Consider the following 57671-nt stretch of genomic DNA (forward strand, 5'->3'; position numbering starts at 1 on the left):
CCTGGGACAAGAAGGACGGCACGGGCCGCCTCCTGTACGAGGACGCTCCCTACGGAGTGGGCTACTTCGTGGCGTCCTGGACGTAACGCGCCACCAGCACGGACGGCGAGGGCCGCGAAGCCTCGAGCTTCGCGGCCCTCGCCGTCCGTGGAGCGCGCGGCGTCACGACGCCGCGGAAGGCGGCGACGGAGGAGTGTTCCCGCCGTCCGTGTCCGAAGGGGCGTCGGCGTTCCTGCCCTCCGGCGCGGCCATCCGGCCGCCGGCGTCCTTCGCCTTGTCCGTGCCCATCTGGATCTTGTCGCTGTACTTGCCCTTGGTCTTCTCGTCGACCATCCGGCCGGCCTTCTCCAGGCCCTGGTCGATCTTGTCCCCGTGCTGCTGGGCGAGGTCCGTGACCTTGTCCCTGGCGGGGCCGAACTTGGCTTTCAGCGAGTCCATGAAGCCCATGGCCGTACCTTCCGTCGCACCGAGCTCCGAGGAGCTACTTGCGGGCGCCTTCACCGGCCTCGTTGTCCGCGGCCTGCTCCGCGGACTGCTGCTTCGGGATCTCCACGCCCTCCGCGGCGGCGGCCTCGGCCGACCCGCCCTCGGTGGCCTCCGTGGCCTCCTGCTCCGCGCTGGGAGCCTCGGCGGCCCCAGCGAGCTCCTCGGCGTCCGCCGCCTCCGGAGCGGCCGTCAGAGTGGCGGTCGCGGCCTCGGCGGTCGGCGCCTCGTCCGTGGCCTTGGCCTTCCGGCGAAACATGGCAAAAACGCCCATCTCAACTCCATACGTTACTCGTGTGGGCGAAATCCCGCCCTACCCGGTGCGTCCCATTGCGGCGACCGGGGCGCCGGCTCTCGAAACCGGCGGCTGGAACCTCGCAACAGGCAACGACCCCGATCCTGTGGCGTCACGTAGCTCATTCGTGAAGAGGCCGCGAGGTTTGCGAGACTGGGGCGGTGAGTAGCGCAGCTCCCGCCCCGCGGGTCATCGCCGTCGTCGGTCCCACCGCGGCGGGCAAGTCGGATCTCGGCGTCTTCCTCGCCAAGGAACTCGGCGGCGAGGTGGTCAACGCCGACTCCATGCAGTTGTACCGGGGGATGGACATCGGTACCGCCAAGCTGACGCCCGAGGAGCGCGACGGGGTTCCGCACCACCTCCTGGACATCTGGGACGTCACGGAGGCCGCGAGCGTCGCCGAGTACCAGCGGCTGGCCCGCGCGGAGATCGACCGGCTGCTCGCGGCGGGCCGTTGGCCCGTCCTCGTCGGCGGTTCGGGGCTCTACGTGCGCGGGGCCGTCGACAAGATGGAGTTCCCCGGCACCAACCCCGAGGTCCGCGCCCGCCTGGAGGAGGAGCTCCGGCTGCGCGGCTCGGGCGCCCTGCACGCGCGTCTCGCCGCCGCCGACCCGGAGGCCGCCACGGCGATCCTGCCGAGCAACGGCCGACGCATCGTGCGGGCCCTCGAGGTCATCGAGATCACGGGCAAGCCCTTCACCGCCAACCTGCCGGGGCACGACTCCGTCTACGACACGGTCCAGATCGGCGTGGACGTGGCGCGCCCCGAGCTCGACGAACGCATCGCCACGCGCGTGGACCGCATGTGGGAGGCCGGCCTCGTCGACGAGGTCCGTTCCCTTGAGGCGCAGGGCCTGCGCGAGGGGCGTACGGCATCGCGCGCCCTCGGCTACCAGCAGGTGCTCGCGGCGCTCGCCGGGGAGTGCACGCTCGACGAGGCGCGCGCGGAGACCGTCCGCGCCACCAAGCGCTTCGCGCGCCGCCAGGACTCGTGGTTCCGGCGCGACCCGCGGGTGCACTGGCTCAGCGGCGCCGTGACCGAACGCGGGGAACTCCCGGCTCGCGCAATGTCGTTGGTCGAACGACCGGTTACAGCCTGATCACGTGATGGCATCGGGACGCTCCGCCCGTCATCTCGGCCTCTGCGGGCGTGCCATCATCGACCATCGATCGACCAGTGGAGTCCGGAGTGGGAGGGCGCGTGGCGATGGAGGCCGGCCCTCGTGACACCGCACCAGGCGGAGAACAGCTCAGTACCGATGGCCCCGAGGCGAGTGCCGACGGCGTGATCGCCGACGGCCCGACCGCGGCGGAGCTCGCCGCGCAGGACGAGGGCCAGGAGGTCGAGGTCGAGCTGCGCCCGCAGCGCAGGCTCCGTATCTGGCAGCTCGCGCCCATCGTGATGCTGGCCGCGATCGGCTCCCTGATGTTCGCTTTCCCGCTGTTCTTCGAGTTCGGCGACGGCGGCGCGGTCGTGGCCATGCTCGGCCTCCTGATCAGCTCCTGCGCCGCCGGCTGGGGCATGATGGCGGCCCGCAGGGTGGGCTACTCGCTGCCCGGACTGCCGCCGCGCGGCTCGGGCCGCAGGCCGGACTGGCGGGTCGTGGCGGCGTACGTCGTCGTGGTCGGCGCCGTCGCGGTGCTCGCGGTGTGGCGCGTGGCACGGTTGCGCTGACCACACCGGCGCCCAGGTTGTCGGACTCATCTCGTACGATCGAGAAATGACCACCTTCCTCAAGGGTCACGGGACCGAGAACGACTTCGTGATCATCCCCGACCCGGAGAACGCCATCGCGCTCTCGCCGACCGCCGTCGCCGCCCTGTGCGACCGCCGGGCCGGCATCGGGGCCGACGGCGTGCTCCACGTCGTGCGCACCGCCGCCCACCCCGAGGCGCGGCACATGGCCGACGAGGCCGAGTGGTTCATGGACTACCGCAATGGCGACGGCTCGGTGGCCGAGATGTGCGGGAACGGCGTGCGGGTCTTCGCCCGCTACCTCCAGCACGCGGGGCACGTCGGCGAGGGCGACCTCGCCGTGGCCACCCGGGGCGGCGTCAAGACGGTGCACATCGACAAGGAAGGCCTGATCACGGTCGGCATGGGCAGGGCGGTGCTCCCCGAGGGCGACGTCACGGTCAGCGTCGACGAGCGGTCCTGGCCCGCGACGAACGTGAACATGGGGAACCCGCACGCGGTCGCCTTCGTGGCCGACCTCGGGCACGCGGGCACCCTGTACGAGCCGCCCCCCTTCGCTCCGGCGAACGCGTATCCGGAGGGTGTGAACGTCGAGTTCGTCGTCGACCGGGGGCCCCGGCACGTCGCCATGCGCGTGCACGAGCGGGGCTCCGGAGAGACCCGCTCCTGCGGCACCGGCGCCTGCGCCGTGGCCGTCGCGACCGCCCGCAGGGACGGTCTTGACCCGGCCGTGACCGGGGCTCCTGTCACATACGAGATCGACCTGCCCGGCGGCAGGCTGACAATCACCGAGCGTCCGGACGGCGAGATCGAGATGACCGGTCCCGCCGTGATCGTCGCGGAGGGTCGGCTCGACACCGACTGGTTCGCGGCCATCGAAACCGTAAACCAGTGAACCTTCGCTCGAATGGGTGATCCGTTTCACGCTCGGCGAGAGCGGGACTGCGCCACGTGATGGGCTCGGTAGCATCAAGCACCGGTCCGGACGGGTGCCGCCGCCAGCCCGCCGCCGGTCGACAAAGCCGGAGGTGCTCATGAGTGCGGAGGCGACCAACCCCGCGAACCCGGGACCGATCACGCCCGGAGCGCACCGTCGGCGTGGCCGCCCCCGGATCGACCTGCGACGTCTGGGCCGGGCCGCCCTCCTCGGCCCCACCGGCCGCGGCGACCGCCTCCCCGACGCGATCGGTCACGTGGCGGAGGCCCACCGCGCCCACCACCCCGACGCCGCCCTGGAGCCGCTGCACCGCGCGTACGTCCTTGCGGAGTCCTCGCACCGCGGCCAGATGCGCAAGAGCGGCGAGCCGTACATCACGCACCCGCTCGCGGTGACGCTGATCCTCGCCGAGCTGGGCGCCGAGACCACCACGCTGACCGCCTCCCTGCTGCACGACACCGTCGAGGACACCGAGGTCACGCTCGACCAGGTGCGCCGCGAGTTCGGCGAGGAGGTCGCCTATCTCGTCGACGGCGTCACCAAGCTGGAGAAGGTCGACTACGGGGCGGCGGCCGAGCCCGAGACGTTCCGCAAGATGCTGGTCGCGACCGGGAACGACGTGCGCGTCATGTCGATCAAACTCGCCGACCGCCTGCACAACATGCGCACCCTCGGTGTCATGCGCCAGGAGAAGCAGGAACGGATCGCCAAGGTCACCCGCGACGTCCTGATCCCGCTCGCCGAGCGCCTGGGCGTCCAGGCACTGAAGACCGAACTCGAAGACCTGGTGTTCGCGATCCTGCGCCCCGAGGAGTACGGGCAGACGCGCGAACTCATGGCCGCCTACGCGCAGCGCACCGAGGACTCCCTCGCCGGATTCGCCACCGAGGTGCGCGGAGTGCTGCGCGACGCCGGACTCAGCGCCGAAGTCCTCATCCGGCCGCGGCACTTCGTCTCCGTCCACCGGGTGCGGCGCAAGCGGGGCGAGCTGCGCGGCGCCGACTTCGGGCGCCTCCTGGTACTCGTGAACGAGGACGCGGACTGTTACGGCGTCCTCGGAGAGCTGCACACCTGTTTCACGCCGGTGGTCTCGGAGTTCAAGGACTTCATCGCCGTACCGAAGTTCAACCTCTATCAGTCGCTGCACACGGCGGTCGCCCGCGGCGACGGCGAGGTCGCCGAAGTCCTCATCCGCACGCACCAGATGCACAAGGTCGCGGAGGCGGGCGTCGTGGCGCTCGGCAACCCGTACGCGCCCTCCGGCGAGGAACACCTCGACACCGTGGGCGAGCGCTCCGACCCCACGCGCCCCGGCTGGCTCAACCGGCTGCTCGACTGGCAGCAGTCCGCGCCCGACACCGACACGTTCTGGTCGACGCTGCGCGAGGACCTCGCCCAGGACCGCGAGATCACCGTCTTCGGGCCCGACGGCGGCTCCATCGGCCTGCCCGCGGGCGCCAGTTGTGTCGACGCCGCGTACGCGCAGTACGGCGAGGACGCCCACGCCGCCATCGGCGCGCGGGTCAACGGCCGCCTGGCGACGCTCAGTACGGTGCTCAGCGACGGCGACACGGTGCAGCTGCTCATGGCGGGGGCCGAGGGCGCCGCCGCGTCCGAGCCCTCCGTCGCCTGGCTCGACCACGCCCGTACGCCCGCGGCGCGCATCGCCATCCGCCGCTGGATCGCCAGCCACCCCGAAGGGCCGAGCGCGCCCCAGTCGGCCCCCAGGGCGCCGTACAGCGGCCCGTCGGCCCGGCCCGCCGCCGCCAACGCGATCGTCGACCAGCCGGGCGCCACGGTGCGCCTCGCGGGCTGCTGCACGCCCGTGCCGCCCGACGAGGTCACCGCCTTCGCCGTGCGCGGCGGCGTCGTCACCGTGCACCGGGTCGCCTGCTCCGGAGTGGCGCGCATGAAGGACGCGGGGCGCGCGGAGGTCGGCGTGCGCTGGGCGGACGCCGAGGCCGCCGAGTACCGGGTGACGCTGATCGCCGAGTCGTTCAGCCGTCCGCACCTGCTGGCCGACCTGACCGAGGCCATAGCGCTGGAGGGCGTCGCCATCATCTCGGCGACCGTCGACCCGCCCGACCAGGGCCGCGTCCGCCACACGTACACGCTCCAACTCCCGGACGCCGGACACCTCCAGGGCCTCATGCGCGCGATGCGCAACGTGCCGGGCGTGTACGACGTGGGCCGCACCCGGCACGCGGCTGCGGGCGCCCTCTAGGGCCTGTCGATTGGATCAGGCCCTAGCCCCACCCGGAGTCCTCGTTCGGGTGGTGCGGCGCGTGCCGCGCCGTGGTCGGGCGTGCGCGCTGATAGCCGTAGTTCATGCTGCTCAGCTCCCGAACGCCCCGCGCCGCCGCGCTCCTCGCCGCCGGTGCCTCGCTCGCCCTCGTCGCCGCGGCCGCGCCCCGCCCCGCCGAGCCCGTCGGCATCGGCGACCGCCTCTTCCCGCACCTGGGCAACCCCGGCTACGACGTCACCGACTACGACATCTCCTTCACGTACCACGGGGCGAACGACAAGCCGCTTGACGCCGTCACCAGGATCAACGCGCGGGCCACCGCCCCGCTCGACCGCATCAACCTCGACTTCTCGCACGGCAAGGTGCGCTCGGTGCGGGTCAACGGGGCGCCGGCGCAGTACACCGGCAAGGGCGAGGACCTGATCGTCACGCCCGCCGCGCCCGTGGCCCCGGGACAGCCGCTGAACATCACCGTGCGGCACACCAGCGACCCCAGGCCCGGCAAGAAGGAGGTCGGCTGGGTGCGCACCAAGGACGGCCTCGCGATGGCCAACCAGGCCGACGCCGCCCACCGGGTGTTCCCGTCCAACGACCACCCCTCCGACAAGGCGTACTTCACCTTCCGCATCACCGCCCCGAAGGGCTACACGGCCGTCGCCAACGGCCTGCCCCTCGGAAAGACGCCACAAGGAGGAGCCACGAAGTGGGCCTATCGCACGGCCCACCCCATGGCCACGGAGCTGGCCCAGGTCTCCATCGGCCGCTCCGCCGTACTCCACCAGGAAGGCCCGGACGGGCTGCCCGTACGCGACGTCGTGCCCGCCAAGGACGTCAAAGCGCTGAAGCCGTGGCTCGAGAAGACGCCCGGCCAGCTCGCCTGGATGCAGGAGAAGGTCGGCAGCTACCCCTTCGAGAACTACGGGGTGCTGATCGCCGAGGCGTCCACCGGCTTCGAACTCGAGACACAGACGCTCTCTCTCTTCGAGAGAGAGCTGTTCAAACGCCCCGAGTACCCCAAGTGGTACGTCGAGTCGATCATGGTCCACGAACTGGCCCACCAGTGGTTCGGCGACAGCGTCAGCCCCCGCAGCTGGTCCGACCTGTGGCTCAACGAGGGCCACGCCACCTGGTACGAGTCCCTGTACGCCCAGGAGAAGGCCGACAAGCCGATGGAGAAGCGGATGCGCGCCGCCTACCGCGCCTCCGACGCCATGCGCGCCGACGGCGGTCCGCCCGCCGCCCCCAAGGCCCCCACGGGCGGCAAGATCAGCATCTTCCGGCCGGTCGTCTACGACGGCAGCGCACTCGTCCTCTACGCCCTCCGCCAGGAGATCGGCGCGGACGCCTTCCAGCGGCTCGAGCGCACCTGGGTGGCCACCCACCGTGACTCCACGGCCACGACGGACGACTTCGTCCGGCTCGCCTCGCAGATCTCCGGCCAGGACCTGAGCGGCTTCTTCAAGGACTGGCTGTACGCGAAGAAGACCCCGCCCATGCCGGGCCATCCGGACTGGAAGTCCGACCCGGTGTCGAAGCACTGACTCGGGGAAACAATCCAGATGACGAGACGGCCCGTACCGTGCGAACATCGACGACGTCGACGGCGCGGTCCGGCCGATCGGACGTCCCGGGAATCCCCGGGGCAGGCCGTGCGTTGTCACAGTCGACGGGTGGGACATCCGTCGCACTTCCCGAATCCCACAGACGTAAGGATCCAATGACCTCCTCTTCATCCCCTTCCCAGGACGCACAGAACATCGTGCAGAACCACCCCGAGAGTCTTCGGGCCGATGCCCTGATGGAAGAGGACGTCGCCTGGAGCCACGAGATCGACGGAGAGCGGGACGGCGAGCAGTTCGACCGCTCCGAGCGCGCGGCTCTGCGCCGTGTCGCGGGCCTCTCCACCGAGCTCGAGGACGTCACCGAGGTCGAGTACCGACAGCTCCGCCTGGAGCGCGTGGTCCTCGTCGGCGTGTGGACGTCGGGAACGGTTCATGACGCGGAGAACTCCCTCGCGGAGCTCGCCGCCCTCGCCGAGACGGCCGGCGCGCTCGTGCTCGACGGCGTGATCCAGCGCCGCGACAAGCCGGACGCGGCGACGTACATCGGGTCCGGCAAGGCCCAGGAGCTGCGCGACATCGTGCTCGAGAGCGGGGCCGACACCGTCGTGTGCGACGGTGAGCTCAGCCCCGGCCAGCTCATCCACCTGGAAGACGTCGTCAAGGTCAAGGTGGTCGACAGGACCGCCCTGATCCTCGACATCTTCGCCCAGCACGCCAAGTCCCGAGAGGGCAAGGCCCAGGTCGCGCTCGCGCAGATGCAGTACATGCTGCCGCGCCTGCGTGGTTGGGGTCAGTCGCTCTCCCGGCAGATGGGTGGCGGTGGCTCCGGCTCCTCGGGCGGCGGCATGGCGACCCGTGGTCCCGGTGAGACCAAGATCGAGACGGACCGGCGTCGGATCCGCGAGAAGATGGCGAAGATGCGCCGTGAGATCGCGGAGATGAAGACCGGCCGCGACATCAAGCGCCAGGAGCGCCGCAGGCACAAGGTGCCCTCGGTGGCCATCGCCGGGTACACGAACGCCGGGAAGTCCTCGCTCCTCAACCGCCTCACGGGCGCGGGCGTGCTGGTGGAGAACGCGCTGTTCGCCACCCTCGACCCGACCGTGCGCCGGGCCGAGACCCCGAGCGGCCGGCTCTACACGCTGGCCGACACGGTCGGCTTCGTACGGCACCTGCCGCACCACCTCGTCGAGGCGTTCCGCTCGACCATGGAGGAGGTCGGCGACTCCGACCTGATCCTGCACGTGGTCGACGGTTCGCACCCCGCCCCGGAGGAGCAGCTGGCCTCCGTGCGCGAGGTCATCCGCGACGTGGGCGCGACGGACGTGCCCGAGATCGTGGTGATCAACAAGGCGGACGCGGCGGACCCGCTGGTGCTCCAGCGACTGCTGCGCGTCGAGAAGCGCTCGATCGCCGTCTCGGCCCGCTCGGGCCAGGGCATCGAGGAGCTGCTCGAGCTCATCGACGCCGAGCTGCCGCGCCCCGCGGTCGAGATCGAGGCCCTCGTGCCGTACACGCACGGCCAGCTGGTCGCGCGGGCGCACGCGGACGGCGAGGTGATCTCCGAGGAGCACACCCCGGAGGGCACGCTCCTGAAGGCGCGCGTCCACGAGGAACTGGCGGCGGAGTTCGCGCCGTACGTCCCGGCGGCGGTCGCGGGCTGACGGCTCGTACGAGCCCGTAGTGCACTACGCCTGAGCCCCTCTCCGGTGCACCGGAGAGGGGCTCAGCCATGTCTGCCTGCCTACCGAGGGCTCACTGCCCGGCGAACTTCCGGCTCACCGAGTCGTAGAGCCCCTTGGCCTCCTTGCCGAGCCGCGGACCCGCGAGCCAGCCCGCCGTCACCGGGCCGATCGACGTGTTCGAGATCAGGGCCGGCTTGCCGTCGGAACCCTGGCCGATCCAGCCGCCACCGGAGGAACCGCCCGTCATGGTGCAGCCGATGCGGTACATCGTCGGGTCCGTGTCGTTCAGCGACAGCCGGCCCGGCTTGTCCGCGCACTGGTACAGCTTTTGGCCGTCGAACGGCGCCGCCGCCGGGTAGCCCTTCGCGGTCAGCTGCGCGACCTTCGGCACCGCCGGCGCGTTGAAGTCCACCGGAAGCGCCGCACCCACCGTCTCCTCCAGGGACCGGGTGGTGCCGCCCTTCTCCGGCGTCACATGGATCACCGCGTAGTCGTACGAGGCGCCCGCCCCGCCGCTCGGACCGCCCTGCGCGATCCACTGGCTCGACGTCTGCGCCCAGTCGCCCCACCACACGCCGTACGGCGCGACCTCGTCCTTGGGCGCGTTCTGCAGCTCCTGCGCGGACTTCCCGCCGTTGTTGTACGAGGGGACGAACGCGATGTTGCGGTACCAGCCGCCGTTCTTGCCGGCGTGCACGCAGTGACCCGCCGTCCAGAGCATGTTGGACTTCCCGGGGTGCGCCGGGTCGGTCACCACGGTCGCCGAACAGACCATCGACCCTTCCGGTCCGTCGAAGAACAGCTTGCCCGCGTACGGGGCGCTGGCGTGGTACGGAGTGGCCGCACCCTGCGCCGCCACCGGACGCGGCTCCGGGTCCGTCACACCCTGGTCGCCGGAGAGATCGCTCTCCTCGACCTCACCGCCGGGCAGCTTGTCGGCGTCCCGCATCCGGTTCGCGTCCCACAGGCCGTCGATGATCGGGTTGACGAAGTCCTGCGCCTCACGCAGCCACTTGTCCTTGTCCCAGTTCTTCCACTCGCCGTCCTTCCACTTGTCCAGATCGAAGCCGTGCTCCTTGAGCCGGTCCTTGATGTCGTCCGGAATCTTGAACTTGCCATCGCCCGCGGACGCCGAGGCGGTCGGCTTGTCGTTCGCGTCGCTCTCGCCCGGACCACAGGCCGTGGCGGTCAGGGCGACCACGGCACCGAGCGCCACCGCCGCCACGGAGGACGTTCTGCGGCGCGCGCCCTTGGTGCGGCGCGCGGCGAACTGCGGGCGTATGGGTCGCATGTCGTGAATCCCCCTGGGTTTCGTGATCGTTGAACTGCCGTACGGGCGCGGTGGACGCGAGAGCCCCCCGCCGCCGAACGGCACACCACCCTATGCCGGTGCCGTCGGGGAGGGCCGACGGAACAGCAACGGTTCCGTCACGGCAAGCCCCCGACCGGTACGAATCGCCCCGGGACGGCCTCCGCGCCGCTGCCGTCACGGGCGCCGGGCAAAGCTCCGCTCATCCGTGGCGGACGGGCCGTGTTCCTCCGCCGTCCGCGTCGTTGGTACGTACGGGGGATCCTCGGTCGGCGTTCAGCCCACGCCAACTGGCCCCGCCTGTCGGTGAGTCGAGGGGCCTTTTCGGCCGTATATCCAGCGGGAGGACCAACAGCCGTGGCGGTGACCGATCCTGTGCCTGTGACCGATCTTGAGACCGTGGCGGTGCCCGAACCGTACGACGGGGGGACCCCGCGGACCCCGGCCCGTGACACCGTCGCGCACGAGGGGATCCTGCGCCGCCAGTGCGCGCGGGAGTCCTCGGCGCGCACCTACGCGCGTGCCCTGCCGATCGTGCCCGTGCGGGCCCGCGGGCTGACCATCGAGGGGGCCGACGGGCGCCGCTACCTGGACTGCCTGTCCGGCGCGGGCACCCTCGCGCTCGGCCACAACCACCCGGTGGTGCTCGAGGCCATCCGCACGGTGCTCGACTCGGGGGCGCCGCTGCACGTCCTGGACCTGGCCACACCGGTCAAGGACGCCTTCACCACCGAGCTGTTCCGCACCCTCCCGCCGGGACTCGCCGACCGGGCCCGCATCCAGTTCTGCGGGCCCGCGGGCACCGACGCCGTCGAGGCCGCCCTCAAGCTGGTCCGCACCGCCACCGGGCGCTCGGGCCTGCTCGCCTTCACGGGCGCGTACCACGGCATGACCGCGGGGGCGCTCGAGGCATCGGGCGGCGCGCAGGACGTCCGCGTGACGCGCCTGCCGTATCCGCAGGACTACCGGTGCCCCTTCGGCATCGGAGGCCCGCGCGGGGCCGAACTCGCCGCCCGCTGGACCGAGTCCCTCCTCGACGACACCAAGTCCGGGGTGCCGCAGCCCGCGGGCATGATCCTCGAACCGGTGCAGGGGGAGGGCGGCGTCGTCCCCGCCCCCGACGGCTGGCTGCGCCGGATGCGGACCGTCACCGAGCGGCGCTCCATCCCGCTGGTCGTCGACGAGGTGCAGACCGGCGTCGGCCGCACCGGAGCCTTCTGGGCCGTGGAGCACAGCGGCGTCGCCCCCGACGTCATGGTCCTCTCCAAGGCCATCGGCGGCAGCCTCCCGCTCGCCGTGATCGTCTACCACGAAGACCTCGACGTCTGGCCCCCTGGCGCGCACGCCGGCACGTTCCGGGGCAACCAGCTCGCCATGGCCGCGGGCGCCGCCACCCTCGCGTACGTCCGCGAGAACGGCCTCGCCGAGCGGGCCGCCACCCTCGGCGCGCGCATGCTCGACCAACTGCGGCGCCTCTCCGACGAGTTCCCGTGCGTCGGCGAAGTACGGGGGAGGGGCCTGATGATCGGCGTCGAACTCGTCGACCCGGAAGGCGCCGCGCCCAGCTCCACGGAGTTCGCCGACGACCCCCTGTTCGCCGGGGCCTCCGCCCCGCTCCCGGCCGCGCCCCAGCTCGCCGCGGCCGTCCGCGATGCCTGCCTCCAGCGCGGCCTGATCGTCGAACTCGGCGGCCGCCACTCCAGCGTCGTCCGCCTCCTCCCGCCCCTGACCATCACCGACGAGCAGGCCGCGGCCATCGTGGACCGGCTCACGGACGCCCTCGCGGCCGTCGCCCGCGCACGCCACCACCAGTCGTAGGAGCAGCACCCGACGGTACGCACTCACCAGTGACGGCGGTGCCCCGCAGAACAGGCCGGACCACCGCCTCATGGAGACCACCGACCCACGCAAGGAAGCCAGTTGAACGCCACCCCCGCACCCGACGGCCGTTCCCGTCCCCCCGCCGGCGGATCCTGTGAGACGCAAGACCCCCGCGCCCAGGAGCGCGAAGCGATCCCACGGCAGCAGGGCGGCGACCAGGCGGCGAACTCTCTCGCCTCCGCGCCCGACCTCCTGGAACACCCCGACCCCGCGACAGCCGCCCAGGCCGCGGCGGCCGAGAACCTGCTGCGCTGCTGGGTACGTGAGAACAACATCGCTCCTCCCTCCTCCGGCGCCCTCCGTATCCCGCTCCCCGCGAGCGGCACCGCACTCCTCGTCCCCGTCGACCACTGGTCGCCCTCCGGCTGGCACCGCTTCGGCCCGCCCAGCCTGGAGAGCGCGCCGCAGCACGCCGCCCGCGTGGACGCCATCACCCTCGCCGCACTCCTGAGCAGGGAATCCGCCCACGACGACGACACCGCCGCCCCCGGCGGCGACAGCGGTGAACTCGTGGTCCGCGTCGCCGACTCCCTGCGCCGCACCATCGACTTCATCGCGGACCGTCGTGAGCGCCCCGCCGACCCGCCCGACCCCTTCCTCGCCGCGGAGCAGGCGCTCCTTCTCGGACATCCGCTGCACCCGACCCCGAAGAGCCGCGAAGGACTCTCCGAGGCCGAAGCCGAGCGCTACTCGCCGGAGCTGCGCGGCTCCTTCCCCCTGCACTGGATCGCCGTCGCCCCGGACGTCCTCGCCCACGACTCGGCCTGGACCGAGCACGGCAGCCCCCGCAGCGCCGCCGACCTCACCTCCCAGCTCGCGGGCCCCGGCCTGGCCGTGCCCGAAGGACACGCCGCACTGCCCGTGCACCCGTGGCAGCTGCGCGAACTGCGCCACCGCCCCGACACCGCCGCCCTCCTGGATGCCGACCTGCTGCGCGACCTGGGCCCGCACGGCGAGCCCTGGTTCCCCACCTCCTCCGTCCGCACGCTGTACCGGCCCGGCGCGCCGGCCATGCTCAAGCTCTCCCTCGGCCTGCGCATCACCAACTCCCGCCGGGAGAACCTCCGCAAGGAACTCCACCGGGGTGTCGAGGTCCACCGGCTCCTCGGCACCGGCCTCGCCGCGCAGTGGCAGGCCGCGCACCCCGGCTTCGACATCGTCCGCGACCCGGCCTGGCTCGCCGTCGACGGCCCGGACGGCGCACCCGTGCCGGGCCTGGACGTCATGATCCGCACCAACCCCTTCCAGCCCGACGACGACGCCTCCTGCGTCGCCGGCTTCGTCTCGCCCCGACCGGCCTTCGACCCGAGCGCCGCCCTGGCCACCGCCGCCCCGGGCGGCCGCGCCGAACACCCGGCCATGAGCTCCCGCCTCGCCGACACCGTGACCCGCCTCGCGGCCCGCACCGGACGGCCCCTCGACGCCGTGTCCGCCGAGTGGTTCCTCCGCTACCTCGAACACGTCGTACGGCCCGTGCTCTGGTTCGACGGCGAGGCGGGCATCGCTCTGGAGGCGCACCAGCAGAACACCCTGCTGCTCCTGGACGCCGAGGGCTGGCCCGTCGGCGGCCGCTACCGGGACAACCAGGGCTACTACTTCCGCGAGTCCCGCCGCGCCGAACTCGACCGGCGGCTGCCCGGCATCGGCACGCACAGCGACACCTTCGTCGACGACGACGTCACCGACGAACGCTTCGCCTACTACCTCGCCATCAACAACGTGCTCGGCCTGATCGGCGCCTTCGGCTCCCAACGCCTGGCCGACGAACGGCTGTTGCTGGCCGCCGCCCGCCGCTTTCTCGGCGAGGCCGCCACCGGCCCTGCCCGACTGCGCAGCAGCCTGCCGAGCCTGCTGCTCGACTCACCCACGCTGCGCTGCAAGGCCAACATGCTCACCCGGCTGCACGGCCTCGACGAACTCGTCGGACCCGTCGACACCCAGTCCGTCTACGTCACCATCGCCAACCCCTTTCATTCCCGCCGCACCTGAGAGGAGCGTCGCCGTGCCTCCCACCGATGCGAGCACCGACGCCGGCACCACTCCCACCACCGACCTCCCCGCCTCCGCGCCGCCCGCCCGGAACGGGGACGCCCCGGACAGCCCGGATGCCCCGGACACCCCCGACGGCACCAGCGGCGCCAACGGTGCCGACGCCCAGGACACTCTGGACCTCCGCCTCCCCGACGAGCTGATCGCGCTCATCGGCGAACAGGGCCGAGGCGAGCAGGGCCACCCCGAGCAGGCCGACGGCGAGCACATCCGCACCGGCGGACCCACCCTCGACGCAACCGGCGCGCTCGAGCACGACCTGCTGGACGACGTGGGGGAGTGGGGACCGGTCACCACCCCCTCAGGCGTCTTCCAACTCGTCCCCGTACGCATCGAGCGCGACCTGCCACTGATCAGCCGCTGGATGAACGACCCCGCCGTGGCCGCCTTCTGGGAACTCGCGGGCCCCGACACCGTCACGGCGGACCACCTGGTCCCCCAACTCGACGGCGACGGACGCAGCGTCCCCTGCCTCGGCGTCCTCGACGGCGTGCCCATGAGCTACTGGGAGATCTACCGGGCCGACCTCGACCCACTGGCCCGCCACTACCCCGCCCGACCGCACGACACCGGTATCCACCTCCTCATCGGTGGCGTCGCCAACCGCGGCCGAGGGCTCGGCACCACGCTCCTCACCGTCGTGGCCGACCTCGTACTCGATCACCGTCCGCGCTGCGCGCGCGTCGTCGCGGAACCCGACCTGCGCAACACCCCCTCCGTCTCCGCCTTCCTGGGCGCGGGATTCCGCTTCTCCGCCGAGGTGGACCTCCCCGACAAAAGGGCCGCGCTCATGGTCCGTGACCGCGCCCTGCGCACCGCGCTCCAGGCTCATCACTCTCTGTAACGAAGCTCGACCCGATCCGGTTCCCGTCCGAGGAGTCCCCGTGCCGAATCCGTCCGTCGTCCCGAGTTCCGAAGAGCCCCACGATCTGTACGACCCGCCCGAGCTCACGTCCGCGAACTGGGAACGGGCGGGCGCCCGGCTGCTCGCCAAGATCATCGGCGAGTTCGCGTACGAGGACATCCTGTGCCCGACCGCACTCGCCCCGGCCGCCGGCGACGGCCCCCGCCCCTACTCCCTGTCGCTGACGGGCGGCACCTTCCACTTCCGCTCCCGCCGCGGCGCCTACGGCAGTTGGCAGGTGGAGCCCGCGAGCATGGAGTGGGAGCCGGACGCGGACGTGGATGCGGATCCGCCCGCGACGAAGGGGGCCGCGCCCGCCGGAGCCGTCCCGAGGGCCGGAGCCGCCCCGGCCGACAGCGGGCGCGTGCCCCTCACCGACCCTCTCGCCTTCCTCATCCGCGCCAAGCACGTCCTCGGCCTCGACGGCAGCACCCTCGGCCACCTCATCCGCGAACTCACCGTCACCCTCGCCGCCGACGCCCACCTCGACCACACCGCGCTCACCGCCGCGCAACTCGCCGACCTGGGATACGCGGACCTCGAGGGACATCAGACCGGCCACCCCTGGCTCGTACTCAACAAGGGGCGCCTCGGATTCTCCGCGAGCGACACCGCGCGCTGGGCACCCGAATCGCGCCGCCCCGCCCGCCTCCCCTGGATCGCCGTCCACACCGGCCTCGCCACCTACCGGGGCGTCGCGGGCCTGGAGGACGCCGCCTCCCTCTACACCCGTGAACTCGACGAAGCCGTCCGCCAGTCGTTCGCCCAGGAACTCCGCTCCCGCGGCCTCGACCCGGCGGCGTACCTCTATCTCCCGGTGCACCCCTGGCAGTGGGACGACATCGTGCTGCCACTCTTCGCCCCGTCGATTGCCACGAACGACATCGTGCCGCTGCCCACCGACGGCGACCTCCGACTGCCCCAGCAGTCCATTCGCACGTTCCTGAACACCGCTCATCCGGAGCGGCACACCGTGAAGCTGCCGCTCTCCATTTTCAACACCCTTGTATGGCGCGGACTCCCGACCGAGCGCACCTGGGCCGCACCCGCCGTCACCACATGGGTGCACGCCCTGCGGGACGGCGATCCCTTCCTGCGCGACGAATGCGGCGTCATCCTGCTGGGCGAAGTCGCCTCGGTGACCGTGGAACACCCTCTGTACGACGGCCTCGAAGAAGTGCCCTACCAATACAAGGAGCTGCTCGGCGCGATCTGGCGCGAGCCCGTGTCCCGTTATCTCGCTCCAGGAGAGCGTGCCCGAACGCTCGCCTCCTTGTTGCACGTGGACCCCGAAGGCCGCGCATTCGTCACCGAGCTGGTCGCCCGTTCGGGACTGGAGCCGAGGACCTGGTTGCGCAGGCTCTTCGCCGCCCTGCTGCCTCCCTTGCTGCGATTCCTCTACCGCTACGGAACGGTGTTCTCCCCGCACGGAGAGAACGCGATCGTCGTCTTCGACGACCAGGACGTGCCCGTCCGCCTCGCCGTCAAGGACTTCGTCGACGACGTCAACATCAGCTCGGAGCCCCTGCCCGAACACGACTCCATGCCCGACGACGTACGAGAGGTCCTGCTCACGGAGGACCCCGCGTTCCTGACCCAGTTCATCCATTCGGGACTCTTCGTCGGCGTCTTCCGCTACCTGGCACCCCTGTACGAGGAACAACTCGGCGTCCGGGAGGAAGAGTTCTGGGACCTGGTGCGCGCCGAGATCCTGCGCCACCACGCGCGTTTCCCCGAGGACAAGGAGCGCTACGAGCTGTTCGACCTGCTCACCCCGGAGATCGAGCGCCTGTGCCTGAACCGGAACAGGCTGCACCTCGACGGCTACCGCGACCGCGCCGACCGCCCGCACGCCGCCGTGCACGGCACCGTCGCCAATCCGCTGCACCAGCCGTGATCGCCGGATTGTCAGTGGGTCCGTTTAGGGTGGTCGAGCTATGACGAAGCCCTCACTCCCCGAGCTCCTGCACGCCGCCGTCACCGCTGTCGGCGGCACGGAGCGCCCTGGCCAGGTGACCATGGCCGAGACCGTCGCCGAGGCGATCGACGACGGTTCCCATCTGCTCGTCCAGGCGGGCACCGGCACCGGTAAGTCGCTGGGCTACCTGGTGCCGGCCCTGGCGCACGGGGAGCGCGTCGTCGTGGCGACCGCCACGCTGGCACTCCAGCGCCAGCTCGTGGAGCGGGACCTGCCCCGCACGGTGGAGTCGCTGCACCCGCTGCTGCGCCGCAGACCCAATTTCGCCATGCTCAAGGGCCGGTCGAACTATCTGTGTCTGCACCGCCTCCACGAGGGCGTGCCGCAGGAGGAGGAAGAGGGCCTCTTCGACCAGTTCGAGGCGGCCGCCCCCACCAGCAAGCTGGGCCAGGACCTGCTGCGCATGCGGGACTGGGCGGACGAGACGGAGACGGGCGACCGGGACGACCTCACGCCGGGTGTCTCGGACAAGGCCTGGTCGCAGGTCTCGGTCTCCTCGCGCGAGTGCCTGGGCGCCTCGAAGTGCGCGTACGGGCAGGAGTGCTTCGCCGAGATGTCGCGCGAGCGTGCCAAGCTCGCCGACGTGATCGTGACCAACCACGCGCTGCTCGCGATCGACGCCATCGAAGGCGCCCCCGTCCTGCCGCAGCACGAGGTGCTGATCGTGGACGAGGCCCACGAGCTCGTCTCCCGGGTGACCGGTGTGGCGACGGGCGAGCTGACCCCCGGCCAGGTCAACCGTGCGGTGAAGCGCGCTGCCAAGCTCGTCAACGAGAAGGCGGCCGACCAGCTCCAGACCGCGTCCGAGGGCTTCGAGCGGGTCATGGAGCTGGCCCTGCCCGGCCGCCTGGAGGAGATCCCGGAGGACCTCGGGTACGCGCTGATGGCCCTGCGCGACGCGGCCCGCACGGTGATCACCGCCCTCGGCAACACCCGCGACAAGTCCGTCCAGGACGAGGACGCCGTCCGCAAGCAGGCGCAGGCCTCCGTGGAGAACATCCACGACGTGGCGGAGCGGATCTCGAACGGCTCGGAGTGGGACGTCGTCTGGTACGAGCGGCACGACCGTTTCGGTGCCTCCCTGCGCGTCGCCCCGATGTCGGTCTCCGGGCTGCTCCGGGAGAAGCTCTTCACCGACCGCTCCGTGGTGCTGACCTCGGCCACGCTGAAGCTGGGCGGGGATTTCAACGGGGTGGGGGCGTCGCTCGGCCTCGCCCCCGAGGGCACCGAGGGCGAGGACCTGCCGGTGTGGAAGGGCGTCGACGTCGGCTCGCCGTTCGAGTACCGCAAGCAGGGCATCCTCTACGTCGCCAAACACCTGGCGAAGCCGACCCGTGACGGCACGCGCACGGACATGACGGACGAGCTGACCGAGCTGATCCAGGCGTCGGGCGGCCGCACGCTCGGCCTCTTCTCCTCGATGCGGGCCGCCCAGGCGGCGGCCGAGGAGCTGCGCAAGCGCATCCCGGAGTTCCTGATCCTGCTCCAGGGCGAGGACACGCTCGGCGAGCTGATCAAGAACTTCGCGGCGGACCCGGAGACCTGTCTGTTCGGCACGCTGTCGCTCTGGCAGGGCGTCGATGTGCCGGGGCCGAACTGTCAGCTGGTCGTGATGGACAAGATCCCGTTCCCGCGGCCCGACGACCCGCTGATGAGCGCGCGGCAGAAGGCGGTCGAGGAGGCGGGTGGCAATGGCTTCATGGCGGTGGCCGCCACGCACGCGGCGCTCCTGATGGCGCAGGGCGCGGGCCGGCTCGTCCGTGCGACGGGCGATCGCGGAGTGGTCGCCGTCCTGGACCCCCGCCTCGCCACGGCGCGCTACGGGAGCTATCTGAAGGCCTCGATGCCGGACTTCTGGTTCACGACGGACCGGAACCAGGTGCGGCGCTCGCTGTCGACGATCGACGCGGCGGCGAAGAAGGCGGAAGCCGAGAAGGACGGGGCCGAGAAGGCGGAGGCCTGAGCGGCGCCCTGGTTCGTACACGAGCGGCGCCCGGGTTCGCGCACGAGAGCGCTACCCCGGCTCGGATGCAGGACCCGGCGTGGACAGCGCAGGGCCCCGGAACCGGCGCAGTAGGTTCCGGGGCCCGGTCAGGGAGGAGCGTCAGACGCGCCGCAGAACGGCCACCACCTTGCCGAGGATCGTCGCCTCGTCGCCGGGGATCGGCTGGTACGCGGCGTTGTGCGGCAGGAGCCAGACGTGGCCCTCCTCCCGCTTGAAGCGCTTGACCGTGGCCTCGCCGTCGAGCATCGCGGCCACGATGTCCCCGTTCTCCGCGACGGGCTGGCGGCGGACCGTGACCCAGTCCCCGTCGCAGATCGCGGCCTCGATCATCGAGTCGCCGACGACCTTGAGGACGAACAGCTCACCGTCACCGACCAGCTGCCGGGGGAGCGGGAAGACGTCCTCGACCGACTCCTCCGCGAGGATCGGGCCACCGGCGGCGATCCGGCCGACGAGCGGCACGTACGAGGCGGCGGGCTTGCCCGTGGTGTCCGTGGGCTGCGCGCTGGGCTGGTCCGAGCCACGGACCTCGTACGCGCGCGGACGGTGCGGGTCACGGCGCAAGAAGCCCTTGCGCTCGAGGGCCATCAGCTGGTGCGCCACCGACGACGTGCTGGACAGGCCGACCGCCTGGCCGATCTCGCGCATGGACGGCGGGTACCCCCGACGCTGCACGGAGTCCCGGATGACCTCGATCACGCGGCGCTGCCGGTCGGTGAGCCCGGAGCTGTCGGCCCGAATACCTGGGGGCCGACCGGGCAGGGAGCGCCCTGGCTTGGGCCCCTCCTGGCTCATGGCTGAGTCGTTCATGGCATGCACCGGCTCGAGTCGGCCCTGGGCGCGGCCCTGGGCAGTGATGGTGGCACTGTCTGCGGTCGTGGTCACGTCGGTCGGCCCCTCTCGAGAATGTCTCCCTAGCTAGCCAACGGTAGTTCCTTTCGAAAGGTTGCGCCAAACACACGTTCGAGTGAAAAACCGCAGATTGCTTGTCGTGATCATGCGCCTGGGTGTATGGCCACCTCGAAGCGGAACGGCAATTCAGCTCAATCCGGTACGCTTCATCGCTGGAGTCGAGGCTCGGCCCGGGGGTCCCCCAGTCTGCCACTCGTACCTCCGTCAACCAGGCACCGCCCTCGGTTTTTTCTCGCGCCGCGCCGGTCGGGGGTCAAGCTCCCCAAGGCCCCGCCGCGCCCGTACGATGCGTTCCGCACGCGCGACACGCCTAGGGCGCAATTCGCGGCCAAACCCCAGATGTAGTGGTTGGATTGGATCCGCAGCCCAGAAGTTGTGGTCCCCGGTCCATCTCGGCCGAGGTCATCGCCTATGCTTGGGGCTGCTTCGAGAGGCGTCACCAGCCGCTCGGGGCTATCGAGTCGTGCCGTGAAGGAGGGTTGGGAGTTCATGCACTGCCCCTTCTGTAGGCATCCCGACAGTCGTGTCGTCGACAGCCGCACCACCGACGACGGCACGTCGATCCGCCGGCGCCGTCAGTGTCCGGACTGCTCCCGTCGTTTCACGACGGTGGAGACCTGCTCACTGATGGTCGTGAAGCGGAGCGGGGTGACCGAACCCTTCAGTCGCACCAAGGTCATCAATGGCGTACGCAAGGCGTGCCAGGGCCGTCCTGTCACCGAGGACGCCCTCGCCCAGCTCGGCCAGCGGGTCGAGGAGGCGGTGCGCGCCACCGGAAGCGCCGAACTGACCACCCACGACGTGGGCCTGGCCATACTCGGCCCGCTTCAGCAGCTGGATCTCGTCGCCTACCTGCGGTTCGCGTCCGTCTACCGGGCGTTCGACTCGCTGGAGGACTTCGAGTCGGCGATCGCGGAACTGAGGGAACAAACGCCCGACGCGGAGGCGGACCGCGCGGGCGAAGAGCGCACACAGAGCGAGTGCGGGCCCGGCGGGGCTGTAGAAGTCCCCGTGCCCGCCCACGCCGCCGACTGACGGCCCAGGGCCGGGCGGCGGCGACCCCAAAGACCTGTTGCGGGCGGCAAGAGCGGCGGCCGCAACACAAGACACACACCGTGCGCGGGAAGATCCGGGCACTTTAGGGCGTTTTAGCCCGATATATGGGAGGCGGCATGACAGAGACGGCGAGCGGCCCGGCACGAGGCTCCCGAGCCAAGGGAGCCAAGGCCAACAAGGGTCTGCGTATCGAGCGCGTCCACACCACCCCCGGCGTGCACCCGTACGACGAGGTCGAGTGGGCGCATCGTGACGTCGTCATGACCAACTGGCGCGACGGCTCGGTCAACTTCGAGCAGCGTGGCGTCGAGTTCCCCGAGTTCTGGTCGGTGAACGCGGTCAACATCGTCACCAGCAAGTACTTCCGGGGTGCGGTCGGCACCCCGCAGCGCGAGGTGAGCCTCAAGCAGCTCATCGACCGCATCGTGAAGACGTATCGGAAGGCCGGCGAGGACCACAAGTACTTCGCCTCGCCCGCCGACGCCGAGATCTTCGAGCACGAGCTGGCCTACGCCCTCCTGCACCAGATCTTCAGCTTCAACTCGCCGGTCTGGTTCAACGTCGGCACGCCGCAGCCCCAGCAGGTCTCCGCCTGCTTCATCCTGTCCGTCGACGACTCCATGGAGTCGATCCTCGACTGGTACAAGGAAGAGGGCATGATCTTCAAGGGCGGCTCCGGCGCCGGCCTGAACCTCTCCCGCATCCGCTCCTCCAAGGAGCTGCTCTCCTCGGGCGGCAACGCCTCGGGCCCCGTCTCCTTCATGCGCGGTGCCGACGCCTCTGCAGGAACGATCAAGTCGGGTGGCGCCACGCGCCGCGCCGCCAAGATGGTCATCCTCGACGTCGACCACCCCGACATCGAGGGCTTCATCGAGACCAAGGTGAAGGAAGAGGAGAAGATCCGCGCCCTGCGCGACGCGGGCTTCGACATGGACCTGGGCGGCGACGACATCACGTCCGTCCAGTACCAGAACGCCAACAACTCGGTGCGCGTGAACGACGAGTTCATGAAGGCCGTCGAGTCCGGCTCCAAGTTCGGCCTGCGCGGCCGCATGGACGGCGAGGTCATCGAGGAGGTCGAGGCCAAGTCGCTGTTCCGCAAGATGGCCGAGGCCGCCTGGGCCTGTGCCGACCCCGGCATCCAGTACGACGACACCATCAACCACTGGCACACGTGCCCGGAGTCCGGCCGCATCAACGGCTCGAACCCGTGCAGCGAGTACATGCACCTGGACAACACGTCCTGCAACCTCGCCTCGCTGAACCTGATGAAGTTCCTGAAGGACGACGGCAAGGGCAACCAGTCCTTCGACGTCGAGCGCTTCGCGAAGGTCGTCGAGCTCGTCATCACCGCGATGGACATCTCCATCTGCTTCGCGGACTTCCCGACCCAGAAGATCGGTGAGAACACCCGCGCCTTCCGCCAGCTCGGCATCGGCTACGCGAACCTGGGCGCCCTGCTCATGGCGACCGGCCACGCCTACGACTCGGACGGCGGCCGCGCCCTCGCCGGCGCCATCACCTCGCTGATGACGGGTACGTCGTACAAGCGCTCGGCCGAGCTCGCCGCGGTCGTCGGCCCGTACGACGGCTACGCGAAGAACGCCACGCCGCACAACCGCGTCATGAAGCAGCACGCCGACGCCAACGCTGAGGCCGTCCGCATGGACGACCTGGACACCCCGATCTGGGCCGCCGCCACGGAGGCCTGGCAGGACGTGATCCGCCTCGGCGAGAAGAACGGTTTCCGTAACTCGCAGGCGTCCGTCATCGCCCCGACTGGCACCATCGGTCTCGCGATGTCCTGCGACACCACCGGCCTTGAGCCCGACCTCGCCCTGGTCAAGTTCAAGAAGCTGGTCGGCGGCGGCTCGATGCAGATCGTCAACGGCACCGTGCCGCAGGCCCTGCGCCGCCTGGGCTACCAGGAGGAGCAGATCGAGGCGATCGTCGCCCACATCGCCGAGCACGGCAATGTGATCGACGCCCCGGGCCTCAAGCTCGAGCACTACGAGGTGTTCGACTGCGCCATGGGCGAGCGCTCCATCTCCGCGATGGGCCACGTCCGCATGATGGCCGCCATCCAGCCCTGGATCTCCGGCGCGCTCTCCAAGACGGTCAACCTGCCGGAGACGGCGACCGTCGAGGACGTCGAGGAGGTCTACTTCGAGGCCTGGAAGATGGGCGTCAAGGCGCTCGCGATCTACCGCGACAACTGCAAGGTCGGCCAGCCCCTCTCCGCCAAGAAGAAGGAGCAGGAGAAGGCCGAGGTCACCGAGAAGACCGAGGCGACGATCCGCGAGGCCGTCGAGAAGGTCGTCGAGTACCGCCCGGTCCGCAAGCGCCTCCCGAAGGGCCGTCCCGGCATCACCACCTCCTTCACGGTCGGCGGCGCCGAGGGCTACATGACCGCCAACTCCTACCCGGACGACGGTCTCGGCGAGGTCTTCCTGAAGATGTCGAAGCAGGGCTCGACCCTCGCGGGCATGATGGACGCCTTCTCCATCGCCGTCTCGGTCGGCCTCCAGTACGGCGTGCCGCTGGAGACCTACGTCTCGAAGTTCACCAACATGCGCTTCGAGCCGGCCGGCATGACGGACGACCCGGACGTGCGGATGGCGCAGTCGATCGTCGACTACATCTTCCGCCGCCTGGCGCTCGACTTCTTGCCCTTCGAGACGCGCTCCGCGCTCGGCATCCACTCCGCCGAGGAGCGTCAGCGTCACCTGGAGACCGGTTCGTACGAGCCGAACGAGGACGAGGTCGACGTCGAGGGCCTGTCCCAGTCGGCGCCGCGCGCCCAGGAACTGAAGGCCGTCGAGACGCCGAAGGCCGAGGGCGCCACCGCGCAGCCCGTCCCGCAGCAGGCGCACACCAGCGCCGAGCTCGTCGAGATGCAGCTGGGCATCCAGGCCGACGCCCCGCTCTGCTTCTCCTGCGGAACGAAGATGCAGCGGGCCGGCTCCTGCTACATCTGCGAGGGCTGCGGCTCGACCAGCGGTTGCAGCTGACCCGGCTGAGGGTCGGGCCGCCGGCCTGACCCTGCCGCGTGCCTGAGCCGAGGGCGGTGGAACCAGTACGGTTCCGCCGCCCTTCGGCGTATGCGCGGCGATGCTCCCGACGCCGCTCCGCGTGGCTAGAGCGCGCCCATCGCCGCGGCGAAGGCGTTCAGATCCCCGTCGTGGAAGCCGCGCACCGTCTCGTGGAACGACCACTCGCCGTCGGCACCCCGGGTGAACTCCGCGACCGTCGTCGCGGAGGAGCCGGAGACCACCGAGAAGTCGTGCTGCGACAGGTCGGTGTAGCCCTCCCGTATGCGGATCGCGGTGTTCGGGACGTCGCCGAAAACCTTGGCCCGTCCGGATCCCCCCTCGCCCTGCTGGATGGCGACGCCGACGACCACGCGCGCGTACGCGTCCGCGAGCCGCCCCAGCTCGAGCGTCATCACCTCGTCGAAGCCGAAGCCCTGGCCCGTCCTGCTGTCCCTGTTGAGGGTGATCGTCCCGTCGGGCGACCGGCTGTCGAAGTGCACGACGTACGCGGGGCTGCCGTGCGGATCCTCGCCCGTGTATGTCCCGGCGACCAGGTCCAGGTCGTGGGGAGGCGAACCCATCGGGCTCGGGTCCCACTTCAGTCCAACCTCGATCTTCTCGATTCCCTTGCGCAGACTGCTCACCGAACTCCCCCTCCTCGGTGTGGTGTTGAGTGCTACCGATACGCTACGTGGTCCCACTGACAACAGACACAGCCGTCCCCTCAGGGGCCTCGACCGTGGGTTCGGGACCGCCGCGGCGGACGCCACGCGCGCCGTACGATGGCGCGGTGCTGGTCAAGTGGATTCGTTGCACTGTGGTGGATCGTCGGGGTTTCGAGCGGGGACAGCGGAAGTGGGCGGGGCTGCTGGGCGAGCCCGGTTTCCGGGGGCAGGGCGGAGGCTGGAGCAGGCAACGGCCCGGCGTGGCCCACGTCTTCGGCTTCTGGGAGAGCCGCGCCTTCTACGACTCCTTCATGGCGCGCTCCCACGACCGGCTCGCGGCCACGCAGTCGGGAACGTTCAAGAACAGTCAGGTGAAGCTCTTCGACCACCGTTTCGACGTGAAGACCGGGTTCGAGCCGCGCTTCACGGACGCGGACGTCGTGCGGGTGGCGCACTGCACGGTCAACGCCGACCGGGCCGAGCACTTCACCTTGATGCAGCAGAAGGTGTGGAACCCGGCGATGGCCGGCTCGCCCGGCATGGTCAGGGGACTGTTCGGCGACGCCCCCGGAGACGAATTCCTGGTCCTGTCCATGTGGCGGTCGGCGGCCGAGCACGGCAAGTACCAGGTCGACCGGGTGGAGCGGCTCTCGGCGCGCGCCCAGACGGATGTCGACATAGCGGCGATCACGGGGGACATCGTCGACCTGGAAGCGACCTGGACGGTCTGAACGCCCCGCCGCATGCCCCGCACGGGTGCTCGAAGCGGCCCGGCGATCTAGGGTCGTGTGCATGGCACGACCGCGGCGCATCGTTCTAGTTCGGCACGGCGAATCCGAAGGCAATGCCGACGACAGCATCTACGAGCGCGAGCCCGATCACGCCCTGACGCTCACCGACAAGGGCTGGCGCCAGGCCGAGACCACCGGCGAGGAGCTCCGTGAGCTCTTCGGACGCGAACGGGTGAGCGTGTACGTCTCGCCGTACCGGCGCACGCACGAGACCTTCCGCGCTTTCCGGCTCGACCCCGACCTCGTCCGCGTACGGGAGGAGCCCCGGCTGCGCGAGCAGGACTGGGGGAACTGGCAGGACCGCGAGGACGTGCGGCTGCAGAAGGCGTACCGCGACGCCTACGGGCACTTCTTCTACCGATTCGCCCAGGGGGAGTCCGGCGCGGACGTGTACGACCGCGTCGGCGCGTTTCTGGAGAGCCTGCACCGCAGCTTCGAGGCCTCCGACCATCCGCCGAACGTGCTGCTGGTGACGCACGGACTGACCATGCGGCTGTTCTGCATGCGGTGGTTCCACTGGACCGTCGGCGACTTCGAATCGCTGTCGAACCCCGGGAACGCGGAGAAGCGGGTCCTCGTTCTCGGGGACAACGGCAAGTACACCTTGGACCGCCCGTTCGACCGCTGGCGCGAACCGGAATCGTACGGGGTCACCGGATAGAGTGGCAGGGCGATGACCGCTGACTCCTCTCCCGACGGGCGCCTGCACCGCGCCCTGTCCAGCCTGCGCGGACTCTCCGTGGGAGACGCGCTGGGATCACAATTCTTCGTTCCCGCGAACTATCCGCTGCTCAAGGCCCGCGCCCTGCCCGAGGGCCCCTGGCAGTGGACCGACGACACCGAGATGGCCTGCTCGGTGGTCGCCGTACTCGCCGAGCACGGCCGGGTCGACCAGGACGAGCTGGCCCGCTCGTTCGCGGAGCGCCAGGACGTCGACCGCGACTACGGTCGCGCCGTGAACACGCTGCTCCAGCAGGTCCGCGAGGGCCACGACTGGCGGTCCCTGGCCTCCGCCCTGTTCAACGGCCGGGGCTCGTGGGGGAACGGCGCGGCGATGCGGATCGCGCCGCTCGGCGCCTACTACGCCGACGACCCCGAGCAGGCCACCCACCAGGCCGAGATCTCCGCCTACCCGACGCACCAGCACCGGGAGGCCGTCGTGGGCGCGATGGCGGTGGCCGCCGCTGCCGCCCTGGTGGCGGGCGAGGAGAAGCCTCCCACGCCGCAGGACCTGCTCGACGGCGTGATCGCGCTCGTGCCTCGCAGCGCGGTGGGCGCGGGCCTGCGCCGGGCCAGGGACATGCTCGACTACGGGGACGCGTCCACGGTGGCGGCGGTCCTCGGCTGCGGCCGACGTACGACCGCGCACGACACCGTGCCGTTCGCCCTGTGGTCCGCGGCGCGCGGCCTCGGTGACTTCGAGCAGGCGTTCTGGACCACGGCCCAGGTCGGCGGCGACATGGACACGACCTGCGCGATGGTGGGCGGCATCGTCGCCTCCCGCGCGGACGGGGCGCCCTCGGCCGAGTGGCTCGGACGGACTGAGCCACTGCCGACCTGGGCGCCGACCGCGGAGATCGCGTAGGAGCCAGGGCGGGCCGGGGGAGAGCCCCCGGCCCTCGGACGTCTCAGACCGAGGCGCCCGGCCTCCCACTCAGTGCCTCCAGGTCGCTCTTGCGCACCTGGATGACGAACAGGGCGATGAGGGCCGCGACCACGGCCAGTGAGGCCGCCGCTATGAAGGCGCTGCCGATGCCGTGCGCGAGCACCGCGTCGTTCCACGGCGCGGGCAGCCGGTGAGTCCTGGCGAACTCGGCCTTCTGCGCCGCTGAGCCCTCGGCGAGGAACTTCGGTATCTGCTTGGCCGCCTCGTTCTCACTCGCGCTGCTGAAGATCGTGGTGAGGACCGAGAGCCCGAGGGCGCCGCCGACCTGCTGCGTCGTGTTGAGCATGCCGGAGGCCGCGCCGGACTCGCTGTCGGCTATGCCGGAGACGGCGGTCAGGGTCAGCGTCACGAAGTTCAGGCCCATGCCGAAGCCGAACAGGAGCATCGGGCCGAGGACGCCGCCGACGTACGAGCTGCCGGGGTCGATCAGCGTCAGCCAGCCCATGCCCGTGGCGGTCAGCAGACAGCCCACGACCATGAAGGGCTTGGGGCCGAGCCGGGGCAGCAGGTTCGTGGCGATGCCCGCTCCGAGCACGATCGCGGCGGTCACCGGCAGGAAGGCAAGGCCGGCCCTGATCGGGCTGTAGTGCAGCACGTTCTGCACGAAGAGCACGATGAAGAAGAACATGCCGAACATGGCCGCGGCGAGGCTCAGCATCATCGCGTAGGTGCCGGACCGGTTGCGGTCCTTGAACAGCCGTAGAGGCGTGATCGGCTGGCTGGTGCGCCGTTCGATGGCGACGAAGGCGACCAGCAGGACGGCTGCCGCGGCGAAGGACGCGGTGGCGAGCCCGTCGCTCCAGCCCTCGGAGGCGGCACGGATGAACCCGTACACGAGGGCGGCCATGCCGAGGGTCGAGGTGAGGGCGCCCGGAAGGTCGAACCGTCCGGGATGGCGCTCCGACTCTTTGATGTACCGAGGCGCGAGGGCGGCGATCACGATGCCTATGGGTACGTTGACGAAGAGCACCCAGCGCCAGTCGAGCCAGTCGGTCAGCATGCCGCCCGCGAGCAGCCCCACGGCGCCGCCACCTGCGGATACGGAGGCGAAGACACCGAACGCGCGGTTCCGCTCGGGCCCCTCGGGGAACGTCGTGGCGATGAGCGCCAGGGATGTGGGCGAGGCGATCGCGCCGCCGACGCCCTGGAGCGCGCGGGCCGCGAGGAGCTGCCAGGGTTCCTGGGCGAACCCGCCGAGGAGCGAGGCCAGGCTGAACAGGGCGATGCCGGTGATGAACATGCGGCGGCGGCCGAGAAGGTCGCCGGCCCGGCCGCCGAGGAGCAGCAGGCCGCCGAAGGTGAGCGCGTATGCGTTGATCACCCAGGTCAGGTCGTTGGTGGAGAAGCCCAGTGCCGTCTGGATGTGCGGCAGGGCGATGTTCACGATGGTGGCGTCGAGGACGACCATCAGCTGGCACGCGGCGATCACCGTCAGCGCGATGCCGGGTCGAGGTGGGCGCGCGGTGGCGCGGCGTTTGCCGGGTAAGGCCGGAGGTACCTGGAGCTGATCCTGTGTCACGAGCGATCCCCCATGGGCAAAGTTAGAGAACGGTCGCGTTCCCTGTGTGGGATCGTAGCGGCGCGGGGATAGTGAACACAAGCGTTCTTTACGGTAGTTGGTGCAACGTCGGGAATTCCTCGACGTCGCCCCGTCGAAAAGAGGGTGTGACGCCTGACATGCTCAGTGGTGGCTCCCCATCAGTGGACACAAACGTTCACTGAGCCCGCTGCCGCGCGTCCGAACCGCTCCGGACCGCTCAACGGAGAGATGAAAATGGTTAGTTCACGTCGGACGGCCGCCCCCGCTCAGGCGGCATCCGCGCTTCGCAGGCGTGGCCCCGTGCTCGAACGGGCCATTCTGGAAGCGGCGTTGGATCAGCTCAGCACGGTCGGCTGGAACGGACTCACGATGGAGGGCGTCGCCGCGGGCGCGCAGACCGGCAAGGCCGCGGTCTATCGGCGCTGGCCCTCGAAGGAGGATCTCGTCGTCGACGCGCTCCAGTCCGGTCTGCCCGTGCTGGACTCGGCGCCGGAGTGCGGAAATGTCCGGGAGGACCTGCTCGAACTGTGCCGGCGGATGCGCGCGGCCATGTATTCGAGGCCCGGCTTCGCGCTGCGCTCCGTGCTTCACGAATGCGACACGGTCACCGCCGAGCGCTTCCATGGCTTGATCACCGAGGGGGTCATCGAGCCCACCGTCGAGCTGATCAAGGAAGTCTTGCATCGCGGCATTGAGCGAGGTGAGGTGCGTCCGGACATCGACGAAGGGCTGGTGGGCGACGTCATTCCGGCGCTGATGATGTACCGCTCGAAGGTTTGCGGAAGTGAATGGGAGGACGGGGATCTGGTCGAGATGATCGACCACGTGATGGTCCCCCTGCTGCGTCACCACACGCATTGAGGTGAGCCGGGTGTCGCGCCGGTACCCGGGCGGCGTACGCTGTCTGCCGCCATGCCGTACGAAGCACCCACCCACACCGTCGAGCGCTCACTGCGCGCCACCACCGGTGCCAAGATCATCGCCGGTGTCGACGAGGTCGGCCGTGGTGCCTGGGCCGGTCCGGTCACTGTCTGCGCGGCCGTCACCGGCCTGCGCCGTCCGCCGGAGGGCCTCACCGACTCCAAGCTGATCAGCCCCAAGCGCCGCGAGACGCTCGCGGACGAGCTGGAGAGCTGGGTGACCGCGCACGCCCTGGGGCATGCCTCGCCCGAGGAGATCGATGACCTGGGGATGACGGCGGCTCTGCGGCTCGCCGCCGTGCGCGCCCTCGAGGGCCTGCCGGTGCAGCCGGACGCGGTCATCCTCGACGGGAAGCACGACTACCTGGGTGCTCCCTGGCAGGTTCGTACGGTGATCAAGGGGGACCGTTCCTGCATCGCTGTCGCCGCGGCGTCGGTGATCGCCAAGGTCTGCCGCGACAAAATGATGGCCGAACTGGGCATCGACCATGCAGACTTCGGGTTTGCGGCCAACGCCGGATACCCGTCGCCGGTGCATCGCGCCGCGTTGGAGGAGCGGGGGCCCACCCCGTACCACCGGCTCACGTGGGCGTATCTTGATGCGCTGCCCCAGTGGCGGCACCTCAAGAAGGCCCGCAGTTGGGCGGACGTGGGCGTTCCGGAGATCGAGGGCCAGCTCGGCTTCGACTTCTGACCGCCACGCTCGTACTGACGTGCCACCCGTTGACGCGAGCCGCACCTGCGTTTGATAGATATCAGCTCATGCCTCTCAGTCCCGAGGAGCCTCAGATTCCCGAGAGTGCCCAGGGTCCCCGCGCCACGCCCACCAGCGGCCGTACCGCGCCGACCCCTCGCCCCGTACCCGGCCCGCGACCCGCGGCGCCCCCGCGACCCGGACGTCCGGGTCCCTCCCGGCCCATGCCGCCCGCGCAGCGCACCTCGCGCGAGTCGGCCGGTGCCCCCAAGCCGGGCCCGAAGGCCCCTGCCGACGCGCAGACTTCGGCCTCCCAGCCGCAGATCCAGCTCATCCCGGCCTCGGCCGAAGGTGCGCTGGATGCCGCAGAGGAAGCCCTCGACCTGCTGCTCGACTCGGGCCGCGCGCCCGGCGACGTCCTGGTGATCACCACCGGGGAGCAGCACCCGTGGGCGGCCCACGAGCTGTCCTTCGGTGAGGACTCCTACTGGGCGCAGCACGACGCGCGCGACGACGTCTTCTACGCCGACGCCTCCGCCCTGGGCCGTGCCGCGTCCCGCCCGGTGGTCGTCGTCGCCGTGAACGGCGGAGCCGACGAGATCGCCACCACGGCGCTGCCGCTCGCGCTCGGCCGGGCCGGTGCGCTGCTCATCGTGTGCGGCGACCCGGAGCGCATCAACGCTCTGCTCGGCGCCGGGGTCTGACGCGCCGCTTGCCGGCTGCCCGTACCGCGCGGCGGTGACCGGGGAGTCCGGCAGGCGGGCGCGCTACGGCCGGTGGCTGTTCAGCGCGCCGCGGCGCGGCGGAGCACCTCCGTCGCGGCGCCGCCCGTGCGCGGCGCCGACGGCTCGCTCTGTCCGAGGGCCTCGGCCACGGAGCCCACGCTCGGGCGACGACCGGCCCTGCCCTCACCGAGGACCTGCCAGCCGTCCCGCGTCATCGTGATGTACGCCCCGCAGCGCAGGCCGTGCAGCGTGCACGCGTCGCGCAGGCCCCACATCCAGGCCCCGTCCTCCTCCGTCCACCGTGTGTCGCCCTCGCGGCAGTACAGCAGGACGGCGGTGCGGACCGGGGTGCGGCGGCGCAGATCGTGCGGGATGACCCGGCGCAGCTGGGACAGCAGGGCGTTGCGGAATGTCCAGCCGTCCGTGGTGCTCTCGCGGCGCACGAACGAGGCGCTGGCCCGCAGCCGCTCCTCCGGATCGAGCACGGCCACGACGACGGTCTGCGGGATCGGTCGGTGGCGGGAGTGCAGCCCACTGACGACCTCGCGCGGATTGCGCAGCAGCGGGATGCCGGCTGCCGCCCACTCCGCGGGTTCGAGCAGCCTGGTCGGTCGGTTGACGGAATCGGCGGACCTCTCGGTGCGCATCGAGGACGCGGACATCGATACCGCCGAGGACGGAGCGAATCCGAAGGTCACGGTCCTCCCTTCGGCTACACGCCCACACTGAGGGCGGGGTCGGACTGGGGAGCGCACCGCGACACAGCTCTGCCGTCCACCGGATCACGGGGAGCCGCGCGGGGAGCACTGCCAATTCTTCCCGTCGCGGTGTCAGACGGCAACGAGCAATTGGCGTCGCGTTCCTGTATCTGGCGATGCGTCGCCAATATCCCTGCCCAAAGGTTCGGCGGCTACGCGTGTGTCAGCCCTGTACCGCGAGGACCAGCGGCAACACCCCCTCGGCTCCCGCCCGGCGCAGCAGCCGCGCGGCCATCGCCAGGGTCCAGCCGGTCTCCGTGTAGTCGTCGACGAGCAGAACCGGGCCACCCGCGCGCGAGAGCGCATCGGACAGCTCGTCGGGAAGCGTCAACGTGCCTTCCAGGGCGCGCAGTCGCTGGGCGCTGTTGCTGCGCGGGATGTGGGCGGTGTCGCTGCCGGGTGCGTAGCTGATGCTGCCCAGGAACGGCATGCGGCCGACCTGCGCGATGCCCGCGCCCAACGACTGGATGAGCTGCGGCCGGGTGTGGGACGCCATCGTGACCACGCCCACGGGACGTGGCGAGGCATCGGGGGAGCCGGACGCCCAGCCGCCCGGCCCCTTGGCCCAGTCGGCCAGCACGTCGACGACGGCTCCCGCCACGTCGTCCGGCACCGGGCCGTCCGGGGCCTGCGGCGCGAACATGGGGCGCAGCCTGTTGCCCCAGCCGATGTCCGAGAGCCGGCCCAGCGCCCGCCCGGCCGCCGCCTGCTCGCCCGCCGGGATGCGTCCCTTGAGGTCGATGCCGACCGCCGCGAGCCCGGTGGGCCACATCTTCCGGGGCTCCACCTCGACGCCCGGGCGTCCGAGTTCACCGCGAGCCGAGTTCAGCGCCTCGGGCGACACGGAGTCGGAGAACCGCGGGCCCGCACAGTTGTCGCAGCGGCCGCACGGGGCAGCCTCCTCGTCGTCCAGCTGGCGGCGCAGGAACTCCATGCGGCAGCCCGTGGTGGTCGCGTAGTCGCGCATCGCCTGCTGCTCGGTCTCGCGCTGCTTGGCCACCCATGCGTAGCGCTCGGTGTCGTACGCCCAGGGCTGTCCGGTGGCGATCCAGCCGCCCTTGACCCGGTGCACCGCGCCGTCCACGTCGAGGACCTTGAGCATCGTCTCCAGTCGCGACCTGCGCAGCTCGACCAGCGGTTCGAGGGCGGGCAGGGAGAGCGGCCGGTCGGACTGGGCGAGGACGTCCAGGGTGCGCCTGACCTGTTCCTCCGGAGGGAAGGCGAGCGAGGCGAAGTAGCGCCAGATCGCCTCGTCCTCCTTGCCGGGGAGCAGCAGCACCTCCGCGTGGTCGACTCCTCGCCCGGCGCGGCCCACCTGCTGGTAGTACGCGATCGGCGAGGATGGCGAACCGAGGTGGACGACGAACCCGAGGTCCGGCTTGTCGAAGCCCATGCCGAGCGCGGACGTGGCGACCAGCGCGGTCACCCGGTTCGCCAGCAGGTCCTCCTCGGCCTGCTGCCGGTCCGCGTTCTCCGTCTTTCCGGTGTACGAGGACACGGTGTGCCCGCACTGGCGCAGATAGGCCGTGACCTCCTCCGCCGCGGCGACGGTCAGGGTGTAGATGATCCCGGAGCCCGGCAGCTCGTCCAGGTGATCGGCGAGCCAGGCCAACCGGTGCGCGGCGTCCGGCAGTTGCAGAACCCCGAGGCTGAGGCTCTCGCGGTCGAGCGGCCCGCGCAGCACCAGGGCGTCGGAGCCCGATCCCGTGCCGAGCTGGTCGGCCACGTCCGCGGTCACTCGCGCGTTGGCCGTAGCCGTCGTCGCCAGGACCGGGACGCCCTCCGGGAGCTCGGCCAGCATCGTGCGCAGGCGGCGGTAGTCGGGCCGGAAGTCGTGCCCCCAGTCCGAGATGCAGTGGGCCTCGTCGACCACGAGCAGGCCGGTGGCGGCCGCGAGCTGCGGCAGCACGTTGTCCCGGAAGTCGGGGTTGTTGAGACGCTCGGGACTGACCAGGAGCACATCGACATCGCCGGACGCCACCTCGGCCCGCACGGCGTCCCACTCCTCGGTGTTCGACGAGTTGATGGTGCGGGCCCGAATGCCCGCACGCTCCGCCGCCTCCACCTGGTTCCGCATGAGCGCCAGGAGCGGGGAGACGATCACGGTGGGTCCGCCGCCACGACGGCGGATCAGCGACGTCGCGACGAAGTACACCGCGGACTTGCCCCAGCCGGTGCGCTGCACGACGAGGGCCCGCCGGTGGTCGGCGACCAGGGCCTCGATGGCCCGCCACTGGTCCTCGCGCAGTCTGGCCGTGCCGCTCGGGTCGCCGACGAGGCGGGCGAGAACGGTGTCGGCGGCTGTCCGCAGGTCTTCGTTGCTCATGCCCCCATGCAACCCGATGGCACTGACATCACGCGAACGCCCCCGCCGACCTGTGGACAACTCCTGTCGTGTCCCTGATCGGGGTTATCCACAGCCCAAACCGGATCGCTGGGTTCCGGTGCATGGTCGGCGCATGACGAATCACAGCGAGCCCGTCGGGCTGACCGGCGAAGCGAAGATCACCTTGCGCACGGCGGGCGAACTCGCCGAGGCGCTGCCGTATTTGCTCGGGTTCCGGCCCGACGACAGCATCGTCCTGGTCGCCCTGCACAAGGGGCGATTCGGCGGTCGCGTGCGCCTGGGCATCCCCGAGCGCACGGAGGACTGGCATGCCGTGGCGCGACAGATGGCCCAGTGCCTGATCGGGGAGTGCGAGCGCAGAGACGGGCACCCCGACAGCGTCGTCGCCTTCCTCTGCCAGGACGCCGCGGCCGGGGGCGCCGACGCGGGGCGGCAGGTCATGCAGCGGCTCAGGCCGCTGGCCCAGTTCCTGCGCACGGAGTGCGGCGGCCTCGACGTGCCGGTCACGGAGGCCCTGTGCCTCTCGGAGGGCAGGTACTGGTCCTACTGCTGCCCACGCCCCGACTGCTGCCCGGCGGAGGGCAACGTCATCGCGAGCGACGGCACCTCAGTGATGGCCGCGACGGCCGCCTTCGCGGGCATTCGCGTACGGGATTCCCTGAGCAAGGTCCGGGCCCGCCTCGCCCCCTTGCAAACGGCCCTCGTCACGGAGCAGACGCGGGCCCTCGACGCGGCGGCGATGGAGCTCGTGCCGAGGATCCTCGCAGGGACTCCCCGTATGAAGGTGGAGTCGGAGACGCTGGATCTCGCCCACCTGCTCATGGGACGTCTCGGGGACGCACCGGTCGCGGACGATTCCCTCGCGGCGGACCTGAAGGACGACGAACTCCTGGCGAACGACGAGGCTGCTTCGCTGATCCTCGGCCTCCAGGACCGCGTGACCAGGGACCGGGCGGCGGAGTGGATGGAGGGCGAAGCGGGCGTCCGCGCGCTGCGCCTGTGGCGGGCGCTGGCGCGCCGCTGCGTCGGCCCTTACGGGGAGTACGCCGCCGCGCCGCTGGCCCTGGCGGGATGGGTGGCCTGGTCGCTCGGTGACACCGTCGAGGCGGACCAGGCGCTGGAGATGTCCCTGGGAGCCGATCCGCGCTACACGTTCGCCCGGCTGCTCAATGAAGCGCGAGCGGACGGGATGGACCCCGAGCCGGTGCGGCGCACCCTGCGGGCGAGGCGAGCGGCCCCGGATGCGCCGTCGGACGCGGCGGATGCGGCAGAAGCGTCGGAAGGGGGGCCAGAGGGCGAAGGCGCGCCGACGGACGGTGTCGACGGGCCCCGACCGACACCGGTGATCGTTCCGGGAGGCTCCGTCGATCCCGGCATGTCGCGCGCGGCTCGGGGCCTTGAGGCCGCTCTTCGCCGCCGGGGCGAGCGGCGTCTCGGCGCGGGCACGCGACCTGCGCGGGCGGGGACGCGCGCGCCTCGGCGTCCGTCGGAGTCACGTCGCCCGAGGCGGCACCGCAGCAGGGGTGACGGATGAGCGCGGTCAGCCCTGCGGCTCCTTGCCCGCGCTTCCGTGTACTGCGGCGTTACTTGCGATGGGCGCGTCCCGTTCATCTGGTGTGGCGGTGGCGGCGGCCTGGTCGCCCCGCCGAAGCGCAGGCCGGGCCGGCGGCAGAGCGGGCCCGCAGGGTGAGGGGAGCGAAGATGACGTCCAGCCCTTCGCCGCGGCACGTGTCCGCGAACCAAGAGGACGAAGGGCCGCGCGGCTCACGGCCCGCGCTGGGACAGCCACGTACGCCGCCTGGCCACCCCGATCTGCAAGCGCCATCGAAGGGGCCGGCCCGCGCGGTGCGGCGGAGCACGGAACTCCCGCCGACGCACCAGGCGTTGATCTGCGTCGCCCTGCCAGGCCTTGCCATCTCCTCCGCTCAGGGCCAGTTGACGGCCCAAGGCCTCGAAGGCTTCTACCACGGAGGCAGACGCCTGGTGTCGCGCTGCCAGGTGCGCTTGGCGGGGCGTGAACCACTCGCCGTGCAGGCACGCATGATCTCCGCGGACCGGGCCTGCTTCACCGCGACCGCACGGGGGTCGTCGGACGCCGGGCCCGATCCGGACGTCGTCGTCGAGCGGATCCGGCACGCGGACGGCACGGAGGACATCACCCTGCGCAGTTCCGCCCAGCGCCCGCTGCGGCTGCCGCTGGAGGTGGCACTCGGCACCGACCTCGCCGAACTCGGAGCCGTGGCTGCAGGCGACCCGGGGCGCGAACTGCCCGCCACCGTCCACGGATCCGGCCTGCGCTGGGCATCACCGACCGGCAGCGGACCGAGCGCCCTGGTCACGGCCACACCTGCGCCCACGGACGCCCTGGCGTCAGCCGGCCTGCTGCGCTGGGAGATCGACCTTCCACCGGGCGGCACGCGCACAGTACGGCTCCGAGTGCGGGCGGATGACGCCGGAACGGCACGAGCGGCGGCACGCGGCAGTGCAATGCGCCCGCTGGCCCCGGCCCGGGTGGAGGGAGACGACCCGCGGGTGGGCCCGTTGCTGCGCGGCAGCATCGCCGATCTGGAGGCGCTCCTGGTGCGCGACCCCGCGCGCCCCTCGGACGTCTGCGTGGCGGCGGGTGCGCCGTGGCGCTGCGGGCCCGCCCCGGCCGAGGCGCTGGCGGCAGCACGGATGGCCCTGCCGTTGGGCACCCGGCTCGCCGTCGCCACCTTGCGCACACTCGCCCGTACACAACTGCGGCGGTCCGGACCGGAGTTCGGAAAGCTGCCCGGCCCGATGCGGCAGACAGGAGCGCAACTGCCGCCCAGCTGCACGGGAATCGACGCCACCCTCCTGTTCCCGGTCGTCCTCGCCGAAGCCAGACGCTGGGGCCTCGGCGCACAGGAACTGGCAGAGCTGATGCCCGCAGCGGAACGGTGTCTGCAGTGGTTGCGGACCACCGCGCGTGCGGGCCCGTACCTTCCGGACCCCACGCCCGGCGGCCCACAGCGGTGCGAGACGCAGGCCCACGCGCATCGGGCAGCGCTGCTCGGCGCCGACCTGCTCGACGCCCACGGCAGACCCGGCGGCGATGAACTGCGCCAGTGGGCCGAGGAACTGCGACTGCGCTTCCGGGAGGACTTCTGGGTCGAGGATCTCGGCGGTGGCCGACCCGCGGCCGCGCGCACGGCGGACGGGCGGCCGGTCGTGCGCCTGGGCAGCGGCGCGGCTCACTTGCTGGACACCGGACTGCTCGGTGCGGGCGTCTGCGCGCCGGGGCTGCTGGACAAGGCGCAGACCGACCACCTGGCGCGACTGCTGGGCGGCCCCGGGCTCGACTCCGGCTGGGGGCTCAGGACGCTGGGGGTGAAGGAGGTGGCGTACAACCCGTTCGGGCACCGCTCTGGAGCAGTGCGGGTGCATGAGACCGCGGTCGCCGTCTCGGGCCTGTCCGCCGTCGGGTACGAGAAGGAGGCGGCGTCCCTGCTCAGAGGCGCCCTCGACGCGGCAGGCGCCTTCGATTTCAGGCTGCCCGAGATGTACGCAGGGCTGCAGCGGGTCGAGGGCGGGGTTCCGCTGCCGCACCCCGCCGCATGCAGACCCGCCGCGGTGGCGGCCGCCGCCGGTGTGCAGCTCCTGGCCGCCGCCGTGGGCATCCGACCGGACGCGCCGGCCCGGACGGTGACGCTGTCCCCGATGCGCAGCGCACCGCTGGGTGAGGTCGGGCTGAGCGGGCTGCGGGTCGCCGGGCAGCCCTTCTCCGTACGGGTCAGCAGACTCGGACTCGCCATGGTGGAGGAGGCAGCGGGCGAACTGCAGTTGAGGGTGTGACGGGCGCAGGCCATGGGGGAGGGGAACCACAGAAGACCGTCCGACGCAGGGCGGAGCAGACGAGCGAACGGCGTGTTTATCGTCAGGCAGACGACTATGATCGTTCCATGTCGCCCTACGACCCGTCGGCCTTTCCGCCCTTCGCAGTCACCGTCGATCTGGTCGTGCTGACCGTGCGCCGTCACGCACTGTGTGCACTGGCGGTACGGCGTGGTGAACCGCCGTTTCAAGGGCGTTGGGCGCTGCCCGGCGGGTTCGTGCGGGACGACGAGGACCTGACGGCGGCGGCCGCACGGGAACTGGTCGAGGAGACCGGCCTGTGCGCGCACGATCCGATGGCGCCCGCGCAGGACAACGGCGCGCACCTGGAACAGCTGGCCACCTACGGCGACCCGAAGCGGGACCCCCGGATGCGTGTGGTGAGCGTCGCCCACCTCGCGCTCGCCCCCGACCTGCCCGCGCCCCGCCCCGGCGGCGACGCGCACAGCGCGCGGTGGGCCCCGGTGGAGGCGCTGCTGAACCGCGGCGAGTACGGACGCATGGACGATCAGGCCGCGCCGCTGGCCTTCGACCACGCGCAGATCCTGGCCGACGGTGTGGAGCGCGCGCGGTCCAAGATCGAGTATTCCTCGCTGGCGACGGCCTTCTGCCCGCCCGAGTTCACGGTGGGGGAGCTGCGCCGCGTCTACGAGGCGGTGTGGGGCGTCGCGCTCGACCCGCGCAACTTCCACCGCAAGGTGACGGGCACTCCCGGGTTCCTGGTGCCGACCGGTGGTACGACCACCCGTCAGGGCGGACGGCCGGCGCAGCTCTTCCGGGCCGGTGGGGCCACGCTCCTCAATCCGCCGATGCTGCGGCCGGACGCCTGATCGATTCTTGGGCCGGAGGGCGGGACTCGTAGGCCGGAGGTCGCGACCCGCGCGCGGTGCGGGCGGCGCCGGTGATGCCCGAAAAGTGGTACATATCGCGTTATCTTGCTGCGGTACCCGAGGGGTTCGCCCGTCGTCCTGTCGGCGGGCGGATCCCGGCCGCCGAGCGGTCGCCCATCCTGCGAGAGAAGCGATGATCCAGGCCATCGGACTGACCAGTAACGCACGCAAGGAGAGCCCGCCCGCGGTCGACGACGTGTCCTTCGACGCGCGTGCCGGCCGTGTCACCGCCCTGCTCGGCGCGCGGAGATCGGGCAAGACGACGGCCGTACGCCTGATGCTCGAACTTCAACAGGGCCGTGGCGTCACCTACTTCAGGGGCCGTCCGCTGCACCGCATTCCGCATCCTGCGCGGGAAGTCGGCGTTCTGCTCGGTGATGTTCCCGGCCACCCGGCCCGTACCGTCCGCGGCCACCTGCGCATGCTGTGCTCGGCGGCCGGTGTGCCCGTCCTCCGCGCGGACGGCGTGCTCGAGGTCGTGGGTCTGGTCAGCCTGCGCGACCAGCGGCTGGGCACACTGTCGCGCGGCATGGACCGACGCCTCGGTCTCGCCTGCGCACTGCTCGCCGATCCGCACACCCTGGTGCTCGACGATCCCGCCGCCGGCCTCTCGGCTCGGGAGGGCCAGTGGCTGCACGGTGTCCTGAGGGCGCGTGCCGAACTCGGCGGCACCGTCCTGTTCACCACGGACGACGCGAGGGAGGCGGCCCGGGTCGCCGACCGGGTCGTCACGCTCGACGCGGGCAGGGTGGTCGCGGACCAGGACGTCGCAGACTTCGCGCGCACCCGGCTGCGGCCCCGGGTCGCCGTCCGCAGCCCGCACGCCGCGAGGTTCGGCGTCCTCCTGGCGAAGGAGGCACGTGCGGCCAGGCGTTCGGTCGAAGTGGTGCCCGAGGGCGGCAACCGCCTGTCGGTGTACGGCAGCACCTGCGCCGACGTGGGGGACATCGCGTTCCGGCACGGCATCCTCGTGCACCAACTCGCCGACGAGATCGGCGACGCGGGCCCTTCGGTGGCGACGTCCCGCGCCGTCGACGCATCGGCGGAGGGTGGCGGCGAGGCGCATGCGACAGGCGACCACGCGCCCGCAGGTGCCGACGCGGCTACGGCTACGACCGCGCCCCCGGCCACGACCACCGAAGCCGCCCCTCCCGGAACCGCCGGCCCCGGAACCGAGCCCTCTCCCGAAGGCGACCCCACCCCCAACTCCGACACCGGGCCCGACACTCCCGCCAGCGCCCCGGCGACCACCACCGCCCTCAACCCGCTTCCCCCCACGAGCACGTTCGTCCCGCTCCCCGGCGCCGCCTGGCCCCCGGCGGCGCAGCGCCGGACCGTGTCGAACGGGCGTCCGTCGGAGGGTGAGGCCGCGCGGCCGACGACCGTGACCCTGCCGCAGCTGCCGCCCCCGATCACCGTCCGTACCGCCCGCGGCCCGCTGCGCCCCGTGCGGTACGAACTGCGCCGCGCGACCGGCATCGCCACCGGCTACGTCACCACCGCACTCGTACTCGTCGTCTCCGCGCTCCTCTCCCTCCTGCTCGCACGCGTAGGGCACACCCCACAGCCACGCCTGCTCGCCGCCTGGCCGCAGGAACTCCCGCTGCCGCCCGCGGCCCTGGGGGCCGGGCTCCTGGGTGCCTTCGCCTTCGGTGAGGAGTTCCGGCACCCCGCCCTCGCGGCCGACCGCGGAACCGTCCCCCGCCGCCTGGGACTTCTCGCCGCGAAGCTGGTCGTGGGGGCGGCCACCGCCCTGCTCCTCGGCGTTCTCACCGTCGTCTGCGACGCCGCGCTGCTCCATCTCGTATACGGATCGGAGCTCACGCGAGTTCCCGCCGACTGGCTCTCGCTGAGCGCGAGTTGGCTCGCGATGCTCGTGGGGTGTGCCTGGGCCGGTGTGCTCGCGGCCGGGCTCTTCCGGTCCACCTCGGCCGGTCTCGCCGCCGTGGTGGCCGTGCCGATCATCATCGTGCCCCTCGTACAGAAGGCCTTGGAGGGTCCATCTGTGCGAACGGCGGCCGGCCTTCCGGCGCGGCTTCGTGATCTTGCCCTGGTGGACTGGCCGTTCGGGATCGAGCGCCCCGTGGCCGCCGGAGTGCGGATGATCGCCCAACCCGTGGGTGGTGCCCTCACGTTGTCGCTGGGTGCTCTGCTCTGCGCATATCTGCTCACGGCGCTGCGATCTCGGGTGCGCTGACGACCGCTCGACAGCTTCAGATCCTTCGTTGTGCGCAACTCCCCCTGGAACGCCCATTTCTTTCCGATAAGGCGTCAAGTGCCGAGAGGAGGGAGATCACCCTTTCGTGTGCTTTTCACCAAAGACCTCAAGGGAGTTGGGGGCGGCGCCGACAACAACTTCCGTGAGTACCCTTGCGCACACCATGATGACCGCCGCCCGCTCCGCCGACTCCGGCCTCGCAGGACCGGGCGAACTCGACCGCTACCCCTATGTGGAGCCGACCGCCGACCGTGTCGGCGGCCCCGCTTGGGAGAGCGCGGATCCGGATCTCGGCCGGGTGGGCCGACGCGCCGCGGGCAGCCGGGGCCGCGGCCTGCACGGCCAACTCGTCCAGCAGTTGGGGCAGATGATCGTCTCCGGCGACCTCGGTGCGGACCGCCCGCTGGTCCCCGAGGAGATCGGCCAGCGATTCGAGGTGTCCCGTACCGTCGTCCGCGAATCCCTGCGCGTACTGGAGGCCAAGGGCCTGGTCAGCGCCCGGCCGAACGTCGGCACGCGCGTGCGGCCGGTCAGCGACTGGAACCTCCTGGACCCGGACATCATCGAATGGCGCGCCTTCGGGCCGCAGCGCGACGACCAGCGCCGAGAGCTGAGCGAGCTGCGCTGGATGATCGAGCCGCTGGCCGCGCGCCTCGCCGCAGGACACGGCAGGGAGGACGTGCAGCAGCGCCTGGCCGACATGGTCGAGATCATGCGGCACGCGCTGGCGCAGGGGGACTCGATCACGTTCTCGCGCGCCGACGCGGAGTTCCACTCGCTGCTCATCCAGCTCGCGGGCAACAGGATGCTCGAACACCTCTCCGGCATCGTGTCCGCCGCCCTCCAGGTCTCCGGCGGCCCGGCCATCGGCTGCGACCGGCCGAACGAGACGGTCGTCGCCCACCACGCGCGCATCGTCGACGCGCTCGCCGCCGGCGACGGCTCCGGTGCCGAGAGTGCGATGCGGCAGGTCCTCACGGTCCACCCCGAGGTGGAGCGCGTCGTGCCGGCTCCCCGCGAGCACTGACCACGCGAGAGGCGCGGCGGGGCGAGGGAGGGCGATCGTGTGTCGCCGGACGGTGTCTCGCATGCGACGTGGACGCGTCGCATGTGTAAGGAGGGCGCCATCCGGCGACTCGGGGTGCAGGCGGAAGGTTTGTTCTCCCGGAGGAGATCCGTTCTCCCGTAGGAGTCCCGGTCTTCGGAGGTCGTCATGCGTCCGTACGGGTTCGGAAGCATGACCTGTTGTGTCCGTATCGGTCAGTCTTTGACCGATAACGCGGTGTGACTCGGACCACGGAGATTGGGCGTAACGCTCCTCGGAGCAACGCGATGACCTAAGAGGTGACAGCCGAGGAGGGAATACAGCGACCGCTTGCGGCGCTGTCCATCTCCCAGGCTCCTGCCCGCGCCGTCGGCCCATCCCCAAGTCGGCGGTCGTCGGCTCCGGTCCACACAGGACGGGGCCGGAAGCCGTTTTCCAACGTTCCGAGAGGTTGTTCGTGTCGGCCAGCACATCCCGTACGCTCCCGCCGGAGATCGCCGAGTCCGTCTCTGTCATGGCGCTCATTGAGCGGGGAAAGGCTGATGGCCAGATCGCCGGCGACGACGTGCGCCGTGCGTTCGAAGCCGACCAGATTCCGGCCACTCAGTGGAAGAACGTTCTGCGCAGCCTCAACCAGATCCTCGAGGAAGAGGGTGTGACGCTGATGGTCAGTGCCGCTGAGCCCAAGCGTCCCCGAAAGAGCAGCGTCGCAGCCAAGAGTCCGGTCAAGCGCACCGCGACCAAGACCGTCGCGGCCAAGACGGTCACCGCCAAGAAGGTCGCCGCCACCACCACCCCCGAGCCGCCGGCCGTCGAGGCCGCCGACGAGGAGGTCGAGCCGGTCAAGAAGGCCGTCGCCAAGAAGGCGCCGGCCAAGAAGGCCGCGGCCAAGAAGACCGTCGCCAAGAAGGCGACCGCGAAGAAGACCGCCGCCAAGAAGGTCGACGACCTTCTCGACGAGGAGCCGGCCGAGGAGACCCCCGCCGCCGCTCCGGCGGCGAAGGCGGGCGAGGAGGAGCCGGCCGAGGGCCAGGGCTTCGTGCTCTCCGACGACGACGAGGACGACGCGCCGGCGCAGCAGGTCGCCGCCGCCGGTGCCACTGCCGACCCGGTCAAGGACTACCTCAAGCAGATCGGTAAGGTCCCGCTGCTCAACGCCGAGCAGGAGGTCGAGCTCGCCAAGCGCATCGAGGCCGGTCTGTTCGCCGAGGACAAGCTGGCCAACGCCGACAAACTCGCCCCGAAGCTCAAGCGCGAGCTGGAGATCATCGCCGAGGACGGCCGCCGCGCCAAGAACCACCTCCTGGAGGCCAACCTCCGTCTGGTGGTCTCCCTGGCCAAGCGCTACACCGGCCGCGGCATGCTCTTCCTGGACCTGATCCAGGAGGGCAACCTCGGTCTGATCCGCGCGGTCGAGAAGTTCGACTACACCAAGGGCTACAAGTTCTCCACGTACGCCACCTGGTGGATCCGTCAGGCGATCACCCGCGCCATGGCCGACCAGGCCCGCACCATCCGTATCCCGGTGCACATGGTCGAGGTCATCAACAAGCTCGCGCGCGTGCAGCGCCAGATGCTCCAGGACCTGGGCCGCGAGCCCACCCCGGAGGAGCTGGCCAAGGAACTCGACATGACCCCCGAGAAGGTCATCGAGGTCCAGAAGTACGGCCGCGAGCCGATCTCCCTGCACACCCCGCTGGGCGAGGACGGCGACAGCGAGTTCGGTGACCTCATCGAGGACTCCGAGGCCGTCGTCCCGGCCGACGCGGTCAGCTTCACGCTCCTCCAGGAGCAGCTGCACTCCGTGCTCGACACCCTGTCCGAGCGCGAGGCGGGCGTCGTCTCCATGCGCTTCGGTCTCACCGACGGTCAGCCGAAGACCCTCGACGAGATCGGCAAGGTGTACGGCGTCACGCGTGAGCGCATCCGCCAGATCGAGTCCAAGACGATGTCGAAGCTGCGTCACCCGTCGCGCTCGCAGGTGCTGCGCGACTACCTCGACTAGTCACAGGCGCTGTACGGCTCTCAGAAGGCCCGGCACGCACCCGCTCGCGGGTACGTGCCGGGCCTTCGTCGTAGGCCGTGTGGGCGGATTCTCGCGGTGCGTGGCGTGTCGCACTGGATGACTCTGGGTGGACCGTTGCAACCCAGAGTGAGGAGACCGTATGCGTCGCCCGTTCACGAGAGCGCTGACCGCACCGCTGGCCGCGCTGGCCGCGGCTGCCGTGCTGCCGTTGGCGTCCCCGCAGCCGGCCGCCGCCGACGAGGGCATCGTCGGCGGCCATCAGGTGAAGGCTTCGAAGAGTCCTTGGGTGGTGGCGCTCTCGAGCCGTGACCGGTTCGGGGGTACTCGCTCGGGCCAGTTCTGCGGCGGCGTCGTCGTCGACCGGTCGACGGTGCTCACCGCGGCGCACTGCATGGGCGAGGACGTGCTGGGCGCTCCCCACCATCAGGTGCGCGACCTCAAGGTGATCGCGGGCCGCGGGGACCTCGACTCGTCCGACGGCACCGAGGTGCCCGTGCGCAGCAAGTGGGTGAACCCGGACTACGACGGGCAGACGAACGCGGGTGATGTGGCGGTCCTCACACTCGCCGCACCGCTGCCCGAGGGATCCGTGCTCCCGATGGCCGAAGCGGGGGACCCGGCCTACCGGTCCGGCACGAGGGCGTCCGTCTACGGGTGGGGCGACACCACGGGAGCGGGCGACTACGCGCACACGCTGCACGCCGCGCAGGTGCAGGTGCTGGCCGACTCCGAGTGCGAGCGGGCGTATCCGCCGGGCGGCTCCGAGGGGACGTACCAGTCGTCCTCGATGCTGTGCGCGGGCGAGCCGGGTGGCGGCAAGGACGCCTGCCAGGGCGACAGCGGCGGGCCGCTGGTCGCCAAGGGCAAGCTGATCGGTCTGGTGTCGTGGGGGAGCGGGTGCGGACGTCCGGGGAGTCCCGGGGTCTACACGCGCATCTCCGAGGTGGTGAAGATCCTGCGCGAGCGCGCCTGACGCGCCGCGCGGAGACGAGGACGGGCGGCTGTCCCCGGGGTCAGGGACAGCCGCCCGATCACCGGCCTGATGCCGGAGCTGGCTCGTCGTGTGGGCGAGGCGTCAGCGTTCCTCGGTCTCGGCGCTTGCCGGAACGGCGGTGAGCCGCTCCGTCTCGTCCTGTATCTCAGCGGCGATCTTCTTGAGTTCCGGCTCGAACTTGCGACCGTGGTGGGCGCAGAAGAGCAGTTCACCACCGCTGATCAGGACGACGCGCAGATATGCCTGGGCGCCGCAACGGTCACAGCGGTCAGCGGCCGTCAGGGGGGTCGCGGGGGTCAGAACAGTAGTCACGTCGCCTCTTCTCTAGCTCGACGAGCTGTCGTACCAGGGTCAACATCCAACCAGGCCGAAAACGTTCCCGCTCGCGGCTTTTCCTCGAAAAAATTTCTTCGAGGCCGGCTGTCTGTCGCCGGGTGGCGGCGAATGTGCCGTATTGCGTCTCTTACGTGTCTTACGGGTTCGCGCGTTCTGTCAGGTCGGTCCTCCCCCGGCTGGTTGCCGGTTTGTTCATGAGGACGTGCCCGGAGCCTAAATGGTTCATGCCTGGAAGGGAACGTGATGTGGGCTTCACTCCATCGAGGGATCGAACACTCATGCGATCCTGGACTAGTCTGGGCTGAGGTGAGGGTGGCGTGACAAAGGCTCTACCAGGCCTCGGTACCCTCTGAACGGCGACCGACGCCGGCCCTTCGTTCAAGAGGGCCCCATCTGAAATTCAGCGAGGAGCGAACCGCGTGACCGCCGATACGTCCGTGCCGTCCACAGCGCTGCTGACCGGAGCAGACCGGGACGGTTCCAACTACACCGCGCGGCACCTGCTCGTCCTTGAGGGGCTCGAAGCCGTACGCAAGCGTCCGGGCATGTACATCGGCTCGACCGACAGCCGTGGCCTGATGCACTGCCTCTGGGAGATCATCGACAACTCCGTCGACGAGGCACTCGGGGGCTACTGCGACCACATCGAGGTGATCCTGCACGACGACTCCTCCGTCGAGGTGCGGGACAACGGCCGCGGCATCCCCGTGGACATCGAGCCCAAGACCGGCCTCTCCGGAGTCGAGGTCGTCATGACCAAGCTCCACGCGGGCGGCAAGTTCGGCGGCGGCTCGTACGCCGCCTCCGGCGGTCTGCACGGCGTGGGCGCCTCCGTGGTGAACGCGCTGTCGTCCCGCCTGGACGTCGAGGTCGACCTCGGCGGGCACACGCACGCCCTCAGCTTCCGGCGCGGCGTGCCCGGAGCCTTCGCCAAGGGCGGCCCGGACGCGTCGTTCGACCCCTCCGTGGGACTGACCAAGGTCAAGAAAATCCCGAAGTCGCGTCGGGGCACCCGCGTCCGCTACTGGGCGGACCGGCAGATCTTCCTGAAGGACGCCAAGCTCTCCCTGGAGAACCTGCACCAGCGCGCCCGGCAGACCGCCTTCCTGGTGCCGGGCCTCACGATCGTCGTCCGTGACGAGTTCGGGCTCGGCGAGGGCGGCAGCAAGGGCGAGGAGTCCTTCCGCTTCGACGGCGGCATCAGCGAGTTCTGCGAGTACCTGGCGCAGGACAAGCCGGTCTGCGACGTCCTCCGCTTCACCGGGCAGGGCACCTTCAAGGAGACCGTCCCCGTGCTCGACGAGCACGGGCAGATGACGCCGACCGAGGTCCAGCGCGAGCTCGGCGTGGACATCGCACTGCGCTGGGGCACCGGCTACGACACGACCATCAAGTCGTTCGTGAACATCATCGCCACCCCCAAGGGCGGCACCCATGTGACGGGCTTCGAGCGCTCGCTCACGAAGTCGATGAACGAGGTGCTGCGCAGCCAGAAGGTGCTGCGCGTCGCCGAGGACGACATCGTCAAGGACGACGCCCTGGAAGGCCTCACGGCCGTCGTCACGGTCCGCCTGGCCGAGCCGCAGTTCGAGGGCCAGACCAAGGAGGTCCTCGGCACCTCGGCGGCCAACAGGATCGTCGCGAACGTCGTGGCCAAGGAGCTGAAGGCGTTCCTGTCGTCCACGAAGCGCGACGCCAAGGCGCAGGCCCGCGCCGTCATGGAGAAGGCCGTCGCCGCCGCTCGTACGCGCATCGCCGCGCGCCAGCACAAGGACGCGCAGCGCCGCAAGACGGCCCTGGAGTCCTCGTCGCTCCCCGCCAAGCTCGCGGACTGCCGCAGCGACGACGTGGAGCGCAGTGAGCTCTTCATCGTCGAGGGCGACTCCGCGCTCGGCACCGCCAAGCTCGCGCGGAACTCCGAGTTCCAGGCCCTCCTGCCGATCCGCGGCAAGATCCTCAACGTTCAGAAGTCGTCCGTGTCGGACATGCTCAAGAACGTCGAGTGCGGCGCGATCATCCAGGTCATAGGAGCTGGGTCCGGACGGACCTTCGACATCGACGCGGCGCGCTACGGCAAGATCATCCTGCTCGTCGACGCCGACGTCGACGGCGCGCACATCCGCACGCTGCTGCTGACGCTGTTCCAGCGCTACATGCGGCCGATGATCGAGGCCGGCCGGGTCTTCGCGGCCGTGCCGCCGCTGCACCGGATCGAGCTCGTCCAGCCGAAGAAGGGCCAGGACAAGTACGTCTACACGTACTCGGACCGGGAGCTGCGCGAGACGCTCCTCGAGCTCCAGCGCAAGGGCGTGCGGTACAAGGACTCGATCCAGCGGTACAAGGGTCTCGGCGAGATGGACGCCGACCAGCTCGCGGAGACCACGATGGACCCGCGCCACCGCACGCTGCGCCGGATCAACATCAACGAGCTGGAGGCGGCGGAGCAGGTCTTCGATCTGCTCATGGGCAACGACGTGGCGCCGCGCAAGGAGTTCATCAGCAGCTCCGCGTCGACCCTCGACCGGTCGCGCATCGACATGTAGCCGCGCTCATGCAGCCAGGCACTGGGGCGGCTCCACCCACGGGTGGAGCCGCCCCAGTCGCATGATCCACCCGTGCTCCACCCTCGCTCCGATCTCCTGACCTGCCGATTTCCGTAGCGTCGAGGGCGTTGAACCATTCGCTCCCGATCGCTTCTCGGAGGCAGTCATGTCCGGGCTCCCCACCGTTCTGGTGATCGTCGCCGTCGTCGCGCTCGTCCTCGTGCGCCAGTTCAGGACCGAGCGCCTTTCCGGCGAGCGGAAGTGGTGGCTGCTGCCCGCGATCCTCGGGGTGCTGGCCGTGAAGGACGGCGCCATGACGGACCCGCACCACATGACCGGCTCCGTCGTGCTGCTCGCCGTGGAGGTCCTGGTGAGCGTGGGCATAGGCATCGGCTGGGGGTTCACCACACGCGTCTGGACGGACGAGCGGGGCGACGTGTGGACGAAGGGCACCGTCGCGACGGCGGGCGCCTGGCTCGGCGGCATCCTCGCCCGCGCGGCCGTGGCCGGGACCGGCCTGGCGATGGGCATCCACCTCGGCACCTCGAGCCTGATGCTCGGATTCGCCGTCTCGCTCCTGGTCCGCTCCGGGCTGCTCATGCTGCGGGCCGAGCGTGAGCGCACGGCGTACGTTGGTCCTGTCGCCCAGCCGGCGTGGGAGGACCGCAGGTGATCCGCGGAAACTGGACGGAATGGCCGTCCCGGGAGGCACTCTCCCGAGTGGGAGTCACCCGTGCCCGAAGAATGCTCGCCCGCGCGGTGCGGGTGGTCGTCGTCGGGGTCCTGGTGTGGACGGCCGTCACCCAGCGGGGCGTGAGCGATCTGGCGCTGTTCCTGGCCCCCGTGCTGCTGCTCGTCTGCGCTGCGGTGGCCTGGGCCTTCTTCCGCACGACGCTCGACCATCGGCTGTGGCCCTCGCTGGGGCTGCTGACCGTGCTGCTCGCCGTCGCTCTGCTGGCCCAGTGGGCCGGGTTCATCGGGCCAGCCGTGGTCCTGTGGTGCGGCTGCGCGGTGTCCGCGCTCGAGCGCCTGCCCCTGGCGGCGTCGGTACCGGCCACCGTGGTCGCGCTCACCGGCTTCGCGGTGGTCAACGACGACGCGTGGCTGACCACCGCCGTCGTCGCCATCGGCCTCTGCCTGTCCGGGTACGTGCTGCGCCTGGACGCCGAGGCGCGGGGGAACGCGGAGCGGGCCCTGGCGCAGGAGCGGGCAGCGCGGGCCGCCGAGGCGGAGTCGGCGGCGCTCGCCGAGCGGTCGCGGATCGCCCGCGACATCCACGATGTCCTCGCCCACAGCCTCTCCGCCCAGCTCGTGCACCTGGAGGCCGCCCGGCTGCTGATCGAGGGCGGCGCGGACCGGGACCAGATCCTGGAGCGGGTCGTGGCGGCGCGCGGCATGGCCCGTGACGGGCTCGACGAGACCCGGCAGGCCCTGTCCGCTCTGCGGGGCGACATGACACCGCTGGAGGACTTCCTGCACGAGCTGGTCGCGTCCTCGGACGGGGCGAGGCTGACGGTGGGCGGCGAGCGCCGGCCGCTGTCCGCGGAGGCGTCCCAGACGGTGCGCAGGGTCGCGCAGGAGGCGTTGACGAATGTGCGCAAGCACGCGCCGGGGGCGAAGGCGGAGCTGCGGCTGGAGTACGGGCCGGGCGAAGTAGCCCTGGAAATACGGGATTCGGGTGCATCCCGTCCGCACGAAGAGCTCACTGTCAGTGGCTCCGGTTACGGTCTGTTGGGGATGAAGGAGCGGGCCGAGCTGCTGGGCGGCACGTTCGAGGCGGGGCCGTGCGAGGAGGGTTTCGTGGTCAGGTTGAAGGTTCCCGTATGAGCGGGAGCGAGGCGGGGGCGGGCGCCGAGCGGCCACCGGCCCGCGTGGTGGTGGTCGACGACCAGACGGTGGTGCGCGAAGGCATCGTGATGCTGCTCGGTCTGCTGCCCGGCATCGAGGTGGTGGGCTCCGGGGGAGACGGCGACGAGGCGGTTGCGCTCGTTGCCGAACTGGCGCCGGACGTCGTCCTGATGGACCTCCGGATGCCGCGCTGCGACGGGGCGGAGGCGACCAGACGGATCCGCCAGGAGTACCCGGGCACCCAGGTCGTCGTCCTGACCACGTACGCGGACGACGAGTCGCTGTTCCCGGCGCTCAGAGCCGGGGCCCGCGGCTATCTCACCAAGGACGCGGGCGGGGACGAGATCGTGCGGGCGGTGGAGGGAGTGCTGTCCGGCGACGCGGGGCTCTCGCCCCGGATCCAGCGGCGGCTCCTGGAGAAGCTGTCGCAGCCCGAGCCCGCCGCACCGGAGCACAGAGAGCCGCCCGACGGCCTGACGGCGCGGGAGGCCGAGGTCCTGGGGCTGATCGCCGACGGTCTGACGAACCAGGAGATCGCCAAGAAGCTGCATGTCTCCACGGCCACGGTGAAGACGCACATCAACAACCTGTTCGCGAAGGCCGGGCTCAAGGACCGCGCGCAGGCGGTCCGTTATGCCTATCGGTACGGACTGGCGAGGCCGCCGGGGACGTCCATCACCTAATGGGGTGAAGGGTCTGCGGAGTGCGTCCGGGATCTTCCCGGTCTGTCCATCCTTGGCACGCGGCCGATGTGGGCCGCGGACAAGGAGAGTTCGGTGGACAAGCACGACGGGCGCGCGACGGCGCAGCCCAGGGCCGTTGCCACGAGGGGCATCGGCGATCCCTGGTACGACGAGCCGGACTCGGATTGGGGTGAGTGGCGCGGTCCGGGCGCGCCGGTGTCCACGGTCCCTGCCCAGGCCGCGCCGTCCGAGCCGAGCGCGGCCGGGATCTACCTGGAGGTGCAGCGCAGCGCGGCGTTCCAGGAAGTGCGCCGGCGCTACCGCCGGTTCGTCGGCCCGGCAGTCGTGATCTTCTTCGTCTGGTACGTCGCCTACGTCGTGACCGCCACGACGGCGCCCGGGCTGATGGCCGAACCCGTCGCCGGCGTCGTGAACGTGGCGATGGTGGCCGGCCTCGGGCAGTTCGCCAGCACGTTCCTGCTGACCTGGCTGTACGCGCGGCACGCCAGGCTGCGCCGCGACCGTGCCGCGCTCGAACTGCGGTGGGACACGCAGGAGCGGACGCGCGGCATCGGCGTTCAGACCCGCCTGAACGGTTCCGCACACGGCGAGGGCGGTCAGCGATGACGGGGACGCATCAGACCTTGGCCCTGGTCCTGTTCAGCGCCTTCGTGGCGGTCACGCTCGCCATCACGACCTGGGCGAGCCGCAAGCGGCACGGTTCGGCGGAGGAGTTCTACGCGGGCGGCCGGCTGTTCTCGCCCATGGAGAACGGATTCGCCATCGCGGGCGACTACATGTCCGCGGCGTCCTTCCTCGGCATCTCCGGGCTGATCGCGCTGTTCGGCTACGACGGTCTGCTCTACTCGGTCGGCTTCCTCGTGGCCTGGCTCGTCGTGCTCTTCCTCGTCGCCGAACTCGTGCGCAACTGCGGGCGGTTCACGCTCGCCGACGTCGTCGCGGCCCGGATGCGGGAGCGGCCGGTACGAATCGCGGCGGGAACGTCCTCCGTGACCGTGTCCGTTCTCTATCTGGTGGCGCAGATGGTGGGCGCGGGAAGCCTGATGGCGCTGCTGCTGGGAGAGGCGAGTGGCGCCGCGCAGGCCTGGACCGTCGTCGGCGTGGGCGCCCTCATGGTCGTCTATGTGTCACTGGGAGGGATGCGCGCCACCACCTGGATCCAGATCGTGAAGGCCGTCCTGCTCATGGGCGGCGCGATCGCCCTGACGGTGCTCGTCCTCGCACGCTTCCACGGCGACTTCGACCAACTGCTGCGCACCGCCGCCGCACGCAGCGGGCACGGATCGGACTTCCTGGTGCCCGGGTTGAAGTACGGCGGGAGCTGGACCGCGCGCTTCGACTTCATCAGCCTGGGCCTCGCGCTCGTGCTCGGCACGGCCGGTCTGCCGCACATCCTGTCGCGCTTCTACACGGTGCCGACCGCGCGAGCCGCGCGCCGTTCCGTCGTGTGGTCCATCGGGCTCATCGGCAGCTTCTACCTGATGACGATCGTGCTCGGGTTCGGCGCCGCGGCGCTCGTGGGCTCGGACGCCGTACGGAGCTCGAACGCGGCGGGGAACACGGCGGTGCCGCTGCTCGCCCTCGACCTGGGCGGTGGCGCGGACTCCACGGGCGGCACGGTGCTGTTCGCGATCGTGGCCGCGGTCGCCTTCGCCACCATCCTCGCCGTCGTCGCCGGGATCACGCTCGCCTCATCGGCGTCGGTCGCGCACGACCTGTACGCGACACTCCGCAAGGGGCGCGACGGCGCGAAGTCCGGCGGCAGGCAGTGGAGCGAGGTCGCGGTGGCGCGGTTCGCCGCGGCGGGCGTCGGCGTGGTCGCCATCGGACTCGGGCTCCTCGCGCGGGATCTGAACGTGGCGTTCCTGGTCGGACTCGCGTTCGCCGTCGCCGCGTCGGCCAACCTGCCGGTACTGCTCTACTCGCTGTTCTGGCGGGGCTTCACCACGCGGGGCGCGGTGTGGTCGGTGTACGGCGGACTGGTGCCCGCCCTGGTGCTCGTGGTGCTGTCGCCGGTGGTCTCCGGGGGCCCCACCTCGCTGTTCCCCGGAGTGGACTTCCAGTACTTCCCGCTGGAGAACCCCGGGCTCGTGTCGATCCCGCTCGGTTTCCTCGCCGGCTGGCTGGGCACGGTGACGTCCCCGGAGGAGCCGGACGAGGCCAAGCACGCGGAGACCGAGGTACGGGCCCTCACGGGCGCTGGAGCGGTCTGACGGGGCGGCCGGGCGCGGCCCGCCGGTGCCGCGTGCGGCGCGTCAGAGGCTGGCGGCCCACTCGTAGCGATGTTCGGGCCGCCCGGTGTCGCCGTACTTGAGGCTCAGCCGCACCCGGCCGGTCCGCTCCAGGAGCTTGAGATAGCGCTGGGCGGTCTGCCGGCTGAGCCCGGTGACCTCGGCCAACTCCTGGGCCGAGAGCGGGCCTTCGGCGGTCATCATCGCCCGGCGGACCAGTTCCGCCGTGGTCGGCGAGTGCCCCTTGGGCAGCTCGGGCGCGGGCCCCGCGGAGAGCGCGCCGAAGATCCGGTCGACCTCCGCCTGCTCCGCCTCGCCACCGCCGTCGAGGGTGCGCCGCAGCGTCGCGTACGCCTCCAGCTTGCCCCGCAGACCGGCGAACGAGAACGGCTTGACCAGGTACTGAAGCGCCCCATGGCGCATCGCGGCCTGCACGGTCCCCACGTCGCGCGCCGCGGTCACCATGATCACGTCGATCTGGTGGCCGCGTTCGCGCACGGTCTGGGCGAGCGCAAGACCCGTACGGTCGGGCAGATAGTGGTCCAGCAGCACGAGGTCGACATGTCGATCCTCGATGCGGTCGAGCGCCTCCGCCGCGCTGTGGGCGGTCGCCGCGACACGGAAGCCGGGAACCTTCGCCACATAGGCGGCATTGACGCGCGCCACACGTGTGTCGTCGTCCACGACCAGTACGTCGATCATCGGGCCTCCTCGGTCACGTCCGGCACGTCCTCGGCGAGCGTCTCCGGCAGGACCACCACGAACTCGGCGCCTCCCAAGGGCGAGCGCGCGACCTCGGCGGTGCCGCCCTGCCGCTCGGCGAACCGGCGCACCAGGGCGAGCCCGATGCCGCGCTTGCCGTGGGCAGGCGGCTTCTTGGTCGACCAGCCTTCCACGAAGACGGTCTCCCGCTGGTCGTCCGGGACGCCAGGGCCCGAATCGCGCACCCGGAGGACCGCACTGCGCCCCTCGGCGCGCAACACCACCTCCACGCGCGCGTGCCGTTGCGAACTCGTGGCGGCGTCCAGGGCGTTGTCCACCAGGTTGCCGACAATGGTGACGAGGCCGCGCGGATCCACGAGGCGGTCCGGCAACCAGGTGTCCTCGGAGATGCCGAACGCGACGCCGCGCTCCGCGGCCACGGTCGCCTTGCCCACCAGCAGGGCCGAGAGCAGCGGGTCCTCGATGCGCTCGGTGATCTGCTCCGCGGTCACCCGGCGCGCCCCCGCCACCTCGCCGACGAACTCCACGGCCTCGTCGTACATCTCCAGCTCCAGGAGCCCCAGCAGCGTGTGCATGCGGTTGGCGTGCTCGTGGTCCTGCGCGCGCAGGGCGTCGATCAGGCCGCGCGTGGAGTCCAGCTCACGGCCCAGCTGCTCCAGCTCCGTGCGGTCGCGCAGGGTGGCCACCGCGCCGCCGTCGTCGGTGGGCATCCGGTTCGCCACCAGAACGCGCTGGCCGCGCACGGTCAGCAGATCGGTCCCGGACACGTGCCCGGCGAGCACATCCGTCGTGCGCCCCGCCCCCAGCGCCTCGTCCAGCGGCCGCCCGATGACCTGCCCGTCCACGCCGAGCAACCGCTGCGCCTCGTCGTTGAGCAGCCGGATCCGCCCGCTCCTGTCCAGCGCCACGACGCCCTCGCGGATGCCGTGCAGCATCGCCTCGCGCTCGGCCAGAAGCGCGGAGATATCGGAGAAGGCCAGGTCACGGGTCTGCCGCTGCACCCGTCGCGAGATCAGGTACGCGGCGAGCGCGCCCACGGCGAGGGCCCCGCCGGCGTACGCGAACAGGCCGGGGATGGCGTGGATGAGGCGCGCGCGGACGCTGTCGTACTCGATGCCGACCGAGACGGCGCCGACAATGGCCCCGTCCGCGCCCCTGAGAGGCACTTTGCCGCGCGCGGAGCGGCCGAGGGTCCCGTCGTCGATCTCCATGACCTCGCGGCCCGCCAGCGCCGTGCTGGGGTCCGTCGAGACGACGTGGCCGATCCGGTCCCGGTCGGTGTGCGACCAGCGGACGCCCTTCCTGTTCATGATCACGACGTACTCGGCGCCGCTGGCCCTGCGGATGCGCTCCGCCTCGGCCTGCACGGGGCCGGCGGGGCTCGGTCGCGAAGATCGCAGCTCCTCGGCGATCCGGGGCTGCGCAGCCGTGGTCTGCGCGATGGCCAGGGCGCGCCGCATCGCCTGGTCGTCGAGCTGGTCGCTCAACGGTGCCAGGAAGAGCCCCGTGGCCAGCACCGCCACCCCCGCGGCGATCGCGACCTGCATCAGCAGCACCTGGGCGAACACCCGTTTCGGCAGGCCGAAGCGCAGGCGGCGGGCAGGGGGAGCGGAACTCATGGCTCAAAACGGTACGGGCCCGTCGGCCCAGGTCGAAGGCCTTGTGGCGCGGATCTCCTCCGCCGCTCCCGGTCGGCCGCGGCCCTACTGGGCGAGCCGGCCGGGAACCTCACGCAGCGCGACGACATCCATACGCGCGGGTTCACCGAGCGCGGCGCCGCAGCTCTCAGGGCGGGGCGGGAGCGAGGCGCCGCGGGCGACGGTGACGGTCCAGCGACGGCCGTCCACGTGGTCGACCGTCACGTCCCAGTACGCGGTGTACGCCTGGTCATCAACAGGTGGATCGGTTGGTGCGCCCATCGAGGCGCCCATCGATGCGCTCAACGATGGATCGCTGAATGCGCCCGTCGATGTCGTGCGTACGACGTTGAGCACATCGGCACCGCTCTCGCCGGTCGCCCGGCGTACGGCGAGTTCCGCGGCCTGTCCGGGGCGCTCCCAGGCGGAATTGCCACGGCATCCACGGAGGGCGATCCGGCCCGCGCGCACCTCGGCGAGGATCCCCTTGACGTCGGAGGCCGACGACCTTCCGTACGCGTACCCGTAGGGCAGTACGAGGAGGGTGGGGGCGAAGCGGTGGCCGCCCAGGTGCGTGACCTCCCAGACGCCCGCTCCTTCGGAGGCCGCGAGTTCGGCGGCGAGCGGCCGACCGAGGAGCGCGCAGCACCGGTCGCGTTTCCCGTTCGTGCAGACCAGGGCGAGGGGATCCCCTTCGTGGGGCGCGCCGAAGCCGCCGTGCCGCCCCTCCCCGAGGGTGGCGAAATCAAGCCCCAGAAGCTCCTCGGGGGACTCGATGGTGGTGCCGCGCAGCCACGTGTTTCCGGGAACGGTGTGGGCCACGTACACCTGGCGGCGCTGAACGGAGTGAAAGTCGGCGTGCCGGCCCGGGCGGCGGATCAACGCCACCCGGACCCCCGTGCCGTCGGCCGCCGCCTCAAGGGCACGACCCACCTCGGGGTCGAGATGGCTGGAGGTCAGCGCCTTCGCGCCCCAGGGACCCGGCTGCTCGATCAGCAGCCAGGTGTGCGCGGTGGCCGCCGTCCCGGCCAGGGGTTCGTCGAGGTCCCGCGAGGCGGTCGTGCACGTGTCCACAGAGGTGACCCTAACCGGGCCTCGCGGATCACTCGGCGGCGGACTCCGACGGCAGGGGCTGGGGCGGACGCAGGCCTACGTAGTGTCCCGTGGGCCGCATCCGGAGGGGACGCTCGCCGTACTCCTCCAGGGCGTGCGCGATCCAGCCCGCCGTGCGCGCGATGGCGAAGATCGTCTCGCCTCCCTCGGCGCCCATGCCGAACGAGGCGGTGAGGACGGCGAGCGCCAGATCCACGTTGGGGTGCAGATCGGTGTGGCGGGCGGCGGTCGCCACCACGTCGCGGGCCGCCGCGAGCGCCGGGTACGCGTCGGGCAGCTCCTCCAGGGCCCCGAACAGCGCCTGCGCGCGCGGGTCCTCGCCCTGGTAGATGCGGTGGCCGAGGCCGGGGATACGGCGACCGGCGCGCAGCTCGTCGGCGACGACGCCGCCCGCGCTGCCCCGGTCCAGGACGTCGAGGAGCATCCGGTGGGCCGCCCCGCTCGCCGCCCCGTGCAGGGGGCCCTCCAGGACGCCCAGGCCCGCCGAGACGGCCGCGTAGGCGTGGGCCCGGGCGGACGCGGCGACGCGCACCGCGAGCGTCGACGCAGCGAGGTCGTGGTCGACCAGGAGGGCAAGTGCCATGTCCAGCACGCGCAGTGACGCCTCGTCAGGGTCCCGGTGCGAAAGCCGCCCCCACAGGCGCTGCGCGATGGACGCCCCGTCCTTGTACGTGGGCCATACGAGGGGTGGAGCTGCCGCGAGGGTCGGAATGAGGGAGCGGGCGGCGCCGAGCACCGAGTCCTCGGACAGGTCGTAGCGCAGCGGATCCGCCGTGGCCGCCGCGACGGCCGCCACGCGCAGACGGTCGACGGGGCTGCTGAGTTCGGGCAGGGCCGAGACGGCCTTGCGGGCCGCCGCCAGCGACTCCTTGGGTGCGGTGAACCGGATCCCGGGGCGGAGCCGGCCCGTCCACAGCCACTCCGCGACTTCCTCGTAAGAGTGGTGGGTCGCGAGCCGTACCGCGTCGACCCCCCGGAAGAAGTACCGGTCGTCCTCGATGAGGGTGATCCGCGTGCGCACCGACAGCTCGTTGGTGCTCGAACCGGGCGTGCTCTCCCGTCTGTTGCGGCGGGCGAGGGCCTCGACCTCGGCGGGGTCGAAGGTGCTCCCGCGGCTGCTTTCGCCCCGCCTGCTGGTGAGTTGCCCGCGGCTCACGTACGCGTACACCGTCTCGGGCTTCACGCCGAGCAGCTCGGCGGTCTCCTTGGTGGTCAGACGGGCCCGCCGGCTCGGTGCGGGTTCTTGATCCCTCATGCGCGTCACCGTATCCGGGTCGGCAGACATTGATTCAATCAATATTGACAGTTCTTGAGTCAAGCATGGACAGTCGAATCAAGTCCAGGGAGGAAAACATGCCGATCAACGGGGCCAC

At 71.1% G+C, this 57671-nt stretch carries 47 protein-coding genes (2 of these 47 cut by a window edge); 34 read left to right on the plus strand and 13 right to left on the minus strand.

Annotation, left to right across the window (positions count from 1 at the left end):
- Window positions 1-86: the 3' end of a class III extradiol dioxygenase subunit B-like domain-containing protein gene (locus tag ACTWJ8_RS28290; protein ID WP_356378108.1), read on the plus strand. It extends 631 nt beyond the left edge of the window; the window shows 86 of its 717 coding nt (coding positions 632-717); its start codon lies beyond the left edge, outside the window; it ends in the stop codon at window positions 84-86.
- 76 nt (window positions 87-162) lie between these two features.
- Here the strand turns inward: ACTWJ8_RS28290 and ACTWJ8_RS28295 are convergent, their stop codons facing one another.
- On the minus strand, window positions 163-447 hold the full coding sequence (locus tag ACTWJ8_RS28295) for an antitoxin (protein WP_443260595.1): 285 nt from the start codon (window positions 445-447) through the stop codon (window positions 163-165).
- 34 nt (window positions 448-481) lie between these two features.
- Window positions 482-742, minus strand: a complete 261-nt coding sequence (locus tag ACTWJ8_RS28300) for a hypothetical protein (RefSeq protein ID WP_356378114.1) — start codon at window positions 740-742, stop codon at window positions 482-484.
- 197 nt (window positions 743-939) lie between these two features.
- Here ACTWJ8_RS28300 and miaA point away from each other — a divergent pair, with 197 nt between their 5' ends.
- From miaA to hflX, 6 genes are all read left to right on the plus strand, one after another.
- Window positions 940-1878, plus strand: coding sequence for a tRNA (adenosine(37)-N6)-dimethylallyltransferase MiaA (gene miaA, locus ACTWJ8_RS28305; protein WP_443260596.1), 939 nt, complete (start codon window positions 940-942; stop codon window positions 1876-1878).
- Window positions 1879-1985: 107 nt separating this feature from the next.
- A complete protein-coding gene (locus tag ACTWJ8_RS28310; protein WP_356379644.1) occupies window positions 1986-2453 on the plus strand; it encodes a hypothetical protein in 468 nt (155 codons plus the stop codon).
- Between the two features lie 46 nt (window positions 2454-2499).
- Window positions 2500-3369 carry a diaminopimelate epimerase gene (gene dapF / locus ACTWJ8_RS28315; RefSeq protein WP_443260597.1) on the plus strand — a complete coding sequence of 290 codons (870 nt, stop codon included), beginning with the start codon at window positions 2500-2502 and terminating at the stop codon, window positions 3367-3369.
- A 139-nt stretch (window positions 3370-3508) separates the two neighbouring features.
- On the plus strand, window positions 3509-5635 hold the full coding sequence (locus tag ACTWJ8_RS28320; protein WP_356378121.1) for a RelA/SpoT family protein: 2127 nt from the start codon (window positions 3509-3511) through the stop codon (window positions 5633-5635).
- A gap of 104 nt (window positions 5636-5739) precedes the next feature.
- A complete protein-coding gene (locus tag ACTWJ8_RS28325) occupies window positions 5740-7197 on the plus strand; it encodes a M1 family metallopeptidase (RefSeq protein ID WP_443260598.1) in 1458 nt (485 codons plus the stop codon).
- A 176-nt stretch (window positions 7198-7373) separates the two neighbouring features.
- A complete protein-coding gene (gene hflX, locus ACTWJ8_RS28330; RefSeq protein ID WP_356378127.1) occupies window positions 7374-8882 on the plus strand; it encodes a GTPase HflX in 1509 nt (502 codons plus the stop codon).
- A gap of 91 nt (window positions 8883-8973) precedes the next feature.
- Here the strand turns inward: hflX and ACTWJ8_RS28335 are convergent, their stop codons facing one another.
- Window positions 8974-10194 carry a trypsin-like serine peptidase gene (locus ACTWJ8_RS28335; RefSeq protein ID WP_356378130.1) on the minus strand — a complete coding sequence of 407 codons (1221 nt, stop codon included), beginning with the start codon at window positions 10192-10194 and terminating at the stop codon, window positions 8974-8976.
- A gap of 375 nt (window positions 10195-10569) precedes the next feature.
- On the opposite strand from ACTWJ8_RS28335, the gene ACTWJ8_RS28340 reads away from it, so the two are divergent.
- The 5 genes from ACTWJ8_RS28340 (at window position 10570) to ACTWJ8_RS28360 (ending at window position 18987) form a co-directional block, all read left to right on the plus strand.
- The gene (locus tag ACTWJ8_RS28340; RefSeq protein WP_443260599.1) at window positions 10570-12030 is read left to right on the plus strand and encodes a diaminobutyrate--2-oxoglutarate transaminase family protein; all 1461 of its coding nucleotides are present in this window, start codon (window positions 10570-10572) and stop codon (window positions 12028-12030) included.
- A gap of 102 nt (window positions 12031-12132) precedes the next feature.
- Window positions 12133-14082 carry an IucA/IucC family protein gene (locus tag ACTWJ8_RS28345; RefSeq protein ID WP_443260600.1) on the plus strand — a complete coding sequence of 650 codons (1950 nt, stop codon included), beginning with the start codon at window positions 12133-12135 and terminating at the stop codon, window positions 14080-14082.
- Window positions 14083-14095: 13 nt separating this feature from the next.
- The gene (locus ACTWJ8_RS28350) at window positions 14096-14986 is read left to right on the plus strand and encodes a GNAT family N-acetyltransferase (RefSeq protein ID WP_356378133.1); all 891 of its coding nucleotides are present in this window, start codon (window positions 14096-14098) and stop codon (window positions 14984-14986) included.
- Window positions 14987-15026: 40 nt separating this feature from the next.
- Window positions 15027-16943: an IucA/IucC family protein gene (locus ACTWJ8_RS28355; protein WP_443260601.1), complete on the plus strand. Its 1917-nt coding sequence runs from the start codon at window positions 15027-15029 to the stop codon at window positions 16941-16943.
- A gap of 40 nt (window positions 16944-16983) precedes the next feature.
- Entirely contained in the window at window positions 16984-18987 is a 2004-nt protein-coding gene (locus tag ACTWJ8_RS28360) for an ATP-dependent DNA helicase (RefSeq protein ID WP_443260602.1), read from the plus strand.
- Window positions 18988-19128: 141 nt separating this feature from the next.
- Here ACTWJ8_RS28360 and lexA read toward each other — a convergent pair whose 3' ends face one another.
- Complete coding sequence (gene lexA / locus ACTWJ8_RS28365) at window positions 19129-19914, minus strand: transcriptional repressor LexA (protein WP_356378140.1); 786 nt, start codon at window positions 19912-19914, stop codon at window positions 19129-19131.
- A gap of 516 nt (window positions 19915-20430) precedes the next feature.
- Between lexA and nrdR the strand changes: the two genes are divergently transcribed.
- Together nrdR and ACTWJ8_RS28375 are read left to right on the plus strand one after the other, a co-directional pair.
- Window positions 20431-20976: a transcriptional regulator NrdR gene (nrdR, locus tag ACTWJ8_RS28370; RefSeq protein WP_356378142.1), complete on the plus strand. Its 546-nt coding sequence runs from the start codon at window positions 20431-20433 to the stop codon at window positions 20974-20976.
- A 137-nt stretch (window positions 20977-21113) separates the two neighbouring features.
- Window positions 21114-24008, plus strand: a complete 2895-nt coding sequence (locus tag ACTWJ8_RS28375) for a vitamin B12-dependent ribonucleotide reductase (protein ID WP_356378144.1) — start codon at window positions 21114-21116, stop codon at window positions 24006-24008.
- A gap of 125 nt (window positions 24009-24133) precedes the next feature.
- On the opposite strand, the gene ACTWJ8_RS28380 is transcribed toward ACTWJ8_RS28375, so the two are convergent.
- Window positions 24134-24673 carry a TerD family protein gene (locus ACTWJ8_RS28380; RefSeq protein WP_443260603.1) on the minus strand — a complete coding sequence of 180 codons (540 nt, stop codon included), beginning with the start codon at window positions 24671-24673 and terminating at the stop codon, window positions 24134-24136.
- A gap of 146 nt (window positions 24674-24819) precedes the next feature.
- Here ACTWJ8_RS28380 and ACTWJ8_RS28385 point away from each other — a divergent pair, with 146 nt between their 5' ends.
- The 3 genes from ACTWJ8_RS28385 to ACTWJ8_RS28395 all read left to right on the plus strand — a co-directional run bounded on the left by ACTWJ8_RS28385 (window position 24820) and on the right by ACTWJ8_RS28395 (window position 27070).
- Window positions 24820-25425: a YdbC family protein gene (locus ACTWJ8_RS28385; protein ID WP_356378148.1), complete on the plus strand. Its 606-nt coding sequence runs from the start codon at window positions 24820-24822 to the stop codon at window positions 25423-25425.
- 61 nt (window positions 25426-25486) lie between these two features.
- Window positions 25487-26146 carry a histidine phosphatase family protein gene (locus ACTWJ8_RS28390; RefSeq protein ID WP_443260604.1) on the plus strand — a complete coding sequence of 220 codons (660 nt, stop codon included), beginning with the start codon at window positions 25487-25489 and terminating at the stop codon, window positions 26144-26146.
- 12 nt (window positions 26147-26158) lie between these two features.
- Complete coding sequence (locus tag ACTWJ8_RS28395; protein WP_443260605.1) at window positions 26159-27070, plus strand: ADP-ribosylglycohydrolase family protein; 912 nt, start codon at window positions 26159-26161, stop codon at window positions 27068-27070.
- A 43-nt stretch (window positions 27071-27113) separates the two neighbouring features.
- Here ACTWJ8_RS28395 and ACTWJ8_RS28400 read toward each other — a convergent pair whose 3' ends face one another.
- A complete protein-coding gene (locus tag ACTWJ8_RS28400) occupies window positions 27114-28670 on the minus strand; it encodes an MFS transporter (RefSeq protein ID WP_443260606.1) in 1557 nt (518 codons plus the stop codon).
- 255 nt (window positions 28671-28925) lie between these two features.
- Between ACTWJ8_RS28400 and ACTWJ8_RS28405 the strand changes: the two genes are divergently transcribed.
- The 3 genes from ACTWJ8_RS28405 to ACTWJ8_RS28415 all read left to right on the plus strand — a co-directional run bounded on the left by ACTWJ8_RS28405 (window position 28926) and on the right by ACTWJ8_RS28415 (window position 31009).
- Window positions 28926-29552 (plus strand): TetR/AcrR family transcriptional regulator, encoded by a 627-nt coding sequence (locus tag ACTWJ8_RS28405; protein ID WP_443260607.1) that lies wholly within the window; start codon window positions 28926-28928, stop codon window positions 29550-29552.
- 51 nt (window positions 29553-29603) lie between these two features.
- Window positions 29604-30305 (plus strand): ribonuclease HII, encoded by a 702-nt coding sequence (locus ACTWJ8_RS28410; protein ID WP_443260608.1) that lies wholly within the window; start codon window positions 29604-29606, stop codon window positions 30303-30305.
- Between the two features lie 68 nt (window positions 30306-30373).
- Window positions 30374-31009, plus strand: a complete 636-nt coding sequence (locus ACTWJ8_RS28415) for a hypothetical protein (protein WP_356378162.1) — start codon at window positions 30374-30376, stop codon at window positions 31007-31009.
- Between the two features lie 80 nt (window positions 31010-31089).
- Here the strand turns inward: ACTWJ8_RS28415 and ACTWJ8_RS28420 are convergent, their stop codons facing one another.
- Window positions 31090-31728 (minus strand): hypothetical protein, encoded by a 639-nt coding sequence (locus tag ACTWJ8_RS28420; RefSeq protein ID WP_356378165.1) that lies wholly within the window; start codon window positions 31726-31728, stop codon window positions 31090-31092.
- Window positions 31729-31951: 223 nt separating this feature from the next.
- The gene (locus ACTWJ8_RS28425) at window positions 31952-34114 is read right to left on the minus strand and encodes a RecQ family ATP-dependent DNA helicase (RefSeq protein WP_356378168.1); all 2163 of its coding nucleotides are present in this window, start codon (window positions 34112-34114) and stop codon (window positions 31952-31954) included.
- Window positions 34115-34247: 133 nt separating this feature from the next.
- On the opposite strand from ACTWJ8_RS28425, the gene ACTWJ8_RS28430 reads away from it, so the two are divergent.
- The 7 genes from ACTWJ8_RS28430 to ACTWJ8_RS28460 all read left to right on the plus strand — a co-directional run bounded on the left by ACTWJ8_RS28430 (window position 34248) and on the right by ACTWJ8_RS28460 (window position 45142).
- The gene (locus ACTWJ8_RS28430; RefSeq protein WP_356378171.1) at window positions 34248-35669 is read left to right on the plus strand and encodes a DUF4192 domain-containing protein; all 1422 of its coding nucleotides are present in this window, start codon (window positions 34248-34250) and stop codon (window positions 35667-35669) included.
- 167 nt (window positions 35670-35836) lie between these two features.
- Window positions 35837-37951: a glycogen debranching N-terminal domain-containing protein gene (locus ACTWJ8_RS28435; protein WP_443260609.1), complete on the plus strand. Its 2115-nt coding sequence runs from the start codon at window positions 35837-35839 to the stop codon at window positions 37949-37951.
- Between the two features lie 107 nt (window positions 37952-38058).
- Complete coding sequence (locus ACTWJ8_RS28440; RefSeq protein WP_356378177.1) at window positions 38059-38820, plus strand: NUDIX hydrolase; 762 nt, start codon at window positions 38059-38061, stop codon at window positions 38818-38820.
- Window positions 38821-39013: 193 nt separating this feature from the next.
- Window positions 39014-41077: an ATP-binding cassette domain-containing protein gene (locus tag ACTWJ8_RS28445; RefSeq protein WP_443260610.1), complete on the plus strand. Its 2064-nt coding sequence runs from the start codon at window positions 39014-39016 to the stop codon at window positions 41075-41077.
- 163 nt (window positions 41078-41240) lie between these two features.
- Window positions 41241-42125 (plus strand): FadR/GntR family transcriptional regulator, encoded by an 885-nt coding sequence (locus ACTWJ8_RS28450; RefSeq protein ID WP_356378182.1) that lies wholly within the window; start codon window positions 41241-41243, stop codon window positions 42123-42125.
- Window positions 42126-42600: 475 nt separating this feature from the next.
- Window positions 42601-44148: an RNA polymerase sigma factor gene (locus ACTWJ8_RS28455; RefSeq protein WP_356378185.1), complete on the plus strand. Its 1548-nt coding sequence runs from the start codon at window positions 42601-42603 to the stop codon at window positions 44146-44148.
- 160 nt (window positions 44149-44308) lie between these two features.
- Window positions 44309-45142: a serine protease gene (locus tag ACTWJ8_RS28460; protein ID WP_443260611.1), complete on the plus strand. Its 834-nt coding sequence runs from the start codon at window positions 44309-44311 to the stop codon at window positions 45140-45142.
- A gap of 102 nt (window positions 45143-45244) precedes the next feature.
- On the opposite strand, the gene ACTWJ8_RS28465 is transcribed toward ACTWJ8_RS28460, so the two are convergent.
- Window positions 45245-45475 carry a DUF7455 domain-containing protein gene (locus ACTWJ8_RS28465; protein ID WP_356378190.1) on the minus strand — a complete coding sequence of 77 codons (231 nt, stop codon included), beginning with the start codon at window positions 45473-45475 and terminating at the stop codon, window positions 45245-45247.
- A 443-nt stretch (window positions 45476-45918) separates the two neighbouring features.
- On the opposite strand from ACTWJ8_RS28465, the gene ACTWJ8_RS28470 reads away from it, so the two are divergent.
- The 6 genes from ACTWJ8_RS28470 to ACTWJ8_RS28495 all read left to right on the plus strand — a co-directional run bounded on the left by ACTWJ8_RS28470 (window position 45919) and on the right by ACTWJ8_RS28495 (window position 52807).
- Window positions 45919-48042: a DNA gyrase/topoisomerase IV subunit B gene (locus tag ACTWJ8_RS28470; protein ID WP_356378193.1), complete on the plus strand. Its 2124-nt coding sequence runs from the start codon at window positions 45919-45921 to the stop codon at window positions 48040-48042.
- A 166-nt stretch (window positions 48043-48208) separates the two neighbouring features.
- The gene (locus tag ACTWJ8_RS28475; RefSeq protein WP_356378195.1) at window positions 48209-48715 is read left to right on the plus strand and encodes a DUF1453 domain-containing protein; all 507 of its coding nucleotides are present in this window, start codon (window positions 48209-48211) and stop codon (window positions 48713-48715) included.
- On the plus strand, window positions 48712-49869 hold the full coding sequence (locus ACTWJ8_RS28480) for a sensor histidine kinase (protein ID WP_443260612.1): 1158 nt from the start codon (window positions 48712-48714) through the stop codon (window positions 49867-49869). Before ACTWJ8_RS28475 ends, ACTWJ8_RS28480 begins: the two co-directional genes overlap by 4 nt.
- The gene (locus ACTWJ8_RS28485) at window positions 49866-50573 is read left to right on the plus strand and encodes a response regulator (protein ID WP_443260613.1); all 708 of its coding nucleotides are present in this window, start codon (window positions 49866-49868) and stop codon (window positions 50571-50573) included. The genes ACTWJ8_RS28480 and ACTWJ8_RS28485 overlap by 4 nt, the downstream gene beginning before the upstream one ends.
- 66 nt (window positions 50574-50639) lie before the next feature.
- Entirely contained in the window at window positions 50640-51200 is a 561-nt protein-coding gene (locus ACTWJ8_RS28490; RefSeq protein ID WP_443260614.1) for a DUF485 domain-containing protein, read from the plus strand.
- The gene (locus tag ACTWJ8_RS28495; protein WP_443260615.1) at window positions 51197-52807 is read left to right on the plus strand and encodes a solute symporter family protein; all 1611 of its coding nucleotides are present in this window, start codon (window positions 51197-51199) and stop codon (window positions 52805-52807) included. Before ACTWJ8_RS28490 ends, ACTWJ8_RS28495 begins: the two co-directional genes overlap by 4 nt.
- A 42-nt stretch (window positions 52808-52849) precedes the next feature.
- On the opposite strand, the gene ACTWJ8_RS28500 is transcribed toward ACTWJ8_RS28495, so the two are convergent.
- The 4 genes from ACTWJ8_RS28500 to ACTWJ8_RS28515 all read right to left on the minus strand — a co-directional run bounded on the left by ACTWJ8_RS28500 (window position 52850) and on the right by ACTWJ8_RS28515 (window position 57553).
- Complete coding sequence (locus ACTWJ8_RS28500) at window positions 52850-53527, minus strand: response regulator (protein ID WP_356378206.1); 678 nt, start codon at window positions 53525-53527, stop codon at window positions 52850-52852.
- Window positions 53524-55167: a sensor histidine kinase gene (locus tag ACTWJ8_RS28505; protein ID WP_443260616.1), complete on the minus strand. Its 1644-nt coding sequence runs from the start codon at window positions 55165-55167 to the stop codon at window positions 53524-53526. Before ACTWJ8_RS28505 ends, ACTWJ8_RS28500 begins: the two co-directional genes overlap by 4 nt.
- An 84-nt stretch (window positions 55168-55251) precedes the next feature.
- Window positions 55252-56259, minus strand: coding sequence for a sucrase ferredoxin (locus ACTWJ8_RS28510; RefSeq protein WP_443260617.1), 1008 nt, complete (start codon window positions 56257-56259; stop codon window positions 55252-55254).
- A gap of 28 nt (window positions 56260-56287) precedes the next feature.
- Window positions 56288-57553, minus strand: coding sequence for a citrate synthase (locus ACTWJ8_RS28515; protein WP_356378215.1), 1266 nt, complete (start codon window positions 57551-57553; stop codon window positions 56288-56290).
- Window positions 57554-57651: 98 nt separating this feature from the next.
- Here ACTWJ8_RS28515 and ACTWJ8_RS28520 point away from each other — a divergent pair, with 98 nt between their 5' ends.
- Window positions 57652-57671, plus strand: the 5' portion of a protein-coding gene (locus ACTWJ8_RS28520) for a citrate synthase/methylcitrate synthase (RefSeq protein WP_356378218.1). It continues 1150 nt past the right edge of the window; 20 of the gene's 1170 nt are visible here — the first part of the coding sequence; it begins with the start codon at window positions 57652-57654; its stop codon lies beyond the right edge, outside the window.

Origin of the sequence: Streptomyces sp. SDT5-1 (genome assembly GCF_052245995.1) — a bacterium.
In the GTDB taxonomy this organism is placed as follows: domain Bacteria; phylum Actinomycetota; class Actinomycetes; order Streptomycetales; family Streptomycetaceae; genus Streptomyces.

What these genes read in the sequence shown, in the direction of transcription:
- ACTWJ8_RS28295 (WP_443260595.1), bottom strand. Translation starts at nt 447, where the DNA reads ATGGGCTTCATGGACTCGCTGAAAGCCAAGTTCGGCCCCGCCAGGGAC.
- ACTWJ8_RS28300 (WP_356378114.1), bottom strand. Translation starts at nt 742, where the DNA reads ATGTTTCGCCGGAAGGCCAAGGCCACGGACGAGGCGCCGACCGCCGAG.
- ACTWJ8_RS28310 (WP_356379644.1), top strand. Translation starts at nt 1,986, where the DNA reads ATGGAGGCCGGCCCTCGTGACACCGCACCAGGCGGAGAACAGCTCAGT.
- dapF (WP_443260597.1), top strand. Translation starts at nt 2,500, where the DNA reads ATGACCACCTTCCTCAAGGGTCACGGGACCGAGAACGACTTCGTGATC.
- ACTWJ8_RS28320 (WP_356378121.1), top strand. Translation starts at nt 3,509, where the DNA reads ATGAGTGCGGAGGCGACCAACCCCGCGAACCCGGGACCGATCACGCCC.
- ACTWJ8_RS28325 (WP_443260598.1), top strand. Translation starts at nt 5,740, where the DNA reads ATGCTGCTCAGCTCCCGAACGCCCCGCGCCGCCGCGCTCCTCGCCGCC.
- hflX (WP_356378127.1), top strand. Translation starts at nt 7,374, where the DNA reads ATGACCTCCTCTTCATCCCCTTCCCAGGACGCACAGAACATCGTGCAG.
- ACTWJ8_RS28335 (WP_356378130.1), bottom strand. Translation starts at nt 10,194, where the DNA reads ATGCGACCCATACGCCCGCAGTTCGCCGCGCGCCGCACCAAGGGCGCG.
- ACTWJ8_RS28360 (WP_443260602.1), top strand. Translation starts at nt 16,984, where the DNA reads ATGACGAAGCCCTCACTCCCCGAGCTCCTGCACGCCGCCGTCACCGCT.
- nrdR (WP_356378142.1), top strand. Translation starts at nt 20,431, where the DNA reads ATGCACTGCCCCTTCTGTAGGCATCCCGACAGTCGTGTCGTCGACAGC.
- ACTWJ8_RS28375 (WP_356378144.1), top strand. Translation starts at nt 21,114, where the DNA reads ATGACAGAGACGGCGAGCGGCCCGGCACGAGGCTCCCGAGCCAAGGGA.
- ACTWJ8_RS28390 (WP_443260604.1), top strand. Translation starts at nt 25,487, where the DNA reads ATGGCACGACCGCGGCGCATCGTTCTAGTTCGGCACGGCGAATCCGAA.
- ACTWJ8_RS28395 (WP_443260605.1), top strand. Translation starts at nt 26,159, where the DNA reads ATGACCGCTGACTCCTCTCCCGACGGGCGCCTGCACCGCGCCCTGTCC.
- ACTWJ8_RS28405 (WP_443260607.1), top strand. Translation starts at nt 28,926, where the DNA reads ATGGTTAGTTCACGTCGGACGGCCGCCCCCGCTCAGGCGGCATCCGCG.
- ACTWJ8_RS28410 (WP_443260608.1), top strand. Translation starts at nt 29,604, where the DNA reads ATGCCGTACGAAGCACCCACCCACACCGTCGAGCGCTCACTGCGCGCC.
- ACTWJ8_RS28415 (WP_356378162.1), top strand. Translation starts at nt 30,374, where the DNA reads ATGCCTCTCAGTCCCGAGGAGCCTCAGATTCCCGAGAGTGCCCAGGGT.
- ACTWJ8_RS28425 (WP_356378168.1), bottom strand. Translation starts at nt 34,114, where the DNA reads ATGAGCAACGAAGACCTGCGGACAGCCGCCGACACCGTTCTCGCCCGC.
- ACTWJ8_RS28430 (WP_356378171.1), top strand. Translation starts at nt 34,248, where the DNA reads ATGACGAATCACAGCGAGCCCGTCGGGCTGACCGGCGAAGCGAAGATC.
- ACTWJ8_RS28435 (WP_443260609.1), top strand. Translation starts at nt 35,837, where the DNA reads ATGACGTCCAGCCCTTCGCCGCGGCACGTGTCCGCGAACCAAGAGGAC.
- ACTWJ8_RS28440 (WP_356378177.1), top strand. Translation starts at nt 38,059, where the DNA reads ATGTCGCCCTACGACCCGTCGGCCTTTCCGCCCTTCGCAGTCACCGTC.
- ACTWJ8_RS28445 (WP_443260610.1), top strand. Translation starts at nt 39,014, where the DNA reads ATGATCCAGGCCATCGGACTGACCAGTAACGCACGCAAGGAGAGCCCG.
- ACTWJ8_RS28460 (WP_443260611.1), top strand. Translation starts at nt 44,309, where the DNA reads ATGCGTCGCCCGTTCACGAGAGCGCTGACCGCACCGCTGGCCGCGCTG.
- ACTWJ8_RS28475 (WP_356378195.1), top strand. Translation starts at nt 48,209, where the DNA reads ATGTCCGGGCTCCCCACCGTTCTGGTGATCGTCGCCGTCGTCGCGCTC.
- ACTWJ8_RS28485 (WP_443260613.1), top strand. Translation starts at nt 49,866, where the DNA reads ATGAGCGGGAGCGAGGCGGGGGCGGGCGCCGAGCGGCCACCGGCCCGC.
- ACTWJ8_RS28490 (WP_443260614.1), top strand. Translation starts at nt 50,640, where the DNA reads ATGTGGGCCGCGGACAAGGAGAGTTCGGTGGACAAGCACGACGGGCGC.
- ACTWJ8_RS28495 (WP_443260615.1), top strand. Translation starts at nt 51,197, where the DNA reads ATGACGGGGACGCATCAGACCTTGGCCCTGGTCCTGTTCAGCGCCTTC.
- ACTWJ8_RS28500 (WP_356378206.1), bottom strand. Translation starts at nt 53,527, where the DNA reads ATGATCGACGTACTGGTCGTGGACGACGACACACGTGTGGCGCGCGTC.
- ACTWJ8_RS28505 (WP_443260616.1), bottom strand. Translation starts at nt 55,167, where the DNA reads ATGAGTTCCGCTCCCCCTGCCCGCCGCCTGCGCTTCGGCCTGCCGAAA.
- ACTWJ8_RS28515 (WP_356378215.1), bottom strand. Translation starts at nt 57,553, where the DNA reads ATGAGGGATCAAGAACCCGCACCGAGCCGGCGGGCCCGTCTGACCACC.